The sequence below is a fragment of the Thalassospira sp. MCCC 1A02898 genome, assembly GCF_001618185.1.
Classification (GTDB): Bacteria; Pseudomonadota; Alphaproteobacteria; order Rhodospirillales; family Thalassospiraceae; genus Thalassospira; species Thalassospira tepidiphila.
This window is the reverse complement of sequence record NZ_LPXK01000003.1, coordinates 1-56,879: the sequence shown is the minus strand read 5'-3', so window position 1 is coordinate 56,879 and position 56,879 is coordinate 1. Positions and strand designations below refer to the sequence as shown.

The window sequence follows — 56,879 nt, the reverse complement described above, 5'->3', positions numbered from 1 at the left end:
ACCCCCCCCCCGCCATAGGCGGTTGCCACAACATCGGAAACCTCGGCAGTTGCCAGATCGGCGATGGCATGGACTGCGGCGATCTTCATTTCTTCGTTGATCTCGGTAGCGCCGACATCAAGCGCGCCACGGAACAGGAACGGGAAGCAAAGAACGTTATTCACCTGGTTCGGATAATCCGTACGACCGGTGGCCATAACCGCGTCCGGGCGGATTTCCTTGACCAGTTCCGGGGAAACTTCCGGTGTCGGGTTGGCCAGCGCCATGATGATCGGGCCTTCGCCCATCTTGCGAAGCTCATCCTCGCCCATCACGTTCGGCGCTGAAAGACCCAGGAAGATATCAGCGCCTTCGATCACATCGCTTAACGTACGGGCGTTGGTTTCAATCGCGTATTCGGCCTTCCACGGATCCATTTCCTCGGCCCGGCCCTTATAGACCACACCAAACCGGTCGGTGACCGTGATGTTGTGCTTGGGCAAACCCATGGAAACCAAAAGGTTCAGACACGCCAAGGCGGCTGCACCGGCACCTGATGTGACAAGGCGAACCTTGTTGATATCCTTGCCGGTCACACGCAGTCCATTGAGGACCGCGGCGGCAACACAGATTGCCGTACCGTGCTGGTCATCGTGGAAAATCGGAATGTTGCAGCGCTTGCGCAATGCCTCTTCGATGATGAAGCATTCCGGTGCCTTAATGTCTTCGAGGTTAACACCCCCGAAAGTCGGCTCCAGCGCTGCGACAATATCGATAAATTTCTGCGGGTCGGTTTCGTTCACTTCCAAATCGAAAACATCGATATTGGCGAACTTCTTGAACAGAACCGCCTTGCCTTCCATCACCGGCTTGGACGCCAGCGGGCCAATCGGACCAAGGCCAAGCACGGCCGTACCGTTCGAAATCACCCCGACCAGGTTGCCGCGCGCGGTGTAATCAGCTGCGGTATCGGGGTTTTTGACGATTTCCTCGCACGCAAACGCGACGCCCGGCGAATAGGCCAGGGCAAGGTCACGCTGGTTTGCAAGGGTGGTGGTTGCCGTTACGGACAATTTCCCCGGGGTGGGATACCGGTGATAGTCCAAAGCTGCTTCGCGCAGCTTGTCATTTCTATTTGCCATTATAATACCTTTGATTTCAGGTATTTACATAAATTAACCGTCAATCGGTTAAATCCTGATAATTCACTCTAGCGGGACCGGTAGACTAAATGAGTTTGGCCCGCGATTGAAGCACTCAGTTCATTCTTCGCCAAGGGGCTGCATTGCGTAATTTTCAACGCGGCACCGCACAATAAATCAATTGTTTATGCCGCAACCGCGTGATGACGCACACCAACCGATCCATTGCCGTATTCAAACCATTGTAGGGGATATATGGGGAAGGTCCACAAACGAAAAAACCCGCCATTGCTGACGGGTTCTTTTTCGTGACCTTCCCGATTGACCGGGAGGCCAGATAATGGTGCGGTCGAGAAGACTCGAACTTCCACGGGGGTTAGCCCACAGCGACCTCAACGCTGCGCGTCTACCAATTCCGCCACGACCGCATATGTTTTGCAGCAAAGCCCTTGAGGTAATTAAGTGGGCTTGCCTTGGTGCGGAAAGGGAGATAGCAAATTGGTATCCCCTGATCAAGGGCTCATTTCACTTATTTGACAGGAAAAATGCAAAGCAACGCCCCAACCGCGCAAATCCCCGAGTGGCGCACCACCCCGGAGTTGGTTTCCTACCCCGAAGCCCTTGCAGAAATGGAAGCCCGCGCAGAGGCCATTCATGCTGGCGAAGCCCATGAACTTGTTTGGTTTCTTGAACATCCGCCACTTTACACGGCCGGCACCAGTGCCCATGCCGAGGACCTTGTCGATCCGGATCGCTTTCCGGTCTATGACGCGGGCCGCGGCGGGCAATATACCTATCACGGGCCGGGTCAGCGCACGGTTTATCTGATGCTCGACCTTAAGAATCGCGGTCGCGATGTCCGGGTCTATGTTCATAACCTTGAAGAATGGGTGATTCGCACCCTGGCGTTGTTGGGCGTCAAAGGCGAACGGCGCGATGGCCGTGTTGGCATCTGGGTGGTGCGCGATGATGGCCGCGAAGACAAGATCGCCGCCATTGGCGTACGCGTGCGCCGCTGGGTGACGTTCCACGGTATTGCGATCAATGTCGCCCCGGACCTGACGCATTTCGGTGGAATCGTGCCGTGTGGCATCTCTGAACACGGTGTCACCAGCCTGAAAGATCTTGGCGTCGATATTCCTATGGCGGAACTTGATCGCCTGTTACAACAGACCTTTGGCGAAATCTTTTCGTAACACCAATCCGGGCCTTCCGAATGAGTGACAAGTCGCAACCGGCCAAGGCAGATACCCCGCCAGCTAAAGGCAGATCCAAGGGCCATAAAATGCCCGAAAGCATTGCCGATGGCGGGATGGCCGATGCCGAACGCGACATTCTTGCCGAACTTGAAAAGGCACTGGGTGAACATATCGCCCTTTTGCTGCGCTGGAACCGTAAGCTGGTTCTGGCGGATTCGGGGACGCCATCTGACACCGACGAAGACGATCATGATTGTGATTTCGGGGCGTGGTACGCGCTTAATCGCCATAACCGCCTGATTGACCAGCCCGCCATGCGCGCCCTGGCAACCACCCATCAGCAACTTCACGAGTCGGCAAAACGACTTTTGAGTGCACATGATGTCGATCACGAAGTCGATTCGGCCGAGTTCGACATGATGGCCCTGCGCGCAGAATCGTTCTTTGCCCAGCTCCGCCGCCTTGAACGTGCGTTTCGCACCGCGCGCTCAGATGTCGATCCTCTCACCGGCACCTATAACCGGCAGACCATGATGGGTGATCTTAATGCCGAACGCGAACGTGCGATCAGGACCGGGGTCCCGACCGCGATCGCGCTGGTCGACCTTGATCACTTTAAATCGGTTAACGATACCTATGGCCATCAGGCCGGTGATCTGGTTTTGCAATCAGTGGCGGGGATCCTGCAATCGCATGTGCGCCCGTTTGACAAGGTGTATCGCTATGGCGGTGAGGAATTCCTGGTCTGCCTGCCCAATGCCGACATGAAACAATGCGCCCGCGTTCTCGAACGCCTGCGTCGCGTGATCGAGGCATCGCCGGTCGCCATCTCGGACGAGACGATATTGCCAGTCACGGCCTCCATCGGTGCCGCCCCGATGACCAAGAACCGCACGACCGAGCAAATCATCGAAAAGGCCGACAAGGCCCTATATGCCGCCAAGGAAGGCGGTCGCAATCGCGTGCGCGTCTGGCGCAACCCGGATGGCAAGACCGCGTCCACGGCCACAAAACCCGGCAAGAACGCGACCTGAGGCGATCTGCGCCGATGCACCAAGGCCGAGAGTGCTGCTACCTGGCCCAAGCCACACCAAATCAGGAAAAATTTTCACCAAATTCTTCCGCAGCGCAGCAACGGCAATAGGCACCTGTTTTCAGATTGTTACGCCGTCAAAGTGTTTTTGTTCACTGCCAAGAACAAAAAATTCCGCATAAGCGAAATCTTGTCTTCACAAGTTGGCAACATATCTGCAAACTATAATAAGAAAAAGCAGCAGGGCTTTGCCTCCGCTCAAGACCAAGAGAGCAAGACCGAGAGAGCAAGGCCAAGAGATAATCGCTGCCGACTTGGGAGGGAATTCGTTTAGACCCGAACGGAGGCCCATGAATGTCCAGTTCTATGGATTTCGCGCCTGGCGACCCGACCTTGATGCTGACCGTACTGCGCAGCGCCGAGGCAAATCTTGATCGCAGCATGTTGCTGCGCCGTGTCCTGTCCCTTTTCTGTACCGACGATTATGGCAATCAGGTTGCCATCCAGGACGGCCCTGACTTGCAGCGCCGCATCGACAATGCCATCGCCAATCTTCAACTGGCCGGCTTGATCCGCATGACGGCGGGTGAAGAATTGTCGATCACCTCGCTTGGCACCGCCATGATGATGGCCTACCCGCTTGGCATCGATGATGGTGTGCTGTGTTCGTTGCCGGCATTTCGCAACAGCCTGTATGAAACCCATGCGCCGGTGGTTCAGGAACGCCATCTGCCGAATTCGGCCTATGGTTCCGGTTTCTCGGCCGGGATCGATGCCCACCGTCTGACCGAAAACCCCTATCCGTCTGACTGCCGTGATCATGAAGACTGGTTGATGGGATGGGATGAGGCCCTTGATCAGGCCAAACGCGAAGCGGAAACGCTGCTGAACTGATCCCCGTGATCCGTTCATATTGCGCCTGAAGACTTGCGACCGGCAGACGGAATGCAATTTCCGATGCCGCGATTTGAATACCCGGCACTGCCGGTGATGCCGAGCCACCTTGTGCAACGGCCGACACCTGCCCGTTTGATCCGCAACGATGGCAACACGCCATTGCCACTGCACATCACACGCGGGCAACGGTTCTCTGCCCCCTGATCACATCTCACTGACCAACAAAGCAACCCACGCGGTTTATCCGCATGGGATCGGCATCGGCATCTTCTTGTTCACTTGAATGATTGGGCCGCTATTTGACTTCGCTGTCGAACGGATCATCAGATGCGAAGATTGAAACCACGTTATTTTCGCTGACCTCGGAGGCTTGGTCTTCCTCACCACTGGTCGGCTTTTCACGCTTGTGCCCGTCATGCTGCTTTTCGGCGTTCTGGCGTTCGTGCTCGGTCACGGTACGTTCGCCACGCGTGCGCCCGTGCAGCAAGCGGTTCTGATCGGCCTTGCGCGCCTTTTCGTCGCGTTGCTTGCGTTTGCGTGCCTGACGCAGATTAACCAGATCGCCCATATCAGCCTTCTGTTTTCTGGCTTCTGTTTTTCCGGCTGACCGGATCAGGCGAAATAACCTGACCGGCATGACCCGAAATAAAAAACGGGTGCTTCGATCTCCCGAAGCACCCGCTAGCCGTTCTTAAAATCCGTTGGTGTCCGACAGGACTTAGCGCACGAAGACGTGCACCTCGTTTGCCGAGACAGATGCGCTGGTCGCATCGGAAGCACGCACGCGCGAGCTTGGCATGCCCATATCGGTCAGTGACCGAAGAACTGCCTGCGCGTTGCGCTTGGATTTATTGGCATTCAGCGCAACCTGCGCCGGGGTACCACGATTCGGTGTCACCGCAACCACATCAAAGCTTGCCTGCGGGCGACGTTCAAGAACGCGGTTCACCGCGTTATACAACGCCTGCTCGTACTTGACGCTCGCCGTATCAAAACGGATCACGACAAGCGGACGGTCGCTTGGTGCGGTTGCCATACGCTGACCGCTTGATGCCGGTGCAGCCTGCGACTGGAAGACACGTTTGGAAAGGGAATCCCCGAAGATCTCGCCATTCTTGACAGCCAGAGCCAGCGCATTGAGGTTCGCGCGTTCTGTGCTGACATAAGACGTCTGACGGGCAAGGCTTTCGCTGATTTCGTTCAGAAGACGATCAATCAGCACCGTGGTGCGGTTGGTTTCGTCTTCAAGCAGGGCCAGCTGACGGTGGTCTTCGTCAACAGCGCCTGAAACCTGATAGGCCGAACGAACCGACTCAAGCAGGAAGGTCGACAGCGTGCTGTCGGCAGCAACCTTGTTGGCCAGCGAGTTCAGCGCGGCAATGTCATCATTCACACGATCCAGTTCGGACTGTGCGGTGTTCCACTGCTGCACCAGAACCGGGTTGCCCGGCGTGGTGCCTACCTGCAGACGGGCACTGATCGCGGCAACCGTGCCGTGATAGGCCTGCGAGTGCGCGACGGTCTGTCCACGCAGCTGCTGCAGTTCGTTGCTATGATTGCTCAAAGCGGATTTGAGACGGTTCAGCTCCTGCTGCATGTTCTCGACCTTGGTACCAACAAAGGTTCCGGTCTGAGATACCCCAGTCAGCGGTTCCGTGCTTGCAGCAACGTCATAGCTGGTGATGGCATCGGCACCAACCGGCTGATTGGCAACGACGTTTTGCTGCGTCGTTTCCTCTTCACCGGCAAGTGTCGGCCACAGGGCCTCAGAAGAAAAAGAACATCCCCCCAGCATCAGGGCGGTGCCGATTACGGCGAGGTAGGTTTTACGAACGGCCATTTCGATCTATTACCTAAGTAGAAATATGCGAATCTCCCTGGGCCTGCCTTTTTATCTAGGTGAAACAAGCCCCTGCTCCCCCGGGATTGAAAGCATCTTAGTCTACGACCACTTATGGAACAAGACGCATTTGCCCCTTTTTTGCCGAGTCTTGTCCTTATTCACTTCAAAGCGAACAAAGCCGGGCAAAACAGGGGCGTAGCAGTCAGGTAAACCGCGCCTTCGGAAAAAATGGCAAAAATTCAAATTTACTGCTTGCAATGGCATGCTCGTTTGCATAAGTTCCGCTCCGCCGACGGGGAGCAGCCCTTTGCAAACCGCCGGAAATTAAGGCAAGCGCCCGTAGCTCAGCTGGATAGAGCATCTGACTACGAATCAGAAGGCCGGAGGTTCGAATCCTTCCGGGCGCGCCAGTGAAAGGCTCGACGTCACCGCGTCGGGCCTTTACCATTTATACAAGCGTAAAAGCGCCCGTAGCTCAGCTGGATAGAGCATCTGACTACGAATCAGAAGGCCGGAGGTTCGAATCCTTCCGGGCGCGCCAGTCAAAGGCCCGACGTTACTGCGTCGGGCCTTTGTTCTTTCGCCCACCTGCTTTGCGCTTGCTTGTTCCGGCGTACAATCTGCAAACAAGCCCCAGCAGAAAAAAAGCCCGGCACACATTTGCACCGGGCTTCGTATCTTATATCGGGTATTTTATGTCGATGTGTGCGGGCTTACATGCCCGGCATGATCACGGTGTCGATCACGTGAATAACACCGTTGTCAGCCTCGATATCGGCATTGACCACAGTGGCTTCATCGACCATGACACCATTCATGGCATTCACATCAATGCTGTCACCCTGGACACTGGCAACCATCATTTCCTTGCCTGCGATGTCACCCGACATCACTTTGCCCGGCACCACATGATAGGTCAGGATGGAAACAAGCTTGTCCTTGTTCTCCGGCTTAAGAAGGTCTTCAACGGTGCCTGCCGGCAGTTTGGCAAAGGCTTCGTCGGTCGGTGCAAAGACCGTAAACGGACCTTCGCCTTTAAGCGTATCGACAAGTCCGGCCGCCTGCACGGCCGCTACAAGCGTGTTGAACGAACCGGCGGCAACGGCGGTATCAACGATGTCAGCTGCTTTGGCGGACATTGCACCAAAGGTCAGGCTGGCAGCGGTCGCAACGGCAATGAGAGACGATTTGATCGCAGACATGGTCCTATCTCCTGTTAACCAACGTGGAATTTCAACGTCGAATTGTTGCTGTCACAGGAAGGCATACGGCCCATCATCGCGTATCAGTTCAATCATATGATTGTGATAACAAAGGCGCATCCAATCACCTTTGCACAACGTATTACACCCTTGGCGCGTAGCCATCCGGTCGACAAAATCACTGCATCTTGTATCGCTGCGGTGTTATGGTCAGCTGATCACAAGGGCAAAGCCCGATAAGGGACCTAGGACGGAGCGCACCAATGAATGCCAACACCCGGATCACCATTTCCTGCGATGACCGCGTCGGTTTGATTTCCGATATCACCGGACGACTGTTTGATATCGGCACAAACCTTGGCCCAACCTCCTTTTCGCTCGACGGCGATGTCGCGAAGTTTGAAACCAGTTGCGAACTTCCCGACGAATGCCCGATATCCGAATGCGAGGCTGTGCTGCGCGGACTGTCCCTTGGCAATGCCGACATCATGGTCGAAGCCATTGCCGCCGCCCCGGAAATGACAACCGCGCCGGGTGCGACCCATCTGATCGAATGTTCGGGGATTGATCAGCCGGGCCTGATCGCACGCCTGTCGGAAATCTTTATCGAATATAACGCCAACATCGTCCGTCTGGGGGCATCGGCAACCGATGAAAAGGATGCGCGGATTTATACCCTGCGCTTTGCCGTCGCCATTCCGCCGGAACGCGCCGCCAACTGTCTGGCGACCCTCGCCAACACGGCGGGCTCGATGCGTCTTGTCTTCAAATTTGACGAACTTTAAATCACCACGCGATTACGGCCGGATTGCTTAGCCTGATAAAGCTTCTGGTCCGCACTTTTAAGGACCGCCCACGGGTCGGTGGTGTCTTCATCGCGTTCGCACACACCAACTGAAATGGTGACGGAAACGGATTTTGATTTTTCCGGCGGAGTGATCTTGTTCTCTGCAATCCGTTTGCGAAGCGCATCAAGCGGCTCTGCTGCCCGCTCGGCACTGCGTCCGGCAAACAGCACGGCAAATTCTTCGCCGCCATAACGGTATGCCTTGCCACCTCCGCCGACGCGCGCAAGCTCCCGCGCGACCTTTTTCAAAACGATATCGCCAACATCATGGCCATAGGTGTCGTTGAACTTCTTGAAGTGATCAACATCAAGCATCGCGATCGCATATTGATTGCCAAGTTCCGCCATCGCATGACCAAGGGCACGCCGCCCCGGCAATCCGGTCAGATCATCAACGAATGCCATCCGCCAGGCTTCCTGCGCAAGCCCCGCCAGAACCACGCCGGTTGCTGCCAGATATCCATATTGAATAATGCCGGTGCCCATCACCGTTGCCACATCAATGGCGATGATCGCGGCCGCAAAGCTGGTTTCAAGCGGCTTGTGCCGAATCAGAAGCAAGATCACCGAGATGACGGATATGATCATCGCCGGATGGGGCATTGCGCCCAAAATACCGGTACTGACAAAAAAGCGCGTATCAAGCACGCGATGCAGGGCTGACCCGACATCGGGTTGGCCGGCCAGCATCAGCATGACAAAGATCTGCAATCCCAGAACCAGCATCCGGGCAATGCCCCGCGGGTTCAAAACGCCGCGTTCGGCCGTAAAGCCCAGCAAAAGCAGATTGATCGGGATCAGATAAAGTGTCGCGACCCGCAAGAACGCCAGCCCCTCGGCCGAAATGCCGGCCCCGTTACCCACCAAAAGCCAGTAGCAAACCAGCAGCAGCAACATGACAAAAACCGCGCGCCCGCGGTTAAACCACCAGCCAATCGCCCCGCCCAGCACGGCAAGCAAGAACGGCCCATATCGCACCAATCCGGAAAGCTCGGCTGGCACCAGTGTCGGTGAAACGGCCAGCACCAGGCACGCACCCAGAATGAGCGCAGGTGCCAGTCCGGCAGAAACAACAATGGAATAAGCGCGACGCATGGGGCGTTCGATACTACCTGCTGATGGGGTCTAAGGGCCCGCAACCGATGGCGTTCCCGGTATCGCCGGTAATCTAACGACAGTCCGGTTAAGGGGCTATTGCTTTATCCGGCTTATCTCGAGTTTTTCTGATTTACGGGTCGCGTGCGCCAAAAGCACTAGAGACATAAGTGTTTTAAAACTTGCCAGCATTCGCATCCGCACCCTAAATTACCCACAGGTTTACTGCGACGCACAATGATCGCAGGCCACATAACTGTCACGGCGGCCACGGTACGATCCCGAAAACGGGACGCAAGAATACGCCACATGCTTCGCGCGATGATCAATTGATGATCCATCGCCTGCGACGCACTGATTGAAATGACAGGTTCTGGAGAAACGTTACCATGAGCTTCACCACACCGACCCCGGCCCCGGCACGCCTGAACCGGTCCGAACTTGCCGTTCCCGGCAGCCGGATCGAACTGTTTGAAAAGGCCGCAAAATCCAAGGCCGATGCCATTTTCCTTGATCTGGAAGACGCCGTTGCGCCCAGTGACAAGGAACAGGCGCGCAAAAACATCATCGAGGCCATCAACGATATCGACTGGGGCGACAAGGTCCTGTCGGTGCGCATCAACGGTCTTGATACCCATTATATGTATCGTGACGTCGTCGATGTTCTCGAACAGGCCGGTGACCGGCTTGACCTGATCATGATCCCGAAGGTCGGAACCGCTGCCGACGTCTATGCCCTTGATATGATGGCAACCCAGATCGAAACGGCCAAGGGCCGCAAAAAGCGCATCGGGTTCGAGCTGATCATTGAAACCGCGCTTGGCATGCAAAACATCCATAAAATTGCCGCGGGCTCCCCGCGCAATGAAAGTCTGCATTTCGGTGTCGCCGATTACGCCGCCTCGACCAAGGCGATGACAACCGGCATTGGCGGCCCGAACCCGCATTATGGCGTTCTGACCGACAAGGATGGCGATAATCCGCGCGATTATCACTGGGGTGACATGTGGCATTACGCCATTGCCCGCATGGTGGTTGCGGCCCGCGCCAATGGCCTGCGCCCGATTGATGGTCCGTTTGGGGATTTCTCCGATCCGGACGGCTATCGCGCGCAAGCCGCACGCGCCATGGTTCTGGGCTGCGAAGGTAAATGGGCGATCCACCCAAGCCAGATCACCCTCGCCAACGAGGTCTATTCACCTTCTGATGCCGAAGTCACCAAGGCAAAACGCATCCTCGAAGCGATGGAAAAGGCCCAGTCCGAAGGGGCCGGTGCCGTCGCCCTTGATGGTCGCCTGATTGACATCGCATCCATCAAACAGGCCGAGGTCATGGTCCGGCAGGCCGAAGCCATCGCCGCACGCGATGCGGGTTAACCGCCTCATATACAGATCACATCAAAAGGGCCGGAATTTTCCCCGGCCCTTTTCACTATTATCTAGGATGCCAGTCGGCGTGATTGCCTGACCTGCCCGTGCAGGACTTCCTGGGGATCGCCTTCACGCACCAGATGCATGTTGATGCCATCCGACCCACCACCGAGTTCCGGTTTCAGGCGCTGCTTGCCATCATAGTGGCCACCATTTTGGGTGCGGTACGGGATTGGATCATCGGTGAACAGACCGGCAAGGCGTTGCTTGAACGCGGTCTCGATTTCTGCCCAGCCGTCCTCATCCATGCGATCGGTGCTGTAAACCGGGAATGGCGGCATAACGTCCATACCGGGATAGAAAAGCGCACCATGCTGGATCGGCCACAACACATCATCGATGCTGCCATTAACGCCTCGGTCACTGTAATGCGGCAAATGTCCGCCAATCGGCACAATCAGCATCGCGCGGCGTCCAGCAAGGGTGCCCTCGCCATAGCGATCGCCCCAGTGCGTCTCACTATGTTCGCCCACACCATAGGCAAAGCCATAGGCAAACACCCGATCAAACCAGCCTTTCAAGATGGCGGGCATGCCAAACCACCACATCGGAAAGCTGAACAACACTGCATCCGCCCACAGAAGCTTATCCTGTTCGGCGGCGATATCCGCCGTCTGAAAGCCGGATGCATAGGCATTTTTGGACTCTGCCACATAGATCAGCCGATCAGGATTGCGACGTTCGGTGAAATCGTGCGCATCAGCCAGCGGCTTCCATCCCATGGCATAAAGATCAGAAACCTGCACGGCATGGCCGTCAGCACGCAGCGTTTCAACCGCAACATCCTTTAATGCGCTGGTCAGGGATGCGGGTTCGGGATGGGCATGGACAATCAAGACATTCGACATTGGGCCGTCCTTTCCAAAGGGGATCACGTTCGATGCGTGATCATGGCCTGATGTTCTGCTATCTTTGAAATTCAATAACTTTTGATCTGGTATAAATATGACAGATATCAGCAAGCTTGATCTGAACCTGCTGGTGACACTCGACACGCTGCTGGCCGAACGCAATGTCACGCATGCTGCAAGGCGCCTGAACCTAAGTCAGCCGGCGATTTCAACCCGGCTGACCCGCCTGCGTGATTTGCTGGGCGATCCGTTATTGCTGCCCGCACAGCGCGGCATGATCCCCACCGAACGGGCACTTGAACTGCAAGAACCGCTGCATCAGGCACTGGAAGCTGTTCGCCGGGTCGTTGCGGAAAACAGTCCGTTTGATCCATCAACAATCACCGCCACCATCGCCATTGCCGCCAGTGACTATGTGCAATACGCGATCCTGATGCCGCTTCTTGAAGTTTTGCGGCGTGATGCGCCGGGGATCAAGGTCGCCTGGCGCACGATCAACACGTCCATGCTTGATACCCAGATGGCGCGCGGTGATGTCAGCCTTGCACTTTCAACGCCTGAAACCGCGCCAGAAACGCTTCGGATGCGCAAAATCTATCGCGAGGAATATGTCGCAATCGCCAGATGCGATCATCCGGCAATCAACGAGCCACTTGATCTTGATAGCTTTTGCGCACTTGACCATGTCGTGGTGTCCCCCGAAGGCGGCGGCTTTAAGGGGCCAGCGGATGATGCCCTTGCGGCACTTGCACGCAAACGCAATGTGGCCCTGTCTGCACCGGGCTTTCTTGTTGTCCCCGAAATCGTCGCACGCAGCGATATGATCGCCCTTGTGCCCAGGCGGGTTGCCCGCGGTCGCACCGGTCAGATCCAGATATTTGATCCCCCGATGCCAGTTACCGGTTTTGACATGGCGCTGATCTGGCATGACCGCACCACCACCCATCCCCTGTATCGCTGGCTCCGGGATCAGATCACAGCATTGATCGCAGATGCCTCCGCCGACTAGGGCCTGAACCCACAATAAAAAAGGCCGACCCGCGACATTCACGCGGATCGGCCCGTAATTCTGATGCCTGTTATCTCAAGGCACTTCGATCAGTCGGCAATACCGTCAAAGATGATCTTGCCAATGCCCTTGCCACTTTCAAGCAACGCATGCGCTTTCTGCAGGCTTTCCGGCGACAGCGCGCCAAAGCTCTCATTCGCCGTATTGGTAATGGTACCCTCATCAACCAACTGGGCCACCGTCGTCAGAAGCTTGTGCTGTTCAATCATGTCCGCCGTCTGGAACATCGAACGGGTAAACATGAACTCGTAGGAAAAGCTCGCCGACTTGGCTTTCAGAAGATCCACATTGTGATTTTCCTGTGCCTCGGTGATCGTCACGATCCGGCCCTGCGGCGCGATAACAGTCGCCATCACATCAAAATACTGATCGGTTTCCGACGTGCAGAAAATGTAATCAACATTGGCAACATCAATCGCAGCCAGTTCTTCATCCAGCGGATTACGATGGTTGATCACCTGATCCGCGCCAAGCTTTTTGACCCACGCAATGGTTTCCGGGCGCGATGCGGTCGTGATGACTTTCAGACCGGCAAGCTTGGCCAACTGAATGGCAATTGATCCAACGCCACCAGCCCCGCCAATGATCAGGATCGTTTTGTTTGCATTGGCGTCAACCGCCTTGCGATCAATCATAAGGCGATCAAACATCGCTTCCCAGGCGGTAATCGTCGTCAATGGCAGGGCTGCGGCGGCGGCGAAATCAAGTGACTTCGGCTTGGGCGCGACAATGCGTTCATCAACAAGTTGCAACTGGGCATTGGAACCCGAACGGGTCACATCCCCGGCATACCAGACTTCATCGCCCGGACGGAACAGGGTGACGTCTTCGCCAACAGCCTCGACCACACCGGCTGCATCCCAACCAAGCACCTTGAAGGCACCGTCATCCTGCTTGCCCTTGCGGACTTTGAAATCGACCGGGTTCACCGCAACGCCCTTTACCCGCACAAGGATATCGCGACCCTCGGCAACCGGAGCATCGGTTTCGATCTGGGTGAACAGGCCGTCGGTTTCGACCGGGGCAGATTTATAAATACCAATGGCTTTCATCTTTGGCATTTCCTTCCATCAAAGGTTTGATTTGTGAATGGCCAAGTTTTAACGCATAATCCTCTTTGAAATAAGTACGCACAATTTCAGCATATAGTATCAATTTGTATACTATTGTGAATTTCCGGGCATTACAGGCACGTTCCCTGAACCGGTCTTGCTGATTTGGAGGTTAATGATGAATAGCTGCCCACCCAACAGAAGCCCCGGCTGCCCGGTTGAAGGTGCGCTTGATATGATTGGTGGCAAGTGGAAAGGCGTTGTGATGTTCCATCTGCTTGATGGCACGAAACGCTTTAACGAGCTGCGCCGTCTGATGCCCGGCGTCACCCAGCGCATGCTGACCCGCCAGCTCCGCGAACTTGAAACCGACGGCTTGGTGCATCGTGAAGTTTACGCCGAAGTCCCGCCGCGCGTTGAATACAGCCTGACCCAAAAGGGTGAAACGCTGCGCGGCATTATTCTGGCCTTAAAGGACTGGGGCGAAACCCACGTTCCGTATTATGCGATGTCAAAACGCCCGATGCCCGAAAGTGAACCCGCCTGATCAGATTTGCTGCAAATCGCGCGCCATTTTCCAGAATGTCGTTCTGTCATATCCCTCATGGACGCCTTCGCCGGCAATCGCAAACCCGCGTGATGTGAAGAACGCGATATTGTCTTCAAGTTCGATCCGAACACTAAGCCGCATATGCTGCTTGCCGCGATCACGCGCAAACGCGCAGGCGGCCTCGACCAACGCCTTGCCGATACCAGCCCCCTTGACCGCCGGGTCAACCGAAAGCTTGTAAAGATAGGCGTCCTTTCCGACATCCTCGATCCAGATTTGGCCGATGATGTTGCCACTGCCATCCCGGGCGACGAACAGCGTGTCGCGGGCAAAGCGCCATTGCAGTTCGGAAACCGAAACCGATTTGGCCGAACTCGGCGGATCGACAATATCGTCCTGAAAGGCAAAGGCTGCCAAAAGAATTTCAACAAGCCGCTCGAACGAAACGTCGTCCGGGGCGTTGATGTGTGTGATCTCGATACTGGACGTCATGGGGTTCCACGTGCAAACTGTCGGGCGTAATGAATGTATGAACACTACGCCATAATTATTACGTAAACGGAAAATATGGACTGTTCATAGCTCCGCCCTTGACGTGGCGGGTCGATATACTATGTTCCGCCCCATTGTTTCCCAGTCGGATATGATGCCCTGATGCATAACTTCCTCGATTTTGAAAAGCCGATCGCCGAACTTGAAGGCAAGATCGAAGAGCTCCGTCATTTGACGGGCAGTGACGAAGTCAACATCGCAGACGAGGTTTCCCGCCTGCAGGAAAAGCTGACCAAGCTTTTGCAAGGCACCTATGGCAAGCTGACCCCCTGGCAGAAAACCCAGGTGGCGCGCCATCCTGATCGTCCGCATTTCACCGACTATATCGCCAACCTGTTTGACGATTTCACCCCGCTTTCCGGTGACCGCCAGTTTGGCGAAGACGCCGCAATCATCGGTGGTTTCGGTCGTTTGCAGGGCCGCACGGTGATGGTGATCGGCCATGAAAAAGGCCGCGATACCGAAACCCGTGTGAAACACAATTTCGGTTCCGCCCGTCCCGAAGGCTATCGCAAGGCAATCCGCCTGATGCGCATGGCTGAGCGTTTCAACATCCCGGTTGTCACCCTTGTTGATACTGCCGGTGCCTTCCCGGGTGCCGATGCCGAGGCGCGTGGCCAGTCCGAAGCCATCGCACGTTCGATCGAAGCCTGCCTTGATATCAAGGTGCCGCTGGTATCGGTCATCATCGGCGAAGGTGGATCGGGTGGTGCGATTGCGCTTGCGGTTGCCAACAATGTTCTGATGCTTGAAAACTCGATCTATTCGGTGATTTCGCCAGAAGGTTGCGCATCCATTCTGTGGCGTTCTGGCGACGAAGCCAAAACCGCCGCCGAGGCGCTCCGTCTTACCGCACAGGATCTGTTGCAGCTTGGCGTGATTGACGAAATCGTGCCAGAGCCGCTTGGTGGCGCACAGCGCGATGCCAAGGAAGCCTGCAAACGGGTTGGCAAAGCGATCATCAAGGCACTTGAAAGCATGGACGACGTCGAAGGTGGCGTGCTCAAGGCGCGCCGTCGTGACAAGTTCCTTGAAATGGGCCGCAAGGGCCTGAACTGATTTTCCATTCAGGGCGCAGACCATCATCAATGATGCTGCGCCCTGTTGTCATTTTCCGGCGCAGTCTGTCCGTCGGTTATATCCGGCAAAATGAAGCGCCCTTTTCCGGCCTGGTCGGGAGGCACCATGAATTTTCTTCGCCGGATTGTTGAATCCAATCGCTTTCAAAACTTCATCACCGCCGTCATTGCGATTAACGCCATCATCCTCGGGCTTGAAACTTCCCCGACCGTGATGAATGCGGCGGGGTCGGTGTTGCATGTGCTCGATCAGGTGGCGGTGGCGATTTTTGTCATCGAACTGGTGATGAAACTTGCGCTCTATCGGCTGGCCTTTTTCAAGCGCGCTTGGAATGTCTTTGATTTCACGATTGTTGCCATCACCCTGATGCCGGCAGGCCAGGGCGTCTCGGTCCTGCGTGCGCTGCGTATCCTGCGTGCCTTCCGCCTGATTTCGACCGTGCCCTCCATGCGCAAGGTGGTCGAAGCCCTGATGCGCGCCATCCCCGGCATGATTTCCGTCCTGACACTGCTGTCGCTGGTGTTTTATGTCTCGGCCGTGATGGCGACCAAGCTGTTTGGCGAAGGCTTCCCCGACTGGTTTGGCACTATTGGCGAATCACTTTATTCGCTGTTCCAGATCATGACGCTGGAAAGCTGGTCGATGGGTATTGTCCGCCCGGTGATGGAGTCTTATCCGCTGGCCTGGCTTTTCTTCGTGCCGTTCATTCTGGTAACGACATTTGCCGTCCTGAACCTGTTTATCGCGATTGTGGTTGATGCGATGTCGACACATGTCGATGTTGAAGAAACCCAGACACGCGATGTGATCGAACTCGATCATCAGGAAATCATGACCGAACTGCGCGCTCTGCGTAGTGAAATGAGCAAACTTGCCAGCGCCCGGAACGACCATCCACAAGACGTCCCATCCGATCAAAACAAGACATCGACACCATCCTGAACCGTCGGTCAGGCCAGGCTTGCCGGGAAAATTGAGCGGTTACTCATAAAAAGGGGGTGGTTAAACGCCCCGAACCTCGTCTAATCTTTCGACAAATATCGGGAGATCGGGGAATGAAGCTAACGTTTGCGGGGACAGGATCGGCCTTTTGTATGGCCGCTGACAATTTTCAGAGCAACATGGTTCTGGAAACGACCCCGTCGGGCAATGACCAACCACAGCGCCTGCTGATTGACTGCGGTTCAGACGCGCGCCATTCGCTGCGCAACATTGGTCATATGCCAAACGACATTCATGGTGTCTATGTCAGCCATCTGCATTCGGACCATATCGGTGGGCTCGAATGGATGGCGCTTGCCAATTATTTCGTCTTCGAAGGTCACCGGGCGGAACTGTTTGCGGTCGACGAACTGCTTGAACCGCTGTGGGAACACTCTTTGCGCGGCGGCCTTGAAATCAGCGATCACGGCAACAGCAAACTGTCATCCTATTTCGATGTGGTCCCACTTTCCACCAAGAACGGTTTTGACTGGCATGGCATGCATTTCGATGTCATCCCGGTTGCGCATGTCGTGACACCGGAAAGCACGATGTATTCCTATGCCCTGTTCGGTCACGGCCAGAACAAGTCCTTCTTCCTGACAACAGATGCGATCTTCAATCCCGAAGATCATATGCCGTTCTACAAAAAGGCCGACATCATCTTTCAGGATTGCGAACTCGGCCCCCGTCATTCCGGGGTCCATGCCCATTACGACCAACTTGTGACCCTGCCTGCCGAGATCAAGGCGAAGATGTGGCTCTATCACTATCAGGCTTATGATAAACCCGACGCCGTGGCGGACGGTTTCTGCGGGTTCATTGAACCGGAACAAAGTTTTGATCTTGGTTGATCAGACAACCGGCGCATAACCTGCACATTAGGGTCCTGACCCTGCCCAACTATAAAAACGAGCAAACGGAACAAAAATGTTCCACAACCACAAAACGGGACGTGCGAATGCCCAAATCGGTTTTTGCCTATATATGGCGTCATAGCCGCCTCCAGCAGATCATGCTGACATTGGTCACGCTGGCCTCTTTCCCGTTTCTTTATTACTCGCTTGATCTGCCCAAGCAGATCGTCAACGAGGCCATCGGTGGTGCCGGTGCGCCCTATGACATCCTTGGCGTCGATCTGACCCAGATCGAGTATCTTTTCGCCCTCTCGGGCATTTTTCTGGCCCTCGTCTTCGTTAATGGCGGCTTCAAATACTTCATCAACGTCTATCAGGGCGTGATGGCAGAACGCATGCTGCGTCGCATGCGCTACGAGCTTTTTGATCGTGTTCTGCGTTTTCCGCTGCCGCATTTCCGCAAGACCAGTCAGGGCGAAATCGTTTCCATGATCACCGCCGAGGCCGAACCGTTGGGCGGCTTCTTTGGCGAGGCCTATGCCCTGCCGCTATATCAGGGCGGCATTCTGATCACGATTTCGGCCTTTATCTTTATTCAGGACCCTTTGATGGGGCTGGCAGCGATCGCGTTTTATCCGTTGCAGGGTTATCTGATCCCGAAACTGCAACGCCGCGTGAACCTGCTTGGCAAACAGCGCGTTCAAAACGTGCGCCGCATGTCCGAACATATCGGCGAGACGGTTGGTGGTGCGACCGATATCCGCGCAAACGAAACGCAAGGGTTCGAACTGACCCACTTCACCCAGCGTCTGGGCCGGATTTTCGAGATCCGCAAGGAAATCTATTTCCGCAAATTCTTCATCAAGTTCCTGAACAACTTCATCGCCCAGATCACCCCGTTCTTCTTCTATTCCATCGGTGGCTATCTGGTGATTACCGGGGATCTGAGCTTTGGTGCGCTGGTCGCGGCCCTTGCAGCCTACAAGGATATGTCGGCACCGTGGAAAGAGCTTCTCGCCTATTATCAACGCCTTGCCGATGCCAACATCAAATACGAACAACTGCACGAACAGTTCGAACTGCCTGATCTTGCACCGGAACACGAACTGATTGCACCGGTTTCGCCAAAACTGGCCGGCCCGCTCGATGTCAGTGCCCTGTCATGGACGGACGAGGACGGCACCCGTGTTGTCGAAAATGTTTCCTTTAACATGGGATTGCCGGGCAAGGCCCTTTTGACCGGCGCATCAGACAGTGGCAAATCACAACTTGCCCGTCTGATTGCCCACATCATGACCCCGACCGGCGGGCGCATTCAGTTTGCCGATTTTGATGCCACCACCCTTCCGGCTGCGGTGGTCGGGCAACGTCTGGCCTATGTCGGGGCGGATGCGTATCTGTTTAATGGCAGTATTTCCGATAACCTGTTCTATGGCCTGAAACACCGGCCCGTCCTTCTGGAACAGGATAACGACAATCCCGCACCTGATAGTGATGCGGACGCCAAAGCCTATCCCGATCCCAAATTTGTCGATGTCGTCGAACTTGCCGATCCAGCCGACCTGCCCTGGAAGCTGACGCGCGAAATGTATGACGAGATCCAGATGTCGGGCAACATCCCCTATGATCCGTCTGCCGAGTGGATCGATTATGTCGGACCGGGATTTGAATCGCGCGAAGACATGCAAAAGGAACTGATGCGCCTGCTTGAGGTGGTCGGCCTTGATCGTGATATTTATCGCATTGGTCTGTTGCGCCGGATCAGCCCCGAAGAACGCCCGAACCTTGTTCAATCGGTACTCGATGTCCGTCCGCGCCTTAAGGAAATTCTGGCCGAACGTCAGCTGTCCGACCTTGTCGAACCGTATGATTTCGACAAATACAATGATAACGCGCCGGTCGGCGTGAACATCCTGTTCGGGACGCCATCACGCACCGAATTCAAGCGGATGGACTTCCTGTCTCATCCCTATATCCAGAAAAGCCTGCGAGAAAGCGGCCTGTATGAAAAGATGATCAAGATGGGGCGTGAAACGCTTGATCTGATGATCGAACTGTTTACCGGCCTACCGCCGGGGCATGAATTCTTTGACCGATACAGTTTTGTCTCGGCCGATGAAATGCCCGAGGTCAAGAACATCCTGAAACGCACCGACGGTGTGCGTGTCGATGACATGCGCAAAGAAGACCAGTTGCGTCTTCTCGACGTTGCCATGCAACTGACCCCGGCCCGCCACCGCCTGCGCGTGATCGATGATGATTTCCGCGAACTTGTTCTTCAGGCCCGACCCAAGTTCCGCGAAAACATGCCCGATGATCTGGCAGGCTATATCGACTTCTTCGAGGCGGATGGCTACGCATCGGCCGCACCGATCCTTGATAACTTGCTGTTTGGTCGCTTTGCCTATGGCCGTGCAAATTCCGAGGAACGCGTTGGCGAGGTCCTGTTTGAAATCGCCCACGAAGGCGGTCTTTACGAAGGATTGGTATCCCTTGGCCTTGAAAGCCAGGTCGGCGTTGGCGGCAGCCGCATGTCCCAGACATTGCGTCAGAAAATCGCCCTTGTCCGTGCGCTGATCAAGAACCCGGATCTTCTGGTCGTCGACGAAGGTCTTTCGGCGCTGGACCGCGAAACCCGCGAAAGCATCATCAACTACCTGACGGGTGAAAGTGACCATACCAGTCTGGTTTGGGTCGATGATGATGATCATGCCGGTGAAAAGTTCGATACCTTGCTCTATATGTCGAACGGAAAGCTGGTCAAACGCAAAAGCGTTGCCGATGACAGTGAAACAACAACCGAAGAAACCGAAGACGAAGCCGCAGCCGCACTGGCCGCAGGCGACATCGATCAGGAAGTCCGGTTGCTGCGCACGATCCCGCTGTTCGCCGGCCTCGACCCCAGTGTCGTCAAGCTGCTGGCCTTTACCAGCCCGCGCCTGACCTTCAAACATGGCGAGGTTCTCGTCAAACAGGGCGATCCGGGTGATGCCGCCTTTATCGTCATTTCCGGGCGCGGTGAAATCTGGCTGACCACCGATGAACACCAGACACTCAAACTGCGTGACGTTCATGCCAAGGAAGTCATTGGCGAAATCGCCCTGCTTGTCGATGCACCGCGTTCGGCAACCATCCGCGCGGTCGAAGACATGACGGTTCTGAAACTCGACAAGACCGAATTCCTCGGCCTTGTTCGACAGGACCAGGCTGTTTCCAATCAGTTGATCCGTGTTCTTGCCCAACGGCTTGATCAAACCACCAAACAGCTGACCAACCGCAACAACGACAAGAACTGACAAAACGAACGGACGGAGCTCCCCGGTAAGGGGGAGGCTCCGTCCATCCTTCTTTTGCCTGACCTTATGAACTGCGCCTTATGAACAAAATCGCCTCCATTTTTCTTGCCGTATTGCTTGGCATCATCATGCTGGGCGGCTTTTTCGCCCTTGTTGGCGGCAGTGTTATCGGCGCACTGGCCTTTGTTATCGGCATCCCGGTCGCCTTCCCGATGACGACAAGCGTCGTGATCTTGTTTTTTGCCGCCATCATCATCCGAACCCTCATTGAAAAGCGCCGCCAGAAACGCGAAATGCGCAAATATCTGGATCAGTCAGAAGACTGATTTTCTGCGCGTTTTGGCGCTCAGCAGAAAAAACATTCGCTTTTTGCCACTCCGCGCCAAAAAAAACGCATCAAATGGCGCCGAGTTCGGTCACCTCCTCTGATCGCCTGTTGATACCTTCCTCTCAGTTCAATGACATGCTTCGCGCAAACCGCGCCAAGCTTAAGGAAGGAGGCCACCATGACGGCACAATCAAAGGAACAGCGTTGCGTTTCGCTCAGCCAGCTTTCCGATCTGCGTTTGCTGCGCGAACATGCCTATATTGATGGTCGCTGGTGCTCGGCTGACAACCTTCAGGTGATCGAAGTCACCAACCCGTTCGATGGCAGCTTCATCGGCACCGTTCCGAACATGGGCGTTCACGAAACCCGTAAGGCCATCGCGGCTGCCCGGGAAGCTTTCCCGGCATGGGCGGCCCTTCTGCCCCAGGAACGCAGTGCCGCTTTGCGGCGCTGGCATGATCTTCTGATTGAAAACAAGGAAGACCTGGCTCTTCTGATGACCCTTGAACAGGGCAAGCCGATCAACGAAGCCCGCGGCGAGATTGATTACGCCGCAAGCTTCATCGAATTTTACGCCGAAGAAGCCAAACGGGTGAATGTCGAAAACATCACATCCCACCTGCCCGGCCGCAACATGACCATCAAGCGTGAGCCGATCGGCGTCACCGCTGCGGTCACACCATGGAACTTCCCGTGTGCGATGATCACGCGTAAGGCCGCCGCGGCCTTGGCCGCTGGTTGCACCATGATCGTCCGTCCGGCCACCGAAACGCCGTTTTCGGCAACTGCACTGGCTGAACTGGCCGAACGTGCCGGCATCCCGGCCGGTGTGTTTAACATCGTCACCGGCGATCCGAACCCGGTCGTGGGCGAGCTTTGCGGCCATCACGATGTCCGAGCACTATCCTTTACCGGCTCGACCGAGGTTGGCCGTCTTCTGCTGTCGCAAGGTGCCCAGACGATCAAGAAAATGTCGATGGAACTCGGCGGTCATGCCCCGTTCATCGTCTTTGATGATGTCGATCTGGACGAGGCAGTCGCCCACGCGGTGAACGCCAAATTCGCCACCAGTGGTCAGGACTGCCTGGCGGCCAACCGCATCTTTGTTCAGCGCGACATCTATGACGACTTCCTTGATAAGTACGCCAAGGCCATCGCCGATCTGCGGGTTGGCAACGGCATCGAGGAATATGTCGAAATCGGTCCGCTGATGCATGACCGCGCAGTTGCCAAATGCGAAGAACATGTCGCCGATGCGCGCGCCAAAGGTGCCCGTGTTGTCACCGGTGGCAAGAAAATGGGCGGGCTGTTCTTTGCCCCGACCCTGCTTGCCGATGTCACCGACGAGATGAAAATCTTTTCCGAAGAGACCTTTGGTCCGGTGGCCCCGGTCATGGCGTTTGATACCGAGGACGAAGTCGTCGCCAAGGCCAATGACAGCGAATACGGCCTTGCCGCCTATCTGCTGACCAAGGACAACGACCGTGCCGCACGTGTTTCGAACGCCCTTGAATACGGCATGGTTGCGCTGAACTGCGTGAAAATCACCGGTGCACCGATCCCGTTTGGCGGCGTCAAACAATCTGGCCTTGGCCGAGAAGGATCGCGCCATGGCCTCGAAGAATTTACCGAACTGAAATACGTCTGCGCTGCTTACAAAGCCTAGGTTTCAACCTTGGTGCGCGCAAAAGACATCAACCGCATTCACATGGGAGAATTCAAATGAATGTCATCAAAAACACCACTGCTGATCTGCAGGAAATGGATCGGGCGCATTTCATGCACCCCTCGACCCACATGCGTCAGCACGCCGCCGGTGAAACCCCCAACCGCATCATCAATGGCGGCAAGGGCATCTATATCCACGACACCGAAGGCCGTGAAAGTCTTGATGCGTTCGCCGGTCTGTATTGTGTAAACGTCGGTTATGGCCGCACCGAAATTGCCGATGCGATCTATGCGCAGGCAAAGGAACTGGCCTACTACCACACCTATGTCGGGCACGGGAACGAGCCGGTCATTCGTCTGTCGGACCGTATTATCAAAAGCGCGCCCGAAGGCATGCAGCGCGTCTATTACGGCATGTCCGGATCGGATGCCAACGAAACCAACATCAAGCTGATCTGGTACTACAACAACATCCGCGGCCTGCCGCAGAAAAAGAAAATCATCTCGCGTTGGCGTGGCTATCACGGCTCGGGCATCATGACCGGCAGCCTGACCGGCCTTGCTGCCTTCCACAACGCATTTGATCTTCCGCGTGCGCCCATTCTGCACACCACCTGCCCGCACCATTACTGGAACGCAGAGGCCGGCGAAACCGAAGCAGAATTTGCCAAACGCTGTGCCAATGATCTGGAAAAAATGATCCTGCGCGAAGGTCCGGAAACCGTTGCTGCCTTCATCGGCGAGCCGGTCATGGGCACGGGCGGCATCATCACCCCGCCAGAAGGCTACTGGGAGGCCATCCAGGCCGTTCTGAACAAATATGATGTTCTGCTCGTCGCCGACGAAGTTGTGACCGCCTTTGGCCGTACCGGGTCTTACTTCGGATCGCTTCACTATGGCATCACGCCGGACCTGATCACGATCGCCAAGGGTGTGTCGTCGGGTTACCTGCCGCTGTCAGGTGTGATCATTGGCGAACGCGTCTGGAAAGTGCTGGAACAGGGTTCCGACCAGATGGGCCCGATCGGCCATGGCTGGACCTATTCCGCCCATCCGGTCTGTGCGGCTGCGGCCAACGCAAACCTTGATATTGTCGATGGTGAAAACCTGACAGGCAATTCGGCGGAAACCGGTGGTTACTTCCAGAAACGCCTGCATGAAACCTTTGACAACCATCCGCTGGTTGGCGAAGCCCGTGGCGTTGGCCTGATGGCCGCTCTTGAGTTTGTCGCGGATAAAACCAAGAAGGAACGCTTCGATCCGAATGCGAAAATCGGTCCGCGCGTTTCGGCCGCCTGCCTGGAACGTGGCATGATTGCGCGCGCCATGCCGCACGGTGACATCCTTGGCTTCGCCCCGCCGCTTTGCATCACCAAGGCCGAAGTCGACAAGGTCATCGACATCGCCAAACAGGCTGTTGATGCGGTCGCAGACGAAGTTGCTGCTGGCAAATAAGCCAGCCTGATATCACTGCGACATCAGAAATACCCTCCGCGTCAAACCTTCTTCCCGACGCGGCGGTGCACAGGGGCCGGGCCCATGACCGGCCCCTATTTTATGTCCGAGCAACGATGATCTCACTGCCACGATCTCACTGCCACCGGGCGCAAACCTTTGGTTACTGACAGGTCGTCGCAAACTTCCCGGCAGTATCTTTCTTGGAAGTCACCGTACAAGCAGCGGTGACGCTGCCCGATGCATTTCTGATTTGAAGTTGGATCTCGGCATTGCCGCCATCTGCCGACGGCCACCAGATCGAACCGGCACCATCAGAACCAAACAGGTTCAGATAAGGTGCCGCACCCGCATTGGTCACACCGGCAACAACCGTGGCATTCCCAGAATTACTCAGCGCATCCTTTACCGTCACCTTGGCTGAGTCCGGGGATGTTTCGGCCCATTCGCTCGACGAGATCGGCACGCCATTGGGATTGTAAACTTCCGCCTTTGGCGACGACACAAGCGTACCAAGCGCCATCACGGCAAACATAATCGCCGGGAAGATCGCGTCACGGACAGTTTGAAGCAGGTTGAGCATATTCACAGCCAGTTCCTTTCACGTCAGTTTCATCACCACAGTCCGCTTATCGGAAAGGGCACGTATGAGACGCAGAAACGCTGATGTTGTGAGCATCACCGGGATCACCGACCGACCATTCAAGACAAACAAAAACCCCCGCAAGCAGTGCCTGCGGGGGTTTGCGATATCTTATGAAATCGGGAAGGCCCGATTACATGTCGGTACCAAACTCTTCACGAAGCGAGTTCAGTACTTCTTCGGTGTCACCACCGACTTCCTCAACAAGGCTTGCGCCAACGCCTTTGGAAGCTTCCTTGAAGACCGAACGCTGTTCGTCATTAAGACGGATCACTTCGATTTCCGGCTTGGCTTCCTTGATGCGTGCAAGGGCTTCGTCATTAGCCTTTTTCTGGGCTTCATAGATGAAGTCATCCAGTTCGGCCTTTACTTCCGCCAGCATCTCTTTGCGTTCATCCGACAGGCCGTCATAGAACGCCGCGTTTGAAACCACGGTGGTGGTGTATTGCTGCTGACCGGCATAGATCAGATGGTCGGTCACTTCGTAGAATTTCGCACTTTCAACGAAGAAGATCGGGTTGACCTGTGCGTCAATCACGCTGGTCTGAAGACCGGAATAAACTTCACCCCACGGCAGGGCGACCGGATCAGCACCGAAAGATTCATAAGTTTCGATCAGGATCGGCGAGGTCATGACACGGAATTTCACACCATCGAAATCAGCCGGTTTTTCGACCGGTTTCTTGGTGGTCCAGACCATTTCGCCTTCCGGGTACATGGTATAAAGCTTCAGCCCCTTGGACTCGAAGTCCTTGGACAGACCTTCGTAAATGGTCGGGCTCGAAGACAGAACCTTCTTGTTCACCTCGTTATCCTGCGACAGCAGGTAGGGAACGCCAAAGACCTGAATTTCCGGAACGAATGTCCCCAGATGACCCGGCGATGCGTTCGAGAACTGAACAGCACCGGCTGCGGTCAACTCGGTAATGTCGTTCTCGGTGCCAAGCTGGCCATAGGTGTAAATGGTCACATTTACGTCGCCATCGGTCTTTTCTTCGACCAGGCGTTTGAATTCCTGAGCGTAAAGGTCCTGAACATCACCCGGGCTTTCTTCGTGGGCGAATTTCCATTCCTCGGCGTGGGCAGCGGTCCCTGCGACGGCAAACAGTGCAGCCGCCGATAGGGTCGCTTTAAGGAGTTTGTTCAGACTCATATCGAAGTCTCCCGTGTTATCGCGCTCAACGATCGGCGCCAACGCTTATGAAGGCACTCGGATCGGAACGCTTAATTTCAACATCACTGTGATGAACGCCCAAAGTTTTGAAATGTTCCTGCATCAGGTCAATGTTAGTTTTGTCTCATGACAAATTAGTCCGAACACCTACACAGAACCCGCCTGTCATGTTAGGGTCGCGAAAACATCAGGGTGGAAAAACAATCATGTGGTTACCTGACATCGACCTCAGCGGCGAAACAGGCCCGAAATACAAGGCACTGGTCGAAGCAATCATTACCGATATTGAATCAGGCAGATTGCGCCACGATGTCCGCATGCCAACACACCGTGAACTGGCCTATCGCCTGAAAGTCAGCGTCCAGACCGTCAGTGCCGCCTACAAGGAAGTCGAACGCCAGGGCTATTTGCGGTCCGAACGGCGTCGCGGCACCTTTGTGCAGGCCCGCCTGACCGACCGGGCATCGTCCTTTATCCTCGATAGTCGCCAACCCGATCTGGTTGATCTTTCAATCGTGCGTGCGGCCTATACCGATTTTCACAATGACCTGTCACGCCAGATGCACGCCAAACTGGCCGAAGAACCCCACCACGGCTGGATGGAAAGTTGCCGGCCGGTTGCCGGGTTTGATTATCACCGCGACATCGGGCGCAACTGGCTTTCCGGCATGGGGGTCGATGTTGAAATCCCCAACCTGCTGATTACCAATGGCGCGGCACAGGGCGTCTTTACCGCCCTTTCCACCGTCATTCAGCCCGATGACGTCGTCCTGACCGAAAGCCTGACCGATCATGGTGTGATTGGCTCGGCCAGCATCCTGCGCTTCAAGCTGGGCGCATTGCCGACTGATGATGAGGGCATCCTGCCCGATGCGTTTGAGCAAGAATGCCGCACGCGCCAAATCCGGGCCCTTGTCGTCACCCCGATCTTTACCAATCCGACCAACTGCCTGATGGGGTTGGAGCGGCGCAAACGCATCGCCGAAATTGCCGAACATTACGGCGTCTACGTCATCGAGGACGATGTTTATCGCCCGCTGCTCGAAGAGAACCTGCCGCCAATCACAAGCTTCCTGCCCAAGCTTGGCTTTCATGTCTCGAGCCTGACCAAGGCAGTTATGCCGGGCCTTCGAACCGGCTTTCTGGCTGTCCCGGCGCATTTGTCGATTCGTGCCAGCAGCGTTTTGCGCGTCACCGGATGGATGGGGACTCCATTGATGGCAGAGATCGGCGCACGCTGGATTGCCGATGGCACGGTCGATCAGGCGGTCACCGTCCAACGCGCCCTGATGCGCGAACGCCAGGCACTGGTGGCCGATATTCTCGGCGATGCGGTTGTGCGCCATCACCCGACATCACTGTCGGCCTGGGTGCGCATTCCCGAACATTGGCAGGAAGAATGGTTTGCCTCCGAACTGCGCAAAAACGGCGTAGCTGTCACGATTTCCGACCCGTTCATGACCGTCAAGGTGCCCCGGCCAAACGCCATGCGGATCTGTCTTGGCGGTGCTCCTGATACGCCAACGGTTCAGCATGCCCTGATCCAAATTCGCCATACCATGGATCAGATGCCCGGCGTTCACGCCTTCGACGTGATGTATTGATTTTGTGTCATGACAAAAATCTGATTGAACCATCACAAAGCGTTTTTATTCTGACTGAACCGGCGTGAAGCGAACGACAATCCGTGTGGGAGGGAACCAACATCCGCACACAGCGTTCCACAAAAATGTCTCGCACACGCATCAAGGAGGTTCTATGTCAGGTGCAAACGGGGAGGCCCCCGCTCCGAGTGGCGGGGCGTTGGGGATTTTAAGAAAACTCGACCACGGCTTGTCCGTCGTCGAACGACAGCTCCTCGGATGGAGCATCATCATCATGGCGGTGAACACCGTCGCCAATGTGATCATGCGCCTGGGGTTCAGTTCGAGCATCTTCTTTTCCGAAGAGCTCAATCAGTTTCTGATCATTCTTGTGACATTTGTCGGCATCAGCGAGGCCGCCCGCATGGGGCGCCATATCCGCATGTCGGCCTTTACCGATATGCTCGGCCCGCGCGCCAGCAAGGTCATGATGATCTTCATTACGCTTGGTACGGCCTCTTTGCTGTTCCTTCTGGCCTGGTATTCGATTGATTATGTTTCGTCGCTGATCACATCGAACCGGCTGACCCCGGCATTGCGCATCCCCTATTACCTGACCGTTCTGATCGTGCCGTTTGGCCTGTGCGTAACCGGCATCCAGTTTGTTCTGGCCGCACTGACCAACATCCTCAAACCGGGGACGCACCTGTCCTATCAGGTCGAGGATACGTTTGACGACGCCGACGAGCATCATCTGTAAGGGGGAATGGAAAAATGGATTTAGGAACAACAATCCTTCTGGTGATGCTCGGGCTTCTGGTGTTGGGCTTCCCGATGATGGTGCCGCTGGCAACCGCCAGTGTCGTTGCATTCATGTTTTACATGCCCATTCCCGAACGCATTCTGATTCAGCAGATGGTCACGGGCATCTCGCCGGTCGCCCTGATCGCGGTACCGATGTTTATCTTTGCCGCCGATATCGTGACAAAGGGGCATACGGCCAACCGGCTGATTGACCTCGCCATGACCTTTGTCGGCCATGTGCGCGGCGGCCTTGCGGTTACCACAGCCCTTGGTTGCACCATGTTTGGCGCGGTATCGGGCTCGACCCAGGCGACTGTGGTGGCCATGGGTGGTCCGCTGCGTCCCAAGATGCTCAAGGCCGGCTACGAAGACAAATTCGCCATGGCGCTGATCATCAATGCCAGTGACATCGCGTTTCTGATCCCGCCATCGATCGGCATGATCGTCTTTGGCGTGGTGGGCAAGGTTTCGATCGGTGAACTGTTCCTGGCCGGTATCGGCCCGGGCATTCTCATTCTGATCATGTTCTCGCTGTACTGCATGTACTACGCTAAAAAGAACGACATCCCGACCATCCCGCGCATGACCTGGGCTGAACGCGGCAAGGCCGTGATCAATGCTGGCCCCGCCATCATGTTCCCGGTTCTGATCGTCGGCGGCATTTATCTGGGCTGGGTCAGCCCGACCGAGGTTGCGGCTGTTGCCGTGGTCTATGCCATCATCCTTGAAGTGCTGATCTTCAAGTCGGTCAAATGGTCCGAGTTGCTGGCGATTGCGCGTTCAACCGGTCTGATCACAGCGGTCGTGTTCATTCTGGTCGGTGCAGGCACGACATTCTCGTTCGTGATTTCCTTTGCCCAGATCCCGCAACACGTGATTGGCGCATTGGGGCTTGAAGGGGCGAACTCCTATGTCATTCTGGCCGCGATCTGCATTGCCTTCTTCATTGGCTGCATGTTCGTTGACCCGATTGTTGTCATTCTGGTCCTGACCCCGATCTTCATGCCGCTTGTCAATGCGGCTGGTCTGGATCCGGTGCTTGTCGGTACGCTGGTCACACTTCAGGTTGCCATTGGCTCTGCCACACCACCATTCGGGTGTGACATCTTTACAGCCATCGCAATCTTCAGGCGACCCTATGCCGAGGTGATCAGTGGAACACCGCCCTTCATCATCATGCTGCTGCTTGCGGCCGTGATCTTGATCTTTGTTCCGCAGATCGCACTCTTCCTGCCAGAGCTTGCCTTCCGCTGATCAAGTTCTGGCCCGTAAATTCCGGCTGCGACCGGAAGCATATTTGAAAATTTGAAACTGGGTCGTCCTGATAAAATCGGGACGACCCGCTTCTGGAGTTCAGGATGATTTCCGTATCCCGTGCGGTTACGCCAGAGCCGGCAGACGTGCCCTATTCCCCTGATCCGGTCGGACCGGCAGGGCGGATTGGCCTGATCACGCTGGCAACCGACTTTAATAGCGAGGATGACCTGCGCGCCATCCTGCCGGGCGACGTGCGCCTGTTCACCACGCGCATCGAAAACGCCAACCCGGTCACGGTCGCAAACCTGCAATCGATGGCGGCCGACCTGCCACGCGCAGCCAAAACGCTGTTGCCGGGATATGGCGTTGATGTTGCCATTTTCGGCTGCACATCGGGCACCGCTGTGACCGGTTCGGACAAAATCGCCGAACTGATCAATCAAGGCATGCCGGGGACCAAGGTCACCAATCCGCTTCTGGCGAGTGAATTGGCCCTGCGTGCGGTCGGTGCGCAAAAAATTGCCATCCTGACCCCCTATCTTGCCGATGTAACCCAATCGGTTGCCGACGGTTTTCACGAACGTGGGTTTGATGTTACCCGTGTGATGGGTTTTGGTCTTGATAACGACTTTGATATGACCGCCCTGCCGCCCAAGGCGCTGCTGGAAGGTGCGCTCAAGGTCGACACGCCTGATGCCGATGCGGTGTTTATTTCCTGCACCGCGATCCGGTCTGCCGAAATCATTGCCGAGGCCGAAAGTCGTCTTAAGAAACCGGTCATCACCAGCAATCAGGCCCTGATCTGGCATGCCTTGAACCTGATTGGGTACAAAAATCCGATCACAGGGTTCGGAACCCTGTTTGATCATGCCCCGCAACCAACGAACCAAGTCGAGGTCCCATGAAAGACCCCATCACATTTGTTGATGTTCTTTCTGCCCGCAAAACCATTGCGGGTCATGTGATCCACACACCCTTGCGCCCGTCCGCCGCCCTGTCTGACCGTATCGGAAGCCCGGTCTGGCTGAAATGCGAACAACAACAATATACCGGCAGCTTCAAGCTGCGCGGTGCCGCCAACGCTGTGCTGCGCCTGAATGACGAGGAAAAGGCCAAGGGTGTCGTTGGCGTATCAACAGGCAACTATGGCCGTGCACTGGCCTTTGCCGCGCGCAATGCCGGGGTGCGATCGATCATTTGCATGTCCGAACTGGTGCCGCAAAACAAGGTCGATGGCATCCGGGCACTCGGTGCCGAAGTCCGCATCACTGGCCAGTCACAGGACGAAGCCCAACACGAAGTCGACCGGTTGGTCGAACAGGATGGCATGATCATGTTGCCGCCCTTTGACCATGCTGATGTCATTGCCGGCCAAGGCACCCTTGGCCTTGAAATCGTCGAAGCCCTTCCCGACGTGGATACCTTGCTGGTCCCGCTGTCCGGCGGCGGGTTGCTGGCCGGTGTGGCGCTGGTCGCCAAATCGGTCAATCCGATGATCCGGGTTGTTGGCATTACCATGGAACGTGGCTGTGCGATGATCACAAGCCTTCAGGAAGGCAAACCGACATCGGTCAAGGAATTGCCGACACTGGCCGACAGCCTCGGCGGCGGCATTGGTGAAAACAACCAGTACACGTTTGATATGTGCGGCGATCTGACCGACGATTTCGTTCTGGTCAACGAAGCCCAGATCGCCGACGGAATCAGGGCCGCCTACCATGATGACCAACAGGTCGTCGAAGGTGCCGGTGCCGTGGGCATTGCCGCCCTGCGTGCCGGTCTGGTCGACAATCCCGGCCGCACGGTCGTGCTGACGACGGGGTGCAATATCGACATGGACCTGCACAAACGCATTGTTGGCGGCGAAGACGTCGACCTGATGGCGGAGTAACAAACCATGCCGACAATCAGAATTCTGACCGAAACCGACCTGCGCAAGGTCATTGATCTCGATATGGATGCCATCAACTGTGTCGAAGGCGCGTTCAAGGCGCTTGCGACACAGGATGTCCGCATGCCGCCGATCCTGCGTCTGGATATTGACGAGTTTAATGGCGAGGTCGATGTCAAAACCGCCTATGTGCCGGGCATCGACAGCTTCGCCATCAAAATCAGCCCGGGCTTCTTTGACAATCCCAAGCTCGGCCTGCCATCGGTCAACGGATTGATGAACCTGTTTTCATCGAAAACCGGCCTGCTGGAAGCCGTCTTGCTCGATAACGGCTATCTGACCGATGTGCGCACTGCCGCCGCCGGTGGCGTTGCTGCCAAGCATCTCGCCCGCGAAGACGCCAAACATGCCGCCATCTTTGGTGCTGGCGTACAGGCCCACTTGCAGCTTAAGGCACTGACACTTGTGCGCGATATTACCTCGGCGACGATCTGGGCGCGTGACATCGCCAAGGCCGAGGCGTGTGCCAAAAAGGCATCACTTGAACTGGGCATTCCGGTGACCGTCACCACGGATGGCAAGGACGCCGCAAGCCATGCTGACATCATCGTCACCACGACGCCTGCGCGCGAACCGGTTCTGATGGCCGATTGGGTCAAGCCGGGCACGCATGTGACGGCGATGGGGTCCGATGCCGAACACAAAAACGAAATTGATCCTGCCCTGATCGGGCAGGCCGACCTTTATGTCAGCGACAGTCAGGCACAGACACGCATTCTTGGCGAACTGCATCACGCCATTGATGCCGGTGTGGTGCCAACTGACGCGACATTCCCCGAACTCGGCCAAATCATTGCCCAATCCTTGACCGGCAGGACAAGTGCGGGTCAGACTACGGTCTGTGATTTGACCGGAACCGGTGTGCAAGACACCGCAATCGCCACCCTCGCCCGCAGCCGCTGCGAAGCAGCATCTGCCGGAACCGAGGTCATCTCGTAACAACAAAAGGAAAATGGGTCAGGTAGCTGAAACCCCGCCTTTATCTGGAGGCCTGCGATGAGCCAGGTAGAATTGAATTTCACGCGTGAGGAATATGCCGAGCGCCTGGAGAAAACCAAAAAAGCCATGGTGGAAAAGGGGCTCGATCTTTTGATCGTCACCGATCCGTCAAATATGGCCTGGCTAACCGGCTATGACGGCTGGTCGTTCTATGTCCATCAATGCGTACTGGTTCCAATCGAAGACGACCCGATCTGGTTCGGGCGTTCGCAGGATGCCAACGGGGCAAAACGCACGGTCTATATGCCGCATGACCGCATCATTCCCTATGCGGATTACTATGTGCAATCGACCACCCATCACCCGATGGACTACCTTGCCGAGGTGATCGAATATCGTGGCTGGGCGTCGCGCCGTATCGGTGTGGAAATGGACAACTACTATTTCTCTGCCAAGGCCTTCCTGCAGCTCCAGACCCATCTGCCAAACGCCAAGTTTTCCGATGCCACGGCCCTTGTAAACTGGCAGCGCGCAGTCAAATCCGAGACCGAGATTTTCTATATGCGGCAAGCCGCCCGCATTGTTGAAAACATGCATGAACGCATTTTCGAAATCGTCGAACCGGGCATGAAAAAGAACGAACTGGTTGCGGAAATCTTCCGTACCGGGATCGCCGGTGTTGATGGCATTGGCGGTGACTATCCGGCGATTGTACCGCTTCTGCCATCGGGCGCAGATGCCGGTGCACCGCATCTGACCTGGGATGAAAAACCCGTTCCGGGCAATGCCGGGACTTTCTTTGAAATTGCCGGCTGTTACCGCCGCTATCATGCGCCGCTGTCGCGCACGATTTTCCTTGGCGAACCCGATCAGCGGTTCCTGGATGCCGAAAGTGCCCTGATCGAAGGCCTTCAGGCCGGGCTTGAAGCCGCCAAACCGGGCAATGTCTGCGAAGACATCGCCATCGCCTTCTTTGGGGTCTTGCAGAAATTCGGCATCGAAAAAGACAGCCGCTGTGGCTATCCCATCGGGCTTTCCTATCCGCCGGACTGGGGCGAACGCACCATGAGCCTGCGCCCCGGTGACCGCACGGTTCTTGAACCGGGCATGACCTTCCACTTCATGCCGGGCCTTTGGTTTGATGACTGGGGCATCGAGATCACCGAAAGCATGATGATCACCGAAACCGGGTCGAAAACCCTGACCAGCTATCCACGACAGCTGTTTGTCAAAAACTGACCCTGAAAAACCGTTCCGCACGCCATGACATCGCGACATTTGCGCGGGTCATGGTGTGCGCGACCCGACGCCACAGCCTGACGACGACGGTCGCGAAGTCAGGCTTTTTAAGGATACGACCATGACAAAACCATCGCCCATCAGCCCGACGATCCCGCTTGATCAGGATGGCATTCACCACGGCTTTCTGAAACTTCCCTATTCGCGTGATGATTCCGCGTGGGGTGCCGTGATGATCCCGATCACCGTGGTCCGCAATGGCAATGGCCCCACCGCCCTTCTGACCGGCGGCAACCATGGCGACGAATATGAAGGCCTTGTATCGCTGTTCAAACTGGCGGAATCCCTCTCGGCAGGTGAAATCACCGGTCGTGTGATCATTCTGCCAGCCATGAACTATCCGGCATTTCGCAGTGCATCTCGGACATCCCCGATTGATGCCGGCAACATGAACCGGTCCTTCCCGGGCAAACCCGATGGCACGGTGACGCAAAAGATCGCCGATTATATCTTCCGTTATCTCGTGCCCGAGGCCGATATCGTTCTTGATATCCATTCTGGCGGCAAGACGCTTGATTTCATCCCGTTCGCGGCGGCCCACGTCCTGCCCGACAAGGAACAGGAAGCACGTTGCGTTGCGGCTATGAAGGCATTTGGCGCCCCCTATTCGATGATGATGCTCGAACTTGATGCGGTTGGCATGTTTGACACCGTGGTCGAGGAAGCTGGCAAAACCTTTGTCACCACCGAACTGGGTGGCGGCGGTTCAACCACGGCCGAACGTGTCGCGATTGCCGATCGCGGTGTGCGCAACATCCTTATTCATGCCGGCATCCTCAAGGGTGAAATTGAACCGAGCCCGACCGGAACAACCATGCTTGATATGCCCGATGACCGTTGCTTTGTCGCATCCGAGGCATCCGGCCTGTATGAGCCGTGCGTTGATCTGGGCGATAGGGTCAAGGAAGGCGATCTGATCGCGCGCATTTATGATGTCGAACGCACCGGCACCCCGCCGCGTGAATATTATGCCCCGCGCGCAGGCATCGTTTCATGCCGCCATTTCCAGGGCCTGATCAAAACGGGTGACTGTTTGATTGTGATTGCCGAGGTGCTCTGACCATGGTCCGGCTTGATGAGCTCGATCTGAAAATCCTCAAAACCCTGCAACGCGAAGGGCGCATCACCAAGGTCAAGCTGGCCGAGGCGGTGAACCTTTCGCCAAGCCCGTGCTGGGAACGGCTCAAACGCCTCGAAGATCTTGGGGTTATTTCGGGGTATCACGCCCATATCAATCTGGAAAAGCTGGTCAAACCGACACTGGTCCTGACCGAAGTAACGCTCCGTCATCACCAGCATGACGACTTCCAGATTTTCGAACGCGCCGTGCAAGACATCCCCGAAATCGTCGAATGCTATGCGCTTGGCGGCGGGGTGGATTACATGCTCAAGGTGCTCTGTCATGACGTTGATGCCTATCAACGTCTGATCGACCGGCTTTTGGTGTCCAATATCGGGATTGACCGCTATTTCACCTATATCGTCACCAAAAAGGTCAAAACCACCTCAATCACCCCGATTGAAAATCTGGTCGAGCCCCCCGAACGCAAATAAAACCGGACCAGTGGGCAGGATGATTTTTCCTGCCCCGTCTGCATCCGCGCCCCAAAAAAACGGTATGATTGTTCATATTAACAATTAACGTTTAAGGCGAATTCGCGGCTAATTGCGGACCAATTCGCCGCAATTACCGATAAAATCGCCGTAAATTTGCCCGCACGTCTGCGTAACCTTTCTGTCAAAATACACGGAGGTTATGCGTGCCTGATACTGGTCAATACGAAGAGTCCAACACCACCAATACCGGTGATCGCCTGTTTCTCACAGCTTCTGTGATCGGAATTGCCGCGATCAGCTTTGGGCTTGGCGCGTTTGTGGTACTGGCGGAAGTTCCGCCGTACCAGTCTCTGAAAAATGCCTGGCGTGCCGGAACAGCACTTTGGGAACAACGGACCAAATATACCGATGTCGAACGGCTTGATTTCTGGTCACCGGCGCGCACCGATCAAACCGGTGTCACCATCCACGACCAGGACAAGGCACAGGATGGCCTGACACTGTATTCATCGGGCGATGGGCCGCATGCGGTTCTCATCGATATGGATGGCAACATCGTCCATGAATGGCGGATGCCGTTCAGTGCCATTCACGATGAAACATCCCCGATCCCCAATCCGCAAAAAGATGAATTCATGCATTGGCATACGGCCAAGATGGCGCCGGATGGCAATCTGATTGTCCAGTATACCGCGGCTGGTGACACGCCTTATGGCTATGGCATGGCCAAGATAGATCGCAATTCAAAACCGATCTGGAAATATCTTGGCACCGCGCATCATGATTTTTCCATCGCCGATGATGGGCGTGTTTATGCGCTGACACAGGAATTCCGCTTCAACACCTATCCCAACCGCAAACAACTCAGGCCGCCGCGCCTTGATGATTTTGCCGTGATCCTGTCACCCGATGGCAAGGAGATCAAACGCGTCTCGATCCTTGATGCGCTGATCAAGTCCAACTACGCCAACATGGTCGATTTCGCGCCGTATTTTGCCAATGAAGACATCCTTCACACCAACACGATCCAGTTGATCGACGACAAAACAGCCGCCAACTTTGCCTATGGCAAGGCGGGCGATGTCGTTCTGTCCTTCCGCGATCTTGGCATCATTGCCGTTCTGGATATGGATGCGGAAAAGATCACCTGGGCAACGCGTGGGCCGTGGCTCGGCCAACATGACCCGGATGTTCTGCCCAATGGCGAAATCCTTTTGTTCGATAATCAGGGACAGTTTGCCGATCCCGATGCCGGGTTCTCGCGCATTCTGCAAATCGATCCGCAAACAAACGCCATCACCTGGCAATACAAGGGCAACGCCGATCAGAAGTTTGACAGCAACATTCGTGCCGATCAGCAACGTCTGGCCAATGGCAATACGCTGATTACGGAATCAAGTGGCGGCCGCCTGCTGGAAGTCACCGATAGCGGCGAAATCGTTTGGGAATTCCACAACCCGATCCGCCGCGATGATCCCGACAATCCCGGTAAGAAACTCGTCCCCGTCGTCTCACAGGCCGAACGCATCAGCGATGCGCGTGCCGACCTGTTTCGCACTACCGCCCCCGCCTCAAATACAGGCACCTCCAACGCAGGAGAAGCACAATGAAACCGCAAATGAACAGCTCGATAATTCCGGCATCTAATGCCAAACAATCCCAGACATTTCTGACCATTGGCACTGTAACGCTTGCGGGCGCGATGATGCTGATTGCCTTTCCGGCCCAAGCCTATGTCGGGCCGGGTGCCGGACTTAGCCTGCTATCCGCCTTGTGGGCAGTTTTGGCGGCAATCGTCGTTGCAGTCGGTTTTGTTTTGATGTGGCCGCTTCGCAAGATGATGCGCAAACGCAAGGCAAACCGCGCGGCAAAGCCTGCGACCGCCAACCCATCCGAACATCAAAATTCCTGATTGGGCAGGCAGATGAACTCATACCGGACTATTTGCCATGGGATTGTTTGATTGGCCCGCCCCGGCATTTGCCGCCCTTGATGACCTGATGGCAACGGCCATTGGTCCGTTTGGCCGGGTGCTGATCTGGGCGTTGATCTGTGCTGGCGTGTCCATGGTTTTATATCGCCTGATCTCGCCGCAAACCCGCATCAAGCAGGTAAAGGCCGAAGTCAAGGCAGCCCAGCGCGCCATGTCCGATGACGATGGCGAGGATTTCGGGCAGGGCATGCAACTTGCCAAGGCGCAGCTCGCCAAATCCTTCAAACTGGTTGGCTTTGTCATTGGCCCGGCGGTTGTGGCATCCCTTCCCGCTCTTGCCCTGATTGTCTGGCTGGACGGGCAATACGGATATAGCTGCCCGCCGCCCGGCGAACCGGTTCAGATCGACGTAGAACCCAAGGATACCGAGATCGAACAGATCGGCGGCAACCCTGATGCGGTCACTGGTGCCTGCCCGATTGTCCAGATCCCCGGACATATCGAAGGACACAGCCATATCGTCGAGGCAGCAGCCCCCATTCCGGTCATGCATCATAAAGTCTGGTGGAACAGCCTGATCGGCAATCCGGCGGGTTATTTGCCCGATGACACCCCGGTCACACAGCTTCGCTTTGCCCTGCAAAGTCAGGAAATCCTCTCTGCCGGTCCGGACTGGGCCCGCGGGTGGGAACTGACATTCTTTATAAGCCTGTTGCTGGGGTCACTTGCCATCAAGAAAGGGTTTCGGATCGAATGACCAATGCGACCGCGAAACAGGCATCAAACAGCAATGCGTTTCATGTATCTGGCTGGGATCACTGGCTAAGCGGGCTGGTATCACGCCACCCGCAACACTGGATCCGGCTGGGCAATTTCGAAACCAGACTGGCCGCCGACGCGATTGAAGATATCAAGATCGAAAAGCCGATCTTTGTTGCCGGTCTTGCCCGATCGGGCAGCACCATTTTGCTTGAAACACTGGCCGGGCACGCGGATGCGGCAACCCATCGCTATCGCGATTACCCGCCTGTTTTCACGCCCTGGCTGTGGAACCGCTTTGTCGATCTGGCACCCGGCAAGAAAAATGTCGCGGTCGAACGCACCCATGCAGATGGCATCAATGTCACCCCCGAAAGCCCCGAAGCGTTCGAGGAAATGATCTGGATGGCCTTTTTCAACAATCTGCATGAAATCGGCAAAAGCAACGTTCTCGATGGCCATATCAGCAACCCGGGTTTTGAACAGTTTTATCGCGATCACATTCGCAAACTGATCCATGTTCGGGGCGGCCAGCGTTATGTTTCCAAGGCCAATTATCTGGTCACGCGCATGGAATATCTGCTGTCGATTTTCCCCGATGCCCGGTTTGTCTTACCGGTGCGCGATCCGGTCTGGCATATCGCATCCCTGATCAAGCAGCATAAACTGTTCTGCGCAGGCGAAGCCGACAACCCGCGCGCCATCGCCCATATGCAGCGCGTCGGGCATTACGAATTCGGACTGGACCGCCGCCCGATCAATACCGGCGATTTGCACGAAACCTTCGCGATCATGAAGCTCTGGACCAATGGCGATGAAATCGAAGGCTGGGCGCGGTATTGGTCCAACCTGCATCATTATCTGGCCGACCGGATGATCGTGAACAAGGATCTGGCAAAGGCGACACTGGTCGTGCGCTATGAAGACCTGGTCGCCGATCCTGCCCGGCAACTCGCATCTCTGTTTGACCATGTCGAACTGGATGATGCTCAGGCCCTGATTGATCGTGTCGCGCCGACCATTCATGCGCCGGACTACTACCGGCCGAAATTCGATGAGGGTGAAATTGCCCTGATCCGCGATATCACAAAGATCGCCGCCAAACGCTTTGGCTATGACGCGGTATCTGTCTGATACCGCGTGACCCGGCCCGCGCGAACACCGCCAAATAAAAAAGCGGGACAGGATCATCATCATCCTGTCCCGCAAGTTTGCTTGCATCCTCAGGGATTACTCCCCGTCAGATCAGTGTTTGTCTTCCTTGTTGCCCATGGCGACATGCCACATATCCCACCCGGCAAGACCAACCGTCAGCGCTACAATCAACGCAAGGTCAAAGCGGGTGACATAGCCGACAAGAATGCCGACAAATCCGACAAGCACAGCAAAGGACAGAAGTGCCATGGCACGGTTCAAAAGACTGTTTTCCATTATGCGTTCTCCTGACTGCTGAGATGTGATTTCAACCAGTTGGCGGTCCGCATCAAACGCGCATCATCGCCAATGCGACCAACAAGCTGCACGCCCATCGGCATCCCGCCTTCTGACCACAAAAGCGGGATGGTCACGGCGGGCGTTCCGCAGAACGTCCACAACCCGTTAAAGATCGGATTGCCGGTGGTCTGATGGTTGGCCGGTGCCGGGCCCGTGGCCGCAGGCGTGATGATCGCATCACAGCGATTGAACACTTCGTCTAGCCCGGCATTCAGGACCTTGCGCCAGTCAAGGGCCGCCAGATAATCGCGCGCCTTGACGTCATTGCCCTTGTCGATGGCCTCAAGGATTTCAGGCGACAGATGATCACGGCCACGCTTTTCATAACCGTAATAATCCTTGGCCATTTCGGCAAAGTTGATCCGGGCCCGCAGCGCATTTGCATCTTCAAACGCCTTGGGCAACGGGACCTCGAAACATTGATCGCCGAGCATTTCGGTAATTTCACGAAATGCCATGATGGTTTCCTTGTCCGCGACCTCGTCAAATTGCGGTGGCCGGACAAAGGCAAACATCGGGGTCACCAAGGGATCGCTTTTGGCGACATCGACCAACCTTGGTGTCGGGCTCGGTTCTGTTGCCGGGTCCCCTGCGTCATATCCAAACAGGCTTTCGGCCACCATCGCCGCCCCGGTGATCGAATTGGCGAAAACACCGATTGTATCAAGGCTCGGACTTTGGCTAAGAACGCCGGTCCGGGCAATCGCGCCAAAACTCGGCTTGAACCCGACAACCCCGCAAAACGATGCCGGTCGAATTACCGATCCGCCGGTTTGCGTCCCGACAGCAAGCGGCACCATGGCGGCTGCCACCGCCGCTGCCGACCCGGCCGATGATCCACCGGGTGTATGATCCGGGTTATGGGGATTGCGCGTTTTGGACGGATGCATGAAGGCAAGCTCGGTCGAAACCGTCTTGCCCATAATGATGGCACCTGCCGCCTTCAGACGCGATACCAGAACCGCGTCTTCTTCCGGCACGCGCCCCTTATCAAGGACGGTGCCGTTTTCAGTCGGGATCTTGGCGGTATCGATGACATCTTTCAGACCGACAGGAAGCCCATGCAACGGACCAATCGGCGCACCTGATTGACGCCGCGCATCAAGGGCACGAGCCTGGGCAATCGCATGATCACTATCAAGCCATGCCCATGCCTGAACCTGTGGTTCGATCTCGGCAATGCGCGCCAGGCAGGCTTCGACATATTCAACCGCGCGCACCGCCCCGCTGGCAAGGCGGTCGCGCAGTTCGACGACTTCAAGTGTCAGTAGCGGGTTGATATTACTCATCTCATCCCTCCCTTAACGTGCGCCATAGAACAGATCCGGCAAATGGAACACGATTTGCGGGAAGGCGTACATCAGAACCATGCTGACGATCACCATGAACAGGAACGGCATGATCCCCTTGAAGATATCGGTCAACAATATCCCGCTTGGTGCCACCCCCTTAAGGTAATAGGCCGACATCGCCATCGGCGGAGTCAGGAACGAGGTCTGCAGGTTCAGCGCCACCAGAATGCCAAAGAACAGCGGATCGATATCAAACAGCGGCAGAAGCGGCAGGAAGATCGGAACGAAGATGATGATGATCTCCGACCATTCCAGCGGCCAGCCCAGCAGGAAGATGATCAACTGTGCCAGCAGAAGGAACTGAAGCGGTGTCAGGTCCAGACCACCGACAAACTCGGCAATCACATGTTCACCACCAAGATAAGAGAACACCGAGGAGAACGTATAGGAACCGACAAACAGCCAGCACACCATCGCCGATGTCCGCACCGTCAGATAAACTGATTCACGCAGGCGATCAAAGGTCAGCGCCCGATAGGCGGCTGCCAGCAACATCCCGCCAAGCGCACCAATCGATGCTGCCTCGGTCGGGGTAGCCAGACCAAACAGGATCGATCCCAGAACAGCCAAAATCAGGAAAGCCAGCGGGAAGAACGAGGTTGCCAGCATCCAAAGGACTTTCGGCAACGGCACTTCCGGAATCTCATCGCTGGTCGGACGGGGGGCCGCCTTTGGCTGCAACATTGCACGCCCCATGACGTACAAAAGATACAAACCAACAAGGGTCAGACCCGGCAACAGCGCCCCGGCATAAAGCCGCACGATCGAAACACCCGACGCCGCGGCATAAACAATCAGCATGATCGACGGCGGGATCAGAATGCCCAGCGTCCCGCCAGCGCAAATGATGCCCGATGCAAAGCTTTTGTCGTACCGCGCCTTAAGCATCGCAGGCAGCGCCAGCATCCCCATCAGGGTTACCACCGCGCCGACAATCCCGGTTGCGGTTGCAAACAGCGCACAGGTAATCAGGGCGGCAACGCCAAGCGATCCGGGAATGTTACGCGCCGCAATGTTAAGGGTGGAGAACAACCGGTTCACGATATTGGCGCGTTCAACGATATAGCCCATGAACAGGAACAACGGCACGGCGGTCAGAACTTCGTTCGACATCACCGTGTATGTCTGGTTGATGAACAAATCGAATATTCGGTTGTTAAACGCCCCTTCGAACCACGTTATCACCGAGGTCAGGGTTTCGCTGTCCTCGGCCAGCCGGTTAAAGGCCCGCCACATGCGGCCTGCATCGAAATAAGCGTAATATCCAAACCCGATGCCAAGCGCCATCAGGGTAAAGGCAACCGGGAAACCGAGGAATACCAGTATAATAAAGATGCCCAGCATCATCAGGGCGACATGTGCGTCAATCACGTTGGCTGCTCCGTTCGGGGGCGTGTATCGCGTATGGCTCAGCGTTCTGGTTGATCTTGATCGTCATGGGATCAGTCTTCCTTGGCCACTTTTTGCTTCATCAGCAATTCTTCGGTTTCCTGAACATCATCGTCTGCATTGCGCCAGTACCCTTCACGGATACACAAAATGCAGCGCATCACCTGTGCGATGCCCTGGATGAACAAAAGAATGCCGGCTGCGACAATCACTGCCTTGAATTGAAAGATCGGAACACCCGCCGGGCTGTTCACGCTTACTTCCCCATAGCCCCAAGAACGGGCGGCATATTTCCAGCCCGACAGGATCAGGGCGGTCACACCCGGGAAGAAGAAGAAGATATAAAGAACCAGATCAACCTTGGCCTGGGTTGTGGGTTTCCACAGACGATAAAGGAAATCGCCGCGGACATGCCCGCCACGAGACAGGGTATAGGCCCCACCCATCATGAACAATGTGCCATACATGATAAATGACACATCAAGCGACCATGTGGTTGGCGCATTAAATAGGTATCGCGATGCCACCTCATAGCTCATGCCAAGCGTCATGAGGATAATCAACCAGCCAAAGGCCTTGCCAAACCAGGCCGAAAGCTTGTCCGCGAATTCAATAAATCCAATCATGAAATCCTGTCCGTTCGCGTATTGACTGCTCCGCCAGCCAAAAGATCAGGCCAACGGAGCAGTCAGGATCATCAAAACACTGAAATCCGAAACAGGGATCAGAGTTTCAGTTTGCCCGGGAAGTAGTGTTCATAAGCGAGCTGATAATCAGGCGAGTTCATCAGTTCATAGAAGGTCACACGTTCGACCCAGGCACGCTGGCTGTCGAGAACCCGTTTCATGAACGGATCTTCTTCCAGTGTCGGGATCAGTTTGTCCCAGGCTTCAAGCTGTGCGGCCAGGATCTCTTTCGAGGTCCGGTGAACTTCCACGCCCTCATCCTGCAATTTCTGCAGATCCGAGGAATAGTTGTCCATCGCCAGCGCCGTGTTCGAAGTCGACGCCGCCTCAACCGCGTGACGCAGGATCGCCTGCAGATCCGGTTCAAGGTCTTCCATCAGGGATTTGTTGAACAGGAACTCGAAGCTTTCCGATGCCTGATGGTACGAAGACAGATAGTAGTTCTTCGCAACATCCTGTGCACCAAAGCGCATGTCAGACGACGGGTTGTTGAATTCGAACGCGTCGATCACGCCACGTTCCATCGCTGGCACAATCTCGCCGCCCGGAAGCTGTGCGACCGACATGCCCATCGACTGCAGAAGGTCTGCTGCCAGACCCACGGTGCGGTATTTGAAGCCTTCGATATCGGCAACGGTGTTGACCTGCTCCTTGAACCAGCCGAACGGCTGTGCTGGCATCGGGAAGCCAAGCAGACCAACAACATCCAGCCCCATCACATCCTGGGTCAGTTCGCGATAGAACTCTTCACCACCGCCAGCATAGAACCAGCTCAGCATGGTGGTTGCGGAACCACCAAACACCGGACCGGTGCCAAACAGCGATGCCGCCTTGTTCTTCCCGTACCAGTAAACCGGCACGGAATGGGCGATATCGATCACGCCGTCATTGACGCCATCAAGAACCTGGAAGGCAGCAACAACAGCACCCGCCGGCAGAAGGTCGATTTTCAGACGACCACCCGACATGGCTTCAACACGGTCAACATACTGCTGGGCAAAGGTCATCCAGATGTCGGATGACGGCCAGGAAGTCTGCATCTTCAGAACCATCGGTGCCGGCTGCGCGTGGACAGCAGGTGCCGCAAACATCCCGGTTGCCGCAGCACCACCCGCCACAACCCCGGTCGCCCCTTTGGTCAGGAACGAACGACGGGATACTTCCTTGGACTTCACGTCTTCAGATTTGGTTTTCATTTCCATTTTTCCTCCCAGATATACCGTTGTTTGCCGTCCACCATTGGCGGGAAACAATCGGTAACTGTCAGCCTTCAAAAGCCCCTGATCTTGATATCCAAGACCATTTTTGATGCGCTTGGTCCGTTCCGGGACCGCAAAAACGGCGCGCATTTTGTTATTGTTAAAGACTTCAACAAACTGGACGCAGGCAGTCTTCCCGCCTTCTACGCCACCCGGTCGCCGGGTTCTTTCCCCTGAAAATAGGCATCAAGGTTATCAAGTGCGCGAAACCCCATGGCATCACGCGTTTCTTCGGTAGCAGACCCTATATGTGGTAACAGAAAGACGTTATTCAACGCGCTAATCCGTTGATTTCCACCGGGTTCGTTGCAAAACACATCAAGGCCCGCTGCAAACAGCTTTCCGCTTTGAAGGGCGGCCACAAGCGCATCCTCGTCCACCAGGTTGCCACGCGCTGTATTCACAAGGATCGCGCGGTCAGGCAGCATCGCAATTGTCTTGCTGTTGATGATGCCTTTTGTTTCTGGCGTTGACGGGCAATGCAGTGACAGCACGTCGGAATGGGCAAACAGGTCTTCGACCGTCTCGTGGAAAATTGCGCCCTTGGCCATATGATCAGGCAGTGGCTTACGGTTGTGGTAATGGACTTCCATGCCAAATCCGCGCGCCCGTTCGGCCGCGACCTGACCAACCCGGCCCATGCCCAGAACACCAAACCGCTTGCCGGTGACCTGACGCCCGACCATAAAGGCCGGCGACCAGAAATCCCACTTCCCGGCCCGCACCATCGCATCGCCCTCGGCCCCGCGACGCGCCGCACCCAGCATGCACAGCATGGCAATCTCGGCGGTGGCATCGGACAGCACATCGGGCGTGTTGGTCACGACAATCCCGGCATCCTTGGCCGCAGCCAGATCAACGTGATCCACCCCGACCGAATGGTTGGCAATGATCTTGAGGCTCTTGGGCAGTTCGGCAATGACATCAGCCGAAAAATGCTCGGAATGGCACGGCAGGACAGCATCGACCTGCTGGCACTTTTCAATAAGCTCCTCACGCGTGAACACGCGATCTTCGGCATTGGTCAGAACCTGATAGTCCCGCGCGGCGCGTGCCTGAACGGCATCACGCAATCGTCGCGTTATCAGAAGCTTTGGCTTCTCGGGCATGCGGACGCTCCCGGTGATTTCCCTGAAAGTAGTCTTATTTTTTATGGTCTAGGGTCAGTACCCATTACTTTGGTTTGAATGGTTCACCGGATTTGTGCGGATACGCGGAGCAAAACCGCAGGAAGATATACATCTTTCAAGGTTTTACGACAAAGTAGCCCGTGCAAATCCGGTTAATCCGAAGGACAGACGTTATATTTGCAAACTTCGGCGTCAAACCCCTTGGCCGGGCCCCAGCCCGCCCTGCGAGCTTTTCCTTGGATTTCGCAAATATAACGTCTGCCATTCAAATCAAAGTAATGGGTACTGACCCTAAGGAAACACCTTTACGGAAAATCCAGCAATAGGGGATCAACCAAGAGGCAAGTCTTTTTCACTTCGTGGAAAACCACAAGGCGCGCGAAAGCCATAATATTCACGCCATTGGATATTCAAGCCGTTGATTTCAAATCCTAAAATTCAGAACAGCCCGTTATTTTGGAGTTGCCCCAGAAACAACCAATGTAAAGCAGTTCACACCTCCCGTTTCACCGGCCGCAAAACCTCCACCAAAACAAAAAAAGAGCCGCAACCAATAAGGCTGCGGCTCAATGCCGACAGAGCGCCGGACGGGAAGAACACGTTTCAATGGTGAATTCGCGCACACGGAAATCCCCAGATTTCCCGATTGCGCGAAATGATCACATTTTGACCCAAACGGCCCCGTCCCGACCGGAACGCACGACGGCTTCGACAAATTTCATGCCCTCAAGACCTTCCTTGACGCCGGGCACCAACATGGCGGCGGCATCGGCCTTTTCACCCCCCAGATGCGCAACCAACTGATCGGCAAAATCGGTATAAAGGTTTGCAAAGCCTTCAAGATACCCTTCCGGATGGCCCGGTGGCACGCGCACACCATGAAGACCTTCTGCCCCGATGCCTGCCCCACCGCGGGTCAGCAATTCCGGTCGGCCGTCCAGCGGGCGGAAATGCATGTGGTTTGGATGTTCCTGCGCCCATTCAAGGCCGCCCTTGTCACCATAGATCCTCAGGCGAAGGCCGTTTTCATGGCCAATCGCCACCTGGCTTGCCCACAGCATGCCGCGCGCGCCATTTTCATAACGCATCAGGATCTGCACATTGTCATCAAGCTTGCGACCCTCAACGATGGCATCAACATCGGCACAAAGTTCGCTCGGCGTCATGCCAGACACAAAGTTCGCAAGGTTATGGGCATGGGTTCCGATATCGCCAAGTGCGCCGCCCATCCCGGCCTTGGCCGGATCTGCGCGCCAGTTGGCCTGCTTGTTATCGGTATCCTCGACCTTGGTTGCCATCCAGCCTTGCGGATATTCGACCTGCACCAGCCGGATATTGCCAAGCTTGCCATCGGCCACCATCTGGCGCGCCTCGCGCACCATCGGGTAGGCGGTGTAGTTGTGGGTCAGGGCAAACAGAAGTCCGGTTTCCTTGACCTTGGCCGCGATCTTTTCGGCCTCATCGACGGTCATGCAAAGCGGCTTGTCGCAAATCACATGAATACCGGCATTCAGCATCGCCATCGCGGCCGGGAAATGCAGGTGGTTGGGTGTCACAATCGCGCAGACATCAATGCCGTCTTCACGCGCGGCTTCCTGCTTGGCCATGTCTTCAAAACTGGCATAGCTGCGATCACTATCGATAAACAGTTCTGCCGCCGAGGCCGCTGCGACATCGGGCTTGGATGAAAGCGCACCTGCCACCAGTTCATAGCGATCATCCAGTCGTGCCGCGATGCGATGAACGGCCCCGATGAAGGCCCCCTGCCCGCCGCCAACCATGCCCAGGCGCAAACGACGGCCAAGCGATGTTTGTTTGCTCATATCTGCCTCCAAAGTCGAAATGGACGAGTATTGCCCGTGATGTAGCTAGTCGATGCCAAGGATGCGGCGATTGGCCGCCTCGTCCGTGCCACCATCGGCAAAGTCATCAAAGGCTTTCTCTGTCACACGAATGATGTGATTTTTAATGAATTCGGCCCCTTCGCGGGCACCGTCTTCGGGATGTTTGAGCGCGCATTCCCATTCGAGCACAGCCCAGCCATCAAAATCAATCGCCGCAAGCTTCGAGAAAATGGCGCCAAAATCAACCTGCCCGTCGCCAAGCGATCTGAACCGGCCCGCACGATCGACCCAGCCCTGATACCCGGAATAGACACCCTGTCGGCCGGTTGGATTGAACTCGGCATCCTTGACGTGGAACATCCGGATGCGATCAGCGTAAATATCGATGAAATCAAGGTAATCAAGCTGCTGAAGCACGAAGTGGCTCGGATCATACAGGATGTTGGCGCGCGGATGATTTTTCACCCGTTCCAAAAACATCTCGAACGTCGCCCCGTCAAACAGGTCCTCGCCCGGATGGATTTCATAGCAAACATCAACACCCGCCTCGTCGGCGGCATTCAGGATCGGTGTCCAGCGCCTGGCAAGTTCGTCAAACGCGGTTTCGATCAATCCGGCCGGGCGTTGCGGCCAGGGATAAACAAACGGCCAGGCCAGCGCGCCGGAAAATGTCGCATGGGCGTTGATTCCCATATGTTGCGAAGCCTTGATCGCGGCCTTGACCTGTTTGACCGCCCATTCCTGACGCGCCTTTGGATTGCCGCGCACTTCTGGCACGGCAAAACCGTCAAACATCTCGTCATAGGCGGGATGGACCGCCACAAGCTGGCCCTGAAGATGGGTTGAAAGTTCGGTCACCTGCACGCCGTGCCCGGCAAGTTTACCGATCACTTCATCACAGTAATCCTTGCTTTCGGCGGCCTTTTCGACATCAAACAGGCGCTTGTCCCAGCTTGGAATCTGAACACCTTTATAGCCGAGTGACGCCGCCCAGCGACCAATCGCGTCAAGACTGTCGAACGGGGCTTCGTCGCCGGCAAATTGCGCCAGAAAGATCGCCGGTCCCTTAAGCGTTTTCATCTCAGACCTCTTTAACTGCGTTCTGGTGGAAATCAGTGGAATTCAGTGGAAATCGGGCTGCGTCGGGCGGCGACCGCCCGACGCAAGAGTGCTTGTCCCAACCAAAGTTCGTTTAGAACGGGCTGTCCGGGAAATAGAAGTTCTCGGCATTTTCCTGGGTAACAACGGTCGCACCCAGGATATAGCGACCTTCAACCGGCGCATTGGAGGTGAACTTCATAACGGTCACGTCCATCGCAGTTGCGATCATTGCCGGCGGATACAGAACATCAATCGGGGTCAGTTCATCGCCATCCATCACGCGTTTGATGATGTCTTTCATGCCCGCACCGCCAACGATGAACATTTCATCGGTACGATCGGCCTGTTTGACCGCCTCGATCACGCCAAGGGCAATGTCGTCATCCTGTGCCCAGACCGCGTTGATTTCCGGGAAGCGCGACAGGAAGTCCTGCATTACTTCATAGCCGTCATCACGGTTCCAGTTGGCATGTTTCATATCAAGGATTTCGATGTTCGAGCCGTCAAGCGCTTCGACAAATGCGTCCACACGTTCGGTATCGATCGTGGTCGGAATGCCGCGCAGAACAACGATCTTGCCTTCGTCATTGAGACGTTCACGAATGTACTCGCCCGAAACACGGCCAAGTTCCGGGTTGTTGCCCGCAACATAAACGTCTTCAATCCCCGGAAGCGAAAGACCACGGTCAACCACGGTGACAAACTTGCCCGCCTGTTTGACCTGCTGGACCGGAACGGTCAGCGGATCAGACTCAAACGGCAAGACGACCAACGCGTCGATATTCTGAACCGACACCAGATCTTCAAGATCGTTGGCCTGTTCGGTTGCACCATTCGCGCTGACCACAATGACATCGATATTGGGATAGGTTGCCTCAATGCGCTTTTCGGCCTGTTCGGCATGCCAGTTCAGGCCACCTGCCCAACCATGGGTCGCTGCCGGGATCGAAACCCCGATCTTGATCTTTTCCTGTGCGATTGCACCGGTCGATGCCAAACCAAGGCCCAGAACACAGGCGGCCCCCAGATATTTTGTAAACGTTTTCATCAATGTTTCCTCCTGATCAAAAAAATGATGCGTTTTCACATTCTTCCCGGACGTTGATCGCCGGTTATTTGCTCTTTTTGCGTCGCCAGTCCCCGCGCTGCAGGAATACCGCAACGATGATGATCAGCCCCTGAACTGCTCCGTTCAGATAGTTACTGATCGCATCCGTCAAATTCAGAATATTGCCAATCGTGGTCAGCATGATCGCGCCGATCACCGTGCCCCAGATCCGGCCATAGCCACCCTTAAGCATCGTGCCACCAATGATCACGGCAGCAATCGCTTCAAGTTCCCAAAGCACCCCGGTCGAGCTTGAAGCAGACCCAAGACGCGGCACATAAATGATGGTCGCAACCGATACGCACAGCCCCTGAATGACATAGGTCAGGGTCTTCACACGGTCGACATGGATTGCCGAATACCGCGCAACCTGTTCGTTTGAGCCAATCGCAAAGCATTTCCGCCCGAACGGCGTCATGTTCAGCAAAACATAGCCCGCAACCGCCACGGCAAAGAACACAAGCACCGGCACAGGAATGCCCAGAATGTCGCCGTAATAGACCGGGCGATAAACACCGCGCACATCAAAATCAAGCGACAGGGTCCCGCCATCGGCCATATAGGTCACAAGCGACCGGTAAATCCCCATGGTGCCAAGTGTGACGATAAACGCTTCGATCTTGCCCTTGGTGCTGACCAGGCCATTAACGGCCCCGGCCGCAATCCCCAGCAAAACTGACAGCACCACACCGATCAAAACCGTCTCGATCCCGGCCCCCAGCGTTGCGACAAGTGTATTCATCACAACAATCATCGCACCCGAAATAAACGCCGCCATCGAGCCCACCGAAAGATCAATGCCGCCCGCGGTGATCACAAAGGTCGCACCCACCGCGATGATGCCGATAAAGGCCGCGCGGGTGAAAATGTTCGAAAGGTTGCCGCCGCTCAGGAACGCGTCATTAATACCCGTGCCCAGAACAAACAGGCCAACGAGGGCCAAAAACGGACCCAAGGCTTTGAAATCGATATTGAAACCACTCGAAGTCGAAGCTTCAGAGCGCTCAAGGCTACTCATGAACAGACACTCCCTGCTTGCCTGAAATTCCTGTCGCGTGCCGCATGATTTCATGCTCGTTGCGGTCGTTTCCTTCGAGAATGCCGGTAATACGGCCCGCCGCCATGACCGCGATACGATCAGACAGGCCAAGCATTTCCGGCATTTCAGACGACAGGAGAATGACGGATTTACCGCGTTTGGTAAGATCGCCGATGAAATGATAAATCTGGCTTTTGGTGCCGATATCGATGCCGCGCGTCGGCTCGTCGATGATCACGACTTCCGGGTCGGTTTCCATGACTTTCGCCAGCAGAAGCTTTTGCTGATTGCCGCCGGAAAAATCACCGACCTTGGCTTTCGGGTCGGCCGCGCGAATGTCAAAGGCCTCGATCGCGTTTGCCAGTGCGGCTTCTTCGGCCTTGCGATTGAGGATCACGGTCCCGAATTTTTCAAGTGCCAGCAAAGTCAGGTTGGGCCGCATATCCATATTCAGCAACAACCCGCTGCCCTTGCGATCCTTGGTCAGATAGGCAATGCCGCATTTCTTGGCGTCTTGCAGGCTGTGGATCGAAACCGGCTCGCCATTGCGTTCGATCTCGCCAGATGATCTGTCACGCAGGCCAATGATGGCTTCCATCAAGGCTGTCCGCCCGGCGCCGACAATCCCGGCAAAGCCCAGAACTTCACCGCGACGCAGATCAAAGCTGGCGTCGCGCACTTGGCCCTCAACGGATACATTGCGGACAGACATGGCCACATCATGGGCCTCAACCGGCGCGCGGTCGGGGAACATCTGTTTGATATCCCGGCCGACCATCAGGCGCGCCATGTCGTCTTTTTCAACATCCGCCACCGGTTCGGTCGTGATCAGGCGCCCGTCGCGCAAAACCGTTACCCGGTCGGCAATCGCCTTGATCTCGTCAAGCTTGTGGGAAATGTAAAGGATCGCGACACCCTGTTCGCGCAGGCGGCGGATCTGATCAAACAGGATATCAACCTCGCGCCCGGTCAAGACCGCGGTTGGTTCATCAAGGATAAGAATATCAGCATTTTTGGAAAGCGCCTTGGCAATTTCGACCATCTGACGGTCCGAAACCGCAAGATCCTTGATGCGTGTGCGCGGATCGACATCGCATTGTAATTGATCGAGAAGCTTTTTGGCTTCCGCGCGCATCGCCGCCTTATCAAGGAACCAGCCCCGCTTGATCTCGCGGCCAAGGAAAATGTTCTCTTCGACGGTCAGTTGCTCGGCCAGGTTCAGTTCCTGATGGATCAGGATGACACCGTGATTTTCGGCAACTTCACTGTCTTCAAACGTGACTTCGGCCTGATCAAGGCTAAGCGCACCACTGGTCGGCTGATGATAGCCAGACAGGATTTTCACTAACGTCGATTTGCCCGCACCATTTTCACCCAAAAGCGCATGCACTTCCCCTGCGTGCAGATCGATGGAAACATCGAAAAGCACCTGTGCCGGGCCAAATGACTTGCAAATCTCCCGACCGGACAGCCGCACGCGCGCCTGCTGATCGGGATTAACGGCGTGAACAGCCGCATCCGTCATGAATATATCCTCCCTAGCGTCGCATTTTTTGCGATCAACTCTTGATTAAGCTCTGTGTAAACGTTTTCATTTTCGATGTAAACCTTTACATTTTGCTCGGAGTGATCAAAATCACCTGCCGATCCGGGCGTCGAATGCCGCTGGACAGCCTGCAACCGGCGGAGTAGGAAGAAGAATGACTGAAAAAATCGCGACGATTGAAGATGTTGCCCGCCAGGCAGGGGTGTCTATTGCCACTGTCAGCCGGGCCTTGCACAAACCCAATGTGGTTTCCGAAACCACACGCGAAAGAGTGCAAACCGCCATCGCCGCGACCGGTTACACCGCCAATGTCATGGCCCGGAACCTGCGTCTGAACCGTTCGGGGATGATTCTTTTGCTGGTGCCTGATATCGGAAACCCTTTCTTTTCGGCGATTCTGTCCGGCATTGAAAAGGGTGCCAGCCAGGCGGGCTACAACGTCCTGATTGGTGACACGCAAAACGATCCCGAACGCGAAGCAACCTATGCCGCCTATCTGCGCAGCAATCAGGCCGATGCGATGATCCTGCTCAATGGAAGGCTTCCGGCACCGCTTGCCAAGGCCCCGGCAAACGCCACACCACCCGTGGTGATTGCCTGCGAACGCATTCCGGGATGTGCCTTGCCAACCGTCATCATTGATAATGACGAGGCATCCTTTGTTGCGACCAACCATCTGATTGATCTCGGCCATACCCGCATCGCCCATGTCAGTGGCCCGACGGGCAATATCCTGACCACGGACCGCGTGACCGGATATCGCCGCGCCCTGAAATCGGCCGGCATCACCCACGAGCCAGGCCTGATTTATCGCGGCGATTTTTCCATCGATTCCGGTATTGCCGCCGGTCGTGCGCTTCTGGCCGATCCAAAGACCCGACCAACGGCCGTGTGTTGCGCCAGTGATGGCATGGCGATCGGGGTGATTGTGGCTGCCAAGGAAGTCGGGCTTCGCATCCCGCACGACCTCTCGGTTGTCGGCTTTGACGATATTCCGCATGCCGTGGCCTATGACCCGCCGATCACCACCGTGCGCCAGCCCCGCCGCCGTCTGGGCGAACAGGCGATTGCCCTGCTTCTCGATCGTCTGGGTTCAAAAACACCGCCGTCGCACGGCGAAACCGGGCCGGTGATCATCCCGACCGAACTGATCGTCCGTCAAAGTACGGGTCCATGCCCCAATTAGCGGCCCCTCTTAGGCATCTGCAATCTCAGGCACCGCTAAGCTCAGGCACTGGCAATCTTTTGCCATTCACCCATGACGGAACGCGCGTTTCCTTCATGATCCTCGCCGGATTTGGCAATTTCAGAGGCAAAGATTTCAAACCGAATGCCGTTGGGATCGCGCATAAATAACCGGCGCGACTTGCCGTCATCTTCGCTGTGATACACCACCTTGTGCTGGAACAGATGGTTTTGCCAGGCGATCACATCGCGCGGGGCAGAACAGCGCAACCCGATATGAAACACATCATCGGGCATGTTTGGATCATCCGGATAAGGCCCGGTATCGGCCGGCCAGTCAAAGAAGGACAGGCGCGTGCCATCGGGCAGCGCATAGGTAATCAGCAAATAATCGGATTTCCACGACGGGCTATAGCCACTTTCCGCGTGGACCAGTGTTGCGCCCACCACTTTGGAATAAAAATGGTCGGTCGCCTCAAGATCGCGGGTCGGAAATGCAAGATGGTCGACACTTACAGGTGCAGGTGACATGGGGCCTCCTCCGTCTGAATGTATCCGTGTTACGGGCGCGACACCTTGATGGTAATCATGAATGCGCCCCATGATCAACAGATGGGGCAATGGCCCTTCGAAATCAATGCGATTGCCCCTTGATCAAACCGTCATGAAACCACAACATGCACAGACGCGCGAAATCGCCTAATAAAGGCGACATTGCAGTATTGACCGACCCTGCCCCCGCTGCTATTGGGACGCAGCAAAACGCATTTGGCAAACCCGAAGGATGGAGGCATCTGATGAATGAATACAGTTTATCTGTCTCCGTCTATTGGATGACGCACCGTCAGGCTGACCACTAGAAAAGCCGGTTGCCCCCACCAATTTGGTGATTTTGCCCAAACCCGGAACCTGACAGCGTGATCGCGCGTTCCGAGTTCACCCGCATTCCCCGTGACATAGTTGTAGAGAGCCGTCCATGCCCGCAACGCCCTATTATCTGATCGACAAGTCCAAGCTTAAAAGCAACATGGAAAAGATCGCCTATGTGCGCGAACATTCCGGTGCCAAGGCGTTGCTTGCGCTGAAATGCTTTGCGACCTGGTCGGTGTTTGACTTCATGTCGGACTATATGGATGGCACCACGTCTTCGTCGCTCTATGAAGTCAAGCTGGGCCGTCAGAAATTCGGCAAGGAGACGCATGCCTATAGCGTCGCCTATTCCGATGACGAAATCACTGAAGTGGTTGAGAATGCCGACAAGATCATCTTCAATTCCATCAGCCAGCTGACCCGCTTTACCGATCAGGCATCGGGCATCGTGCGTGGTCTGCGCCTGAACCCGCAGGTCTCGACCTCAAGCTTCGATCTCGCCGATCCGGCCCGCCCGTTCTCGCGTCTGGGTGAATGGGACGTCGCCAAGGTCGAAGCGGTGATGGACCGCATTTCCGGCTTCATGATCCACAATAACTGCGAAAATGCCGACTTTGATCTGTTTGATCAGATGCTGGGCAATATCGAGGAAAAGTTTGGCTCGCTTCTCGCGCGCGTTGAATGGGTAAGCCTTGGTGGCGGCATTCATTTCACCGGCGAAGATTACCCGCTCGATAAATTCTGCGCGCGGCTCAAGGCATTCTCCGAGAAATTCGGCGTGCAGGTCTATCTCGAACCCGGCGAAGCATCGATCACCAAAAGCACCACCCTTGAGGTCACCGTGCTTGATACCCTGTTTAACGGCAAAAACCTTGCCATCGTCGACAGCTCGATCGAAGCCCACATGCTTGATCTTCTGATCTATCGTGAAAATGCCAAGGTCCTGCCGAACACGGGCGATCACCCCTACATGATTTGCGGCAAGTCATGCCTTGCCGGCGACGTATTTGGCGAATTTGATTTCGAAAACGAGATCAAGGTCGGCGACCGTATCTCCATTCAGGATGCGGCCGGCTACACCATGGTGAAAAAGAACTGGTTTAACGGGGTCGGCATGCCGTCCATCGTGATCCGGGAACTCGACGGAACAGAGCGCGTTGTGCGTGAGTTCAGTTTTGACGACTACGTTTCGAGCCTTTCGTAAAACACGAAAGCGCAGTTTTCATAGCGAACCGGGGAAGTGTTTCCCCACCTCTCAAAACAGGGGAGTTTTTGGCCCGACATGAAAAAGAATGTTCTGATTATCGGCGCAGGTGGCGTCGCCCAGGTCGTTGCACATAAATGCGCACAGCATAATGACGTGCTTGGCGATATTCATATCGCATCGCGCACGGCATCAAAGTGCCAGTCCATCATCGACAGCATCCATGAGAAGAAAAACCTTAAGAACCCCGGCGTTCTTGAAGGTCACGCCCTGGATGCCACCGACGTTGATGCCACTGCGGCCCTGATCGAAAAAACCGGCTGCCAGATCGTCATTAATGTCGGCTCTGCCTTTATCAACATGCCGGTCATGTCGGCCTGCATCAAAACCGGTGTCGCCTATCTCGATACCGCCATCCATGAAGAGCAGGACAAAATCTGCGAAACCCCGCCATGGTATGCCAACTATGAATGGAAACGCCGCGCCGAGTGCGAGGCCGCTGGCGTTACCGCGATCCTCGGTGTCGGCTTCGATCCGGGCGTGGTGAACGCCTATGCCAAACTGGCGGTCGAAGATTACTTCGATAAAATTGACTCGATCGACATCATCGACATCAATGCCGGCAGCCATGGCAAATACTTTGCCACCAACTTCGACCCGGAAATCAACTTCCGCGAATTCACCGGCACGGTCTATTCCTGGCAGGACAGCCAGTGGCAGGCCAACAAGATGTTCGAAGTCAAAAAGATCTGGGACATGCCGGTTGTCGGCGAAAGCCAGACCTTCATGACCGGCCATGACGAAGTCCATTCCCTGTCCCAGAACCTTGACGTGCCCAACGTCCGCTTCTGGATGGGCTTTGGCGATCACTACGTCAATGTCTTCACGGTTCTCAACAATATCGGCCTGCTGTCAGAAAAACCGGTCACCACGGCCGAGGGCCTCGAAGTCGTGCCGCTCAAGGTCGTCAAGGCCTGCCTGCCCGACCCAAGCTCCTTGGCACCGGACTATACCGGCAAGACCTGCATCGGTGATCTGGTCAAGGGCACCAAGGACGGCAAGGAAACCGAAGTCCTGATCTATAACGTGGCGGACCACAAGGACGCCTATAACGAAGTCGGAAGCCAGGGCATTTCCTATACCGCTGGTGTGCCGCCCGTCGCGGCTGCGATGCTGATCGCAACCGGCGAGTGGGACGTGAAAAAGATGGCAAACGTCGAAGAACTGCCATCCAAACCGTTCCTCAACCTGCTGAACGGCATGGGTCTTCCGACCCGCATCAAGGACGCCAACGGCGACCGGGCGCTCGACTTCTCCTAAGCGCACCACACAACAAACAAACGAAAATGGCGGGTCTCGACCCGCCA

Annotated in this window: 52 protein-coding genes and 3 tRNA genes; 32 read left to right on the top strand and 23 right to left on the bottom strand. The window is 55.7% G+C overall.

Going from position 1 to position 56,879, the window contains the following annotated elements:
• Both AUQ41_RS04800 and AUQ41_RS04795 read right to left on the bottom strand, forming a co-directional pair.
• On the bottom strand, positions 1-1,121 hold a 1,121-nt coding region (locus tag AUQ41_RS04800; RefSeq protein ID WP_304440732.1), incomplete at its 3' end, for a malic enzyme-like NAD(P)-binding protein.
• A 341-nt stretch (positions 1,122-1,462) separates the two neighbouring features.
• Positions 1,463-1,549, bottom strand: a tRNA-Leu gene (locus tag AUQ41_RS04795).
• Positions 1,550-1,666: 117 nt separating this feature from the next.
• Here AUQ41_RS04795 and lipB point away from each other — a divergent pair.
• From lipB to AUQ41_RS04780, 3 genes are all read left to right on the top strand, one after another.
• Entirely contained in the window at positions 1,667-2,317 is a 651-nt protein-coding gene (gene lipB / locus AUQ41_RS04790) for a lipoyl(octanoyl) transferase LipB (protein ID WP_063087005.1), read from the top strand.
• Positions 2,318-2,337: 20 nt separating this feature from the next.
• A complete protein-coding gene (locus tag AUQ41_RS04785) occupies positions 2,338-3,354 on the top strand; it encodes a diguanylate cyclase (RefSeq protein WP_232308310.1) in 1,017 nt (338 codons plus the stop codon).
• A gap of 353 nt (positions 3,355-3,707) precedes the next feature.
• Entirely contained in the window at positions 3,708-4,247 is a 540-nt protein-coding gene (locus AUQ41_RS04780) for a hypothetical protein (protein ID WP_120225574.1), read from the top strand.
• Positions 4,248-4,545: 298 nt separating this feature from the next.
• On the opposite strand, the gene AUQ41_RS04775 is transcribed toward AUQ41_RS04780, so the two are convergent.
• Together AUQ41_RS04775 and AUQ41_RS04770 are read right to left on the bottom strand one after the other, a co-directional pair.
• Complete coding sequence (locus AUQ41_RS04775; protein WP_083952925.1) at positions 4,546-4,818, bottom strand: DUF4169 family protein; 273 nt, start codon at positions 4,816-4,818, stop codon at positions 4,546-4,548.
• Positions 4,819-4,968: 150 nt separating this feature from the next.
• Positions 4,969-6,090 (bottom strand): hypothetical protein, encoded by a 1,122-nt coding sequence (locus tag AUQ41_RS04770; RefSeq protein ID WP_063087004.1) that lies wholly within the window; start codon positions 6,088-6,090, stop codon positions 4,969-4,971.
• 336 nt (positions 6,091-6,426) lie between these two features.
• On the opposite strand from AUQ41_RS04770, the gene AUQ41_RS04765 reads away from it, so the two are divergent.
• Together AUQ41_RS04765 and AUQ41_RS04760 are read left to right on the top strand one after the other, a co-directional pair.
• Positions 6,427-6,503 (top strand) — tRNA-Arg (locus tag AUQ41_RS04765).
• A gap of 54 nt (positions 6,504-6,557) precedes the next feature.
• A tRNA-Arg gene (locus AUQ41_RS04760) sits at positions 6,558-6,634 on the top strand.
• Between the two features lie 172 nt (positions 6,635-6,806).
• Here the strand turns inward: AUQ41_RS04760 and AUQ41_RS04755 are convergent.
• On the bottom strand, positions 6,807-7,295 hold the full coding sequence (locus AUQ41_RS04755; protein WP_008890059.1) for a fasciclin domain-containing protein: 489 nt from the start codon (positions 7,293-7,295) through the stop codon (positions 6,807-6,809).
• Positions 7,296-7,558: 263 nt separating this feature from the next.
• Between AUQ41_RS04755 and AUQ41_RS04750 the strand changes: the two genes are divergently transcribed.
• Positions 7,559-8,080, top strand: a complete 522-nt coding sequence (locus tag AUQ41_RS04750; RefSeq protein WP_063087003.1) for a glycine cleavage system protein R — start codon at positions 7,559-7,561, stop codon at positions 8,078-8,080.
• On the opposite strand, the gene AUQ41_RS04745 is transcribed toward AUQ41_RS04750, so the two are convergent.
• Positions 8,077-9,237, bottom strand: coding sequence for a diguanylate cyclase (locus tag AUQ41_RS04745; protein WP_063087002.1), 1,161 nt, complete (start codon positions 9,235-9,237; stop codon positions 8,077-8,079). The genes AUQ41_RS04750 and AUQ41_RS04745 overlap by 4 nt on opposite strands.
• Positions 9,238-9,626: 389 nt before the next feature.
• On the opposite strand from AUQ41_RS04745, the gene AUQ41_RS04740 reads away from it, so the two are divergent.
• Positions 9,627-10,613 (top strand): CoA ester lyase, encoded by a 987-nt coding sequence (locus tag AUQ41_RS04740; RefSeq protein ID WP_063087001.1) that lies wholly within the window; start codon positions 9,627-9,629, stop codon positions 10,611-10,613.
• Between the two features lie 62 nt (positions 10,614-10,675).
• Here the strand turns inward: AUQ41_RS04740 and AUQ41_RS04735 are convergent, their stop codons facing one another.
• Positions 10,676-11,515 (bottom strand): NAD(P)H-dependent oxidoreductase, encoded by an 840-nt coding sequence (locus AUQ41_RS04735; protein WP_063087000.1) that lies wholly within the window; start codon positions 11,513-11,515, stop codon positions 10,676-10,678.
• Positions 11,516-11,612: 97 nt separating this feature from the next.
• Here AUQ41_RS04735 and AUQ41_RS04730 point away from each other — a divergent pair, with 97 nt between their 5' ends.
• On the top strand, positions 11,613-12,527 hold the full coding sequence (locus AUQ41_RS04730) for a LysR family transcriptional regulator (protein ID WP_063086999.1): 915 nt from the start codon (positions 11,613-11,615) through the stop codon (positions 12,525-12,527).
• 89 nt (positions 12,528-12,616) lie between these two features.
• Here AUQ41_RS04730 and AUQ41_RS04725 read toward each other — a convergent pair whose 3' ends face one another.
• Positions 12,617-13,639 carry a zinc-binding alcohol dehydrogenase family protein gene (locus tag AUQ41_RS04725; protein ID WP_063086998.1) on the bottom strand — a complete coding sequence of 341 codons (1,023 nt, stop codon included), beginning with the start codon at positions 13,637-13,639 and terminating at the stop codon, positions 12,617-12,619.
• Positions 13,640-13,817: 178 nt separating this feature from the next.
• Here AUQ41_RS04725 and AUQ41_RS04720 point away from each other — a divergent pair, with 178 nt between their 5' ends.
• Positions 13,818-14,186, top strand: a complete 369-nt coding sequence (locus AUQ41_RS04720; protein WP_063087007.1) for a helix-turn-helix domain-containing protein — start codon at positions 13,818-13,820, stop codon at positions 14,184-14,186.
• Here the strand turns inward: AUQ41_RS04720 and AUQ41_RS04715 are convergent, their stop codons facing one another.
• Positions 14,187-14,681 carry an N-acetyltransferase gene (locus AUQ41_RS04715; RefSeq protein ID WP_063086997.1) on the bottom strand — a complete coding sequence of 165 codons (495 nt, stop codon included), beginning with the start codon at positions 14,679-14,681 and terminating at the stop codon, positions 14,187-14,189.
• A 162-nt stretch (positions 14,682-14,843) separates the two neighbouring features.
• Between AUQ41_RS04715 and AUQ41_RS04710 the strand changes: the two genes are divergently transcribed.
• From AUQ41_RS04710 to AUQ41_RS04680, 7 genes are all read left to right on the top strand, one after another.
• Positions 14,844-15,800, top strand: a complete 957-nt coding sequence (locus tag AUQ41_RS04710) for an acetyl-CoA carboxylase carboxyltransferase subunit alpha (protein ID WP_008890050.1) — start codon at positions 14,844-14,846, stop codon at positions 15,798-15,800.
• 126 nt (positions 15,801-15,926) lie between these two features.
• A complete protein-coding gene (locus AUQ41_RS04705; RefSeq protein WP_063086996.1) occupies positions 15,927-16,763 on the top strand; it encodes an ion transporter in 837 nt (278 codons plus the stop codon).
• Positions 16,764-16,876: 113 nt separating this feature from the next.
• Positions 16,877-17,656, top strand: coding sequence for an MBL fold metallo-hydrolase (locus AUQ41_RS04700; protein ID WP_040823107.1), 780 nt, complete (start codon positions 16,877-16,879; stop codon positions 17,654-17,656).
• Positions 17,657-17,763: 107 nt separating this feature from the next.
• The gene (locus AUQ41_RS04695; RefSeq protein WP_063086995.1) at positions 17,764-20,955 is read left to right on the top strand and encodes an ABC transporter transmembrane domain-containing protein; all 3,192 of its coding nucleotides are present in this window, start codon (positions 17,764-17,766) and stop codon (positions 20,953-20,955) included.
• 80 nt (positions 20,956-21,035) lie between these two features.
• A complete protein-coding gene (locus AUQ41_RS04690; protein ID WP_063086994.1) occupies positions 21,036-21,281 on the top strand; it encodes a hypothetical protein in 246 nt (81 codons plus the stop codon).
• A 180-nt stretch (positions 21,282-21,461) separates the two neighbouring features.
• Entirely contained in the window at positions 21,462-22,949 is a 1,488-nt protein-coding gene (locus AUQ41_RS04685; RefSeq protein ID WP_063086993.1) for an NAD-dependent succinate-semialdehyde dehydrogenase, read from the top strand.
• 56 nt (positions 22,950-23,005) lie between these two features.
• Positions 23,006-24,406, top strand: coding sequence for an aspartate aminotransferase family protein (locus AUQ41_RS04680; protein WP_063086992.1), 1,401 nt, complete (start codon positions 23,006-23,008; stop codon positions 24,404-24,406).
• A 163-nt stretch (positions 24,407-24,569) separates the two neighbouring features.
• Here the strand turns inward: AUQ41_RS04680 and AUQ41_RS04675 are convergent, their stop codons facing one another.
• Both AUQ41_RS04675 and dctP read right to left on the bottom strand, forming a co-directional pair.
• Complete coding sequence (locus AUQ41_RS04675) at positions 24,570-24,995, bottom strand: hypothetical protein (RefSeq protein WP_143588783.1); 426 nt, start codon at positions 24,993-24,995, stop codon at positions 24,570-24,572.
• Positions 24,996-25,182: 187 nt separating this feature from the next.
• Positions 25,183-26,202: a TRAP transporter substrate-binding protein DctP gene (gene dctP, locus AUQ41_RS04670; protein ID WP_008890042.1), complete on the bottom strand. Its 1,020-nt coding sequence runs from the start codon at positions 26,200-26,202 to the stop codon at positions 25,183-25,185.
• Positions 26,203-26,429: 227 nt separating this feature from the next.
• Here dctP and AUQ41_RS04665 point away from each other — a divergent pair, with 227 nt between their 5' ends.
• The 13 genes from AUQ41_RS04665 (at position 26,430) to AUQ41_RS04605 (ending at position 39,439) form a co-directional block, all read left to right on the top strand.
• Positions 26,430-27,827: a PLP-dependent aminotransferase family protein gene (locus AUQ41_RS04665; protein ID WP_008890041.1), complete on the top strand. Its 1,398-nt coding sequence runs from the start codon at positions 26,430-26,432 to the stop codon at positions 27,825-27,827.
• Between the two features lie 154 nt (positions 27,828-27,981).
• Positions 27,982-28,566 (top strand): TRAP transporter small permease, encoded by a 585-nt coding sequence (locus AUQ41_RS04660; protein ID WP_051007605.1) that lies wholly within the window; start codon positions 27,982-27,984, stop codon positions 28,564-28,566.
• A 14-nt stretch (positions 28,567-28,580) separates the two neighbouring features.
• A complete protein-coding gene (locus AUQ41_RS04655) occupies positions 28,581-29,864 on the top strand; it encodes a TRAP transporter large permease (RefSeq protein WP_063086990.1) in 1,284 nt (427 codons plus the stop codon).
• A gap of 104 nt (positions 29,865-29,968) precedes the next feature.
• Positions 29,969-30,772 (top strand): Asp/Glu racemase, encoded by an 804-nt coding sequence (locus AUQ41_RS04650; protein ID WP_063086989.1) that lies wholly within the window; start codon positions 29,969-29,971, stop codon positions 30,770-30,772.
• The gene (eutB, locus tag AUQ41_RS04645; protein WP_063086988.1) at positions 30,769-31,758 is read left to right on the top strand and encodes a hydroxyectoine utilization dehydratase EutB; all 990 of its coding nucleotides are present in this window, start codon (positions 30,769-30,771) and stop codon (positions 31,756-31,758) included. Before AUQ41_RS04650 ends, eutB begins: the two co-directional genes overlap by 4 nt.
• A gap of 6 nt (positions 31,759-31,764) precedes the next feature.
• Positions 31,765-32,757 carry an ectoine utilization protein EutC gene (gene eutC / locus AUQ41_RS04640; RefSeq protein ID WP_063086987.1) on the top strand — a complete coding sequence of 331 codons (993 nt, stop codon included), beginning with the start codon at positions 31,765-31,767 and terminating at the stop codon, positions 32,755-32,757.
• A 57-nt stretch (positions 32,758-32,814) separates the two neighbouring features.
• Positions 32,815-33,996, top strand: a complete 1,182-nt coding sequence (gene doeA / locus AUQ41_RS04635; RefSeq protein ID WP_063086986.1) for an ectoine hydrolase DoeA — start codon at positions 32,815-32,817, stop codon at positions 33,994-33,996.
• Positions 33,997-34,117: 121 nt separating this feature from the next.
• Positions 34,118-35,116 (top strand): N(2)-acetyl-L-2,4-diaminobutanoate deacetylase DoeB, encoded by a 999-nt coding sequence (gene doeB, locus AUQ41_RS04630; protein WP_063086985.1) that lies wholly within the window; start codon positions 34,118-34,120, stop codon positions 35,114-35,116.
• 2 nt (positions 35,117-35,118) lie between these two features.
• Positions 35,119-35,610, top strand: coding sequence for an Lrp/AsnC family transcriptional regulator (locus tag AUQ41_RS04625; protein WP_008890033.1), 492 nt, complete (start codon positions 35,119-35,121; stop codon positions 35,608-35,610).
• Between the two features lie 206 nt (positions 35,611-35,816).
• The gene (locus tag AUQ41_RS04620; protein ID WP_063086984.1) at positions 35,817-37,223 is read left to right on the top strand and encodes an arylsulfotransferase family protein; all 1,407 of its coding nucleotides are present in this window, start codon (positions 35,817-35,819) and stop codon (positions 37,221-37,223) included.
• A complete protein-coding gene (locus tag AUQ41_RS04615; RefSeq protein ID WP_063086983.1) occupies positions 37,220-37,525 on the top strand; it encodes a hypothetical protein in 306 nt (101 codons plus the stop codon). The genes AUQ41_RS04620 and AUQ41_RS04615 overlap by 4 nt, the downstream gene beginning before the upstream one ends.
• A 37-nt stretch (positions 37,526-37,562) precedes the next feature.
• Positions 37,563-38,303, top strand: a complete 741-nt coding sequence (locus tag AUQ41_RS04610; RefSeq protein ID WP_063086982.1) for a hypothetical protein — start codon at positions 37,563-37,565, stop codon at positions 38,301-38,303.
• Complete coding sequence (locus tag AUQ41_RS04605) at positions 38,300-39,439, top strand: sulfotransferase (protein WP_063086981.1); 1,140 nt, start codon at positions 38,300-38,302, stop codon at positions 39,437-39,439. Before AUQ41_RS04610 ends, AUQ41_RS04605 begins: the two co-directional genes overlap by 4 nt.
• A 111-nt stretch (positions 39,440-39,550) precedes the next feature.
• Here the strand turns inward: AUQ41_RS04605 and AUQ41_RS04600 are convergent, their stop codons facing one another.
• The 11 genes from AUQ41_RS04600 to AUQ41_RS04550 all read right to left on the bottom strand — a co-directional run bounded on the left by AUQ41_RS04600 (position 39,551) and on the right by AUQ41_RS04550 (position 52,232).
• Positions 39,551-39,736, bottom strand: coding sequence for a hypothetical protein (locus tag AUQ41_RS04600; protein ID WP_008890028.1), 186 nt, complete (start codon positions 39,734-39,736; stop codon positions 39,551-39,553).
• Positions 39,736-41,088: an amidase gene (locus AUQ41_RS04595; RefSeq protein WP_063086980.1), complete on the bottom strand. Its 1,353-nt coding sequence runs from the start codon at positions 41,086-41,088 to the stop codon at positions 39,736-39,738. Before AUQ41_RS04595 ends, AUQ41_RS04600 begins: the two co-directional genes overlap by 1 nt.
• Positions 41,089-41,100: 12 nt before the next feature.
• Complete coding sequence (locus tag AUQ41_RS04590) at positions 41,101-42,522, bottom strand: TRAP transporter large permease subunit (RefSeq protein ID WP_008890026.1); 1,422 nt, start codon at positions 42,520-42,522, stop codon at positions 41,101-41,103.
• Positions 42,523-42,593: 71 nt separating this feature from the next.
• Complete coding sequence (locus AUQ41_RS04585; protein ID WP_008890025.1) at positions 42,594-43,166, bottom strand: TRAP transporter small permease subunit; 573 nt, start codon at positions 43,164-43,166, stop codon at positions 42,594-42,596.
• A gap of 98 nt (positions 43,167-43,264) precedes the next feature.
• Positions 43,265-44,422, bottom strand: a complete 1,158-nt coding sequence (locus AUQ41_RS04580; RefSeq protein WP_143588782.1) for a TRAP transporter substrate-binding protein — start codon at positions 44,420-44,422, stop codon at positions 43,265-43,267.
• Between the two features lie 206 nt (positions 44,423-44,628).
• A complete protein-coding gene (locus tag AUQ41_RS04575) occupies positions 44,629-45,594 on the bottom strand; it encodes a D-glycerate dehydrogenase (RefSeq protein ID WP_008890023.1) in 966 nt (321 codons plus the stop codon).
• Positions 45,595-46,274: 680 nt separating this feature from the next.
• On the bottom strand, positions 46,275-47,438 hold the full coding sequence (locus AUQ41_RS04570; protein ID WP_063086979.1) for a Gfo/Idh/MocA family protein: 1,164 nt from the start codon (positions 47,436-47,438) through the stop codon (positions 46,275-46,277).
• A gap of 45 nt (positions 47,439-47,483) precedes the next feature.
• Positions 47,484-48,539, bottom strand: coding sequence for a sugar phosphate isomerase/epimerase (locus AUQ41_RS04565; protein WP_008890021.1), 1,056 nt, complete (start codon positions 48,537-48,539; stop codon positions 47,484-47,486).
• Between the two features lie 112 nt (positions 48,540-48,651).
• Positions 48,652-49,608, bottom strand: coding sequence for an ABC transporter substrate-binding protein (locus AUQ41_RS04560; protein WP_040823275.1), 957 nt, complete (start codon positions 49,606-49,608; stop codon positions 48,652-48,654).
• 64 nt (positions 49,609-49,672) lie between these two features.
• Positions 49,673-50,686, bottom strand: coding sequence for an ABC transporter permease (locus tag AUQ41_RS04555; protein ID WP_008890019.1), 1,014 nt, complete (start codon positions 50,684-50,686; stop codon positions 49,673-49,675).
• Positions 50,679-52,232, bottom strand: a complete 1,554-nt coding sequence (locus AUQ41_RS04550; RefSeq protein WP_063086978.1) for a sugar ABC transporter ATP-binding protein — start codon at positions 52,230-52,232, stop codon at positions 50,679-50,681. Before AUQ41_RS04550 ends, AUQ41_RS04555 begins: the two co-directional genes overlap by 8 nt.
• 175 nt (positions 52,233-52,407) lie before the next feature.
• Here AUQ41_RS04550 and AUQ41_RS04545 point away from each other — a divergent pair, with 175 nt between their 5' ends.
• Positions 52,408-53,439, top strand: a complete 1,032-nt coding sequence (locus AUQ41_RS04545) for a LacI family DNA-binding transcriptional regulator (protein WP_063086977.1) — start codon at positions 52,408-52,410, stop codon at positions 53,437-53,439.
• A 41-nt stretch (positions 53,440-53,480) separates the two neighbouring features.
• Here AUQ41_RS04545 and AUQ41_RS04540 read toward each other — a convergent pair whose 3' ends face one another.
• Positions 53,481-53,969, bottom strand: coding sequence for a VOC family protein (locus AUQ41_RS04540; RefSeq protein ID WP_063086976.1), 489 nt, complete (start codon positions 53,967-53,969; stop codon positions 53,481-53,483).
• 445 nt (positions 53,970-54,414) lie between these two features.
• On the opposite strand from AUQ41_RS04540, the gene nspC reads away from it, so the two are divergent.
• Positions 54,415-55,512: a carboxynorspermidine decarboxylase gene (nspC, locus tag AUQ41_RS04535; protein WP_063086975.1), complete on the top strand. Its 1,098-nt coding sequence runs from the start codon at positions 54,415-54,417 to the stop codon at positions 55,510-55,512.
• A 78-nt stretch (positions 55,513-55,590) separates the two neighbouring features.
• Positions 55,591-56,832, top strand: coding sequence for a saccharopine dehydrogenase family protein (locus tag AUQ41_RS04530; protein ID WP_063086974.1), 1,242 nt, complete (start codon positions 55,591-55,593; stop codon positions 56,830-56,832).
• Positions 56,833-56,879: the final 47 nt, after the last annotated feature.

Excerpts from the sequence above, each read along its gene's own strand:
- lipB (WP_063087005.1), top strand. The coding sequence starts at position 1,667 with ATGCAAAGCAACGCCCCAACCGCGCAAATCCCCGAGTGGCGCACCACC.
- AUQ41_RS04785 (WP_232308310.1), top strand. The coding sequence starts at position 2,338 with ATGAGTGACAAGTCGCAACCGGCCAAGGCAGATACCCCGCCAGCTAAA.
- AUQ41_RS04780 (WP_120225574.1), top strand. The coding sequence starts at position 3,708 with ATGTCCAGTTCTATGGATTTCGCGCCTGGCGACCCGACCTTGATGCTG.
- AUQ41_RS04775 (WP_083952925.1), bottom strand. The coding sequence starts at position 4,818 with ATGGGCGATCTGGTTAATCTGCGTCAGGCACGCAAACGCAAGCAACGC.
- AUQ41_RS04770 (WP_063087004.1), bottom strand. The coding sequence starts at position 6,090 with ATGGCCGTTCGTAAAACCTACCTCGCCGTAATCGGCACCGCCCTGATG.
- AUQ41_RS04755 (WP_008890059.1), bottom strand. The coding sequence starts at position 7,295 with ATGTCTGCGATCAAATCGTCTCTCATTGCCGTTGCGACCGCTGCCAGC.
- AUQ41_RS04750 (WP_063087003.1), top strand. The coding sequence starts at position 7,559 with ATGAATGCCAACACCCGGATCACCATTTCCTGCGATGACCGCGTCGGT.
- AUQ41_RS04745 (WP_063087002.1), bottom strand. The coding sequence starts at position 9,237 with ATGCGTCGCGCTTATTCCATTGTTGTTTCTGCCGGACTGGCACCTGCG.
- AUQ41_RS04740 (WP_063087001.1), top strand. The coding sequence starts at position 9,627 with ATGAGCTTCACCACACCGACCCCGGCCCCGGCACGCCTGAACCGGTCC.
- AUQ41_RS04735 (WP_063087000.1), bottom strand. The coding sequence starts at position 11,515 with ATGTCGAATGTCTTGATTGTCCATGCCCATCCCGAACCCGCATCCCTG.
- AUQ41_RS04730 (WP_063086999.1), top strand. The coding sequence starts at position 11,613 with ATGACAGATATCAGCAAGCTTGATCTGAACCTGCTGGTGACACTCGAC.
- AUQ41_RS04725 (WP_063086998.1), bottom strand. The coding sequence starts at position 13,639 with ATGAAAGCCATTGGTATTTATAAATCTGCCCCGGTCGAAACCGACGGC.
- AUQ41_RS04720 (WP_063087007.1), top strand. The coding sequence starts at position 13,818 with ATGAATAGCTGCCCACCCAACAGAAGCCCCGGCTGCCCGGTTGAAGGT.
- AUQ41_RS04715 (WP_063086997.1), bottom strand. The coding sequence starts at position 14,681 with ATGACGTCCAGTATCGAGATCACACACATCAACGCCCCGGACGACGTT.
- AUQ41_RS04710 (WP_008890050.1), top strand. The coding sequence starts at position 14,844 with ATGCATAACTTCCTCGATTTTGAAAAGCCGATCGCCGAACTTGAAGGC.
- AUQ41_RS04705 (WP_063086996.1), top strand. The coding sequence starts at position 15,927 with ATGAATTTTCTTCGCCGGATTGTTGAATCCAATCGCTTTCAAAACTTC.
- AUQ41_RS04700 (WP_040823107.1), top strand. The coding sequence starts at position 16,877 with ATGAAGCTAACGTTTGCGGGGACAGGATCGGCCTTTTGTATGGCCGCT.
- AUQ41_RS04695 (WP_063086995.1), top strand. The coding sequence starts at position 17,764 with ATGCCCAAATCGGTTTTTGCCTATATATGGCGTCATAGCCGCCTCCAG.
- AUQ41_RS04690 (WP_063086994.1), top strand. The coding sequence starts at position 21,036 with ATGAACAAAATCGCCTCCATTTTTCTTGCCGTATTGCTTGGCATCATC.
- AUQ41_RS04685 (WP_063086993.1), top strand. The coding sequence starts at position 21,462 with ATGACGGCACAATCAAAGGAACAGCGTTGCGTTTCGCTCAGCCAGCTT.
- AUQ41_RS04680 (WP_063086992.1), top strand. The coding sequence starts at position 23,006 with ATGAATGTCATCAAAAACACCACTGCTGATCTGCAGGAAATGGATCGG.
- dctP (WP_008890042.1), bottom strand. The coding sequence starts at position 26,202 with ATGAGTCTGAACAAACTCCTTAAAGCGACCCTATCGGCGGCTGCACTG.
- AUQ41_RS04665 (WP_008890041.1), top strand. The coding sequence starts at position 26,430 with ATGTGGTTACCTGACATCGACCTCAGCGGCGAAACAGGCCCGAAATAC.
- AUQ41_RS04660 (WP_051007605.1), top strand. The coding sequence starts at position 27,982 with ATGTCAGGTGCAAACGGGGAGGCCCCCGCTCCGAGTGGCGGGGCGTTG.
- AUQ41_RS04655 (WP_063086990.1), top strand. The coding sequence starts at position 28,581 with ATGGATTTAGGAACAACAATCCTTCTGGTGATGCTCGGGCTTCTGGTG.
- AUQ41_RS04650 (WP_063086989.1), top strand. The coding sequence starts at position 29,969 with ATGATTTCCGTATCCCGTGCGGTTACGCCAGAGCCGGCAGACGTGCCC.
- eutB (WP_063086988.1), top strand. The coding sequence starts at position 30,769 with ATGAAAGACCCCATCACATTTGTTGATGTTCTTTCTGCCCGCAAAACC.
- eutC (WP_063086987.1), top strand. The coding sequence starts at position 31,765 with ATGCCGACAATCAGAATTCTGACCGAAACCGACCTGCGCAAGGTCATT.
- doeA (WP_063086986.1), top strand. The coding sequence starts at position 32,815 with ATGAGCCAGGTAGAATTGAATTTCACGCGTGAGGAATATGCCGAGCGC.
- doeB (WP_063086985.1), top strand. The coding sequence starts at position 34,118 with ATGACAAAACCATCGCCCATCAGCCCGACGATCCCGCTTGATCAGGAT.
- AUQ41_RS04625 (WP_008890033.1), top strand. The coding sequence starts at position 35,119 with ATGGTCCGGCTTGATGAGCTCGATCTGAAAATCCTCAAAACCCTGCAA.
- AUQ41_RS04615 (WP_063086983.1), top strand. The coding sequence starts at position 37,220 with ATGAAACCGCAAATGAACAGCTCGATAATTCCGGCATCTAATGCCAAA.
- AUQ41_RS04610 (WP_063086982.1), top strand. The coding sequence starts at position 37,563 with ATGGGATTGTTTGATTGGCCCGCCCCGGCATTTGCCGCCCTTGATGAC.
- AUQ41_RS04605 (WP_063086981.1), top strand. The coding sequence starts at position 38,300 with ATGACCAATGCGACCGCGAAACAGGCATCAAACAGCAATGCGTTTCAT.
- AUQ41_RS04600 (WP_008890028.1), bottom strand. The coding sequence starts at position 39,736 with ATGGAAAACAGTCTTTTGAACCGTGCCATGGCACTTCTGTCCTTTGCT.
- AUQ41_RS04595 (WP_063086980.1), bottom strand. The coding sequence starts at position 41,088 with ATGAGTAATATCAACCCGCTACTGACACTTGAAGTCGTCGAACTGCGC.
- AUQ41_RS04585 (WP_008890025.1), bottom strand. The coding sequence starts at position 43,166 with ATGATTGGATTTATTGAATTCGCGGACAAGCTTTCGGCCTGGTTTGGC.
- AUQ41_RS04580 (WP_143588782.1), bottom strand. The coding sequence starts at position 44,422 with ATGAAAACCAAATCTGAAGACGTGAAGTCCAAGGAAGTATCCCGTCGT.
- AUQ41_RS04575 (WP_008890023.1), bottom strand. The coding sequence starts at position 45,594 with ATGCCCGAGAAGCCAAAGCTTCTGATAACGCGACGATTGCGTGATGCC.
- AUQ41_RS04570 (WP_063086979.1), bottom strand. The coding sequence starts at position 47,438 with ATGAGCAAACAAACATCGCTTGGCCGTCGTTTGCGCCTGGGCATGGTT.
- AUQ41_RS04565 (WP_008890021.1), bottom strand. The coding sequence starts at position 48,539 with ATGAAAACGCTTAAGGGACCGGCGATCTTTCTGGCGCAATTTGCCGGC.
- AUQ41_RS04560 (WP_040823275.1), bottom strand. The coding sequence starts at position 49,608 with ATGAAAACGTTTACAAAATATCTGGGGGCCGCCTGTGTTCTGGGCCTT.
- AUQ41_RS04555 (WP_008890019.1), bottom strand. The coding sequence starts at position 50,686 with ATGAGTAGCCTTGAGCGCTCTGAAGCTTCGACTTCGAGTGGTTTCAAT.
- AUQ41_RS04550 (WP_063086978.1), bottom strand. The coding sequence starts at position 52,232 with ATGACGGATGCGGCTGTTCACGCCGTTAATCCCGATCAGCAGGCGCGC.
- AUQ41_RS04545 (WP_063086977.1), top strand. The coding sequence starts at position 52,408 with ATGACTGAAAAAATCGCGACGATTGAAGATGTTGCCCGCCAGGCAGGG.
- AUQ41_RS04540 (WP_063086976.1), bottom strand. The coding sequence starts at position 53,969 with ATGTCACCTGCACCTGTAAGTGTCGACCATCTTGCATTTCCGACCCGC.
- nspC (WP_063086975.1), top strand. The coding sequence starts at position 54,415 with ATGCCCGCAACGCCCTATTATCTGATCGACAAGTCCAAGCTTAAAAGC.
- AUQ41_RS04530 (WP_063086974.1), top strand. The coding sequence starts at position 55,591 with ATGAAAAAGAATGTTCTGATTATCGGCGCAGGTGGCGTCGCCCAGGTC.